This is a genomic window from Enterococcus viikkiensis (assembly GCF_005405345.1).
In the GTDB taxonomy this organism is placed as follows: Bacteria; Bacillota; Bacilli; order Lactobacillales; family Enterococcaceae; genus Enterococcus_A; species Enterococcus_A viikkiensis.
Window position 1 is genome coordinate 1 of sequence record NZ_BJDW01000010.1, and the last position, 57,671, is coordinate 57,671.

The 57,671-nt window shown below is 40.0% G+C and carries 61 protein-coding genes and 1 other RNA gene (1 of these 62 running past the window's edge); 15 read left to right on the plus strand and 47 right to left on the minus strand.

What is annotated here, in order from left to right; genetic code table 11:
- Nucleotides 1-271 precede the first annotated feature (271 nt).
- From FFM67_RS06600 to FFM67_RS06635, 8 genes are all read right to left on the minus strand, one after another.
- On the minus strand, nt 272-1,180 hold the full coding sequence (locus tag FFM67_RS06600; RefSeq protein WP_137613787.1) for an RluA family pseudouridine synthase: 909 nt from the start codon (nt 1,178-1,180) through the stop codon (nt 272-274).
- Entirely contained in the window at nt 1,173-1,634 is a 462-nt protein-coding gene (gene lspA, locus FFM67_RS06605) for a signal peptidase II (RefSeq protein ID WP_137613788.1), read from the minus strand. Before lspA ends, FFM67_RS06600 begins: the two co-directional genes overlap by 8 nt.
- Nucleotides 1,635-1,636: 2 nt before the next feature.
- A complete protein-coding gene (locus tag FFM67_RS06610) occupies nt 1,637-2,338 on the minus strand; it encodes a CBS domain-containing protein (RefSeq protein WP_137613789.1) in 702 nt (233 codons plus the stop codon).
- A gap of 132 nt (nt 2,339-2,470) precedes the next feature.
- The gene (argD, locus tag FFM67_RS06615) at nt 2,471-3,613 is read right to left on the minus strand and encodes an acetylornithine transaminase (protein WP_137613790.1); all 1,143 of its coding nucleotides are present in this window, start codon (nt 3,611-3,613) and stop codon (nt 2,471-2,473) included.
- Nucleotides 3,610-4,359, minus strand: coding sequence for an acetylglutamate kinase (gene argB, locus FFM67_RS06620; protein ID WP_137613791.1), 750 nt, complete (start codon nt 4,357-4,359; stop codon nt 3,610-3,612). The genes argD and argB overlap by 4 nt, the downstream gene beginning before the upstream one ends.
- A gap of 27 nt (nt 4,360-4,386) precedes the next feature.
- On the minus strand, nt 4,387-5,580 hold the full coding sequence (gene argJ, locus FFM67_RS06625) for a bifunctional glutamate N-acetyltransferase/amino-acid acetyltransferase ArgJ (protein ID WP_137613792.1): 1,194 nt from the start codon (nt 5,578-5,580) through the stop codon (nt 4,387-4,389).
- Nucleotides 5,581-5,601: 21 nt separating this feature from the next.
- Nucleotides 5,602-6,633 (minus strand): N-acetyl-gamma-glutamyl-phosphate reductase, encoded by a 1,032-nt coding sequence (gene argC, locus FFM67_RS06630; RefSeq protein ID WP_137613793.1) that lies wholly within the window; start codon nt 6,631-6,633, stop codon nt 5,602-5,604.
- Nucleotides 6,634-6,834: 201 nt separating this feature from the next.
- On the minus strand, nt 6,835-8,508 hold the full coding sequence (locus FFM67_RS06635; RefSeq protein WP_137613794.1) for a formate--tetrahydrofolate ligase: 1,674 nt from the start codon (nt 8,506-8,508) through the stop codon (nt 6,835-6,837).
- A 174-nt stretch (nt 8,509-8,682) separates the two neighbouring features.
- Between FFM67_RS06635 and FFM67_RS06640 the strand changes: the two genes are divergently transcribed.
- Complete coding sequence (locus FFM67_RS06640) at nt 8,683-8,883, plus strand: cold-shock protein (protein WP_071861345.1); 201 nt, start codon at nt 8,683-8,685, stop codon at nt 8,881-8,883.
- Between the two features lie 9 nt (nt 8,884-8,892).
- On the opposite strand, the gene FFM67_RS06645 is transcribed toward FFM67_RS06640, so the two are convergent.
- Entirely contained in the window at nt 8,893-9,330 is a 438-nt protein-coding gene (locus FFM67_RS06645) for an EbsA family protein (protein ID WP_137613795.1), read from the minus strand.
- Nucleotides 9,331-9,440: 110 nt separating this feature from the next.
- On the opposite strand from FFM67_RS06645, the gene FFM67_RS06650 reads away from it, so the two are divergent.
- Nucleotides 9,441-9,827, plus strand: a complete 387-nt coding sequence (locus FFM67_RS06650) for a ribonuclease HI family protein (protein ID WP_137613796.1) — start codon at nt 9,441-9,443, stop codon at nt 9,825-9,827.
- Here the strand turns inward: FFM67_RS06650 and cls are convergent.
- The 3 genes from cls to FFM67_RS06665 all read right to left on the minus strand — a co-directional run bounded on the left by cls (nt 9,822) and on the right by FFM67_RS06665 (nt 15,420).
- Nucleotides 9,822-11,285: a cardiolipin synthase gene (gene cls, locus FFM67_RS06655; RefSeq protein WP_137613797.1), complete on the minus strand. Its 1,464-nt coding sequence runs from the start codon at nt 11,283-11,285 to the stop codon at nt 9,822-9,824. The genes FFM67_RS06650 and cls overlap by 6 nt on opposite strands.
- 180 nt (nt 11,286-11,465) lie before the next feature.
- A complete protein-coding gene (gene alaS / locus FFM67_RS06660; protein WP_137613798.1) occupies nt 11,466-14,099 on the minus strand; it encodes an alanine--tRNA ligase in 2,634 nt (877 codons plus the stop codon).
- A 268-nt stretch (nt 14,100-14,367) separates the two neighbouring features.
- On the minus strand, nt 14,368-15,420 hold the full coding sequence (locus FFM67_RS06665) for a DUF7278 family profilin-like fold-containing protein (protein WP_137613799.1): 1,053 nt from the start codon (nt 15,418-15,420) through the stop codon (nt 14,368-14,370).
- Nucleotides 15,421-15,490: 70 nt separating this feature from the next.
- Between FFM67_RS06665 and FFM67_RS06670 the strand changes: the two genes are divergently transcribed.
- Entirely contained in the window at nt 15,491-15,931 is a 441-nt protein-coding gene (locus tag FFM67_RS06670; RefSeq protein WP_137613800.1) for a GNAT family N-acetyltransferase, read from the plus strand.
- A 21-nt stretch (nt 15,932-15,952) separates the two neighbouring features.
- Here FFM67_RS06670 and FFM67_RS06675 read toward each other — a convergent pair whose 3' ends face one another.
- Entirely contained in the window at nt 15,953-17,305 is a 1,353-nt protein-coding gene (locus tag FFM67_RS06675) for a DEAD/DEAH box helicase (protein WP_137613801.1), read from the minus strand.
- A gap of 1 nt (nt 17,306) precedes the next feature.
- Complete coding sequence (locus FFM67_RS06680; protein WP_137613802.1) at nt 17,307-18,455, minus strand: VanZ family protein; 1,149 nt, start codon at nt 18,453-18,455, stop codon at nt 17,307-17,309.
- Between the two features lie 131 nt (nt 18,456-18,586).
- Here FFM67_RS06680 and FFM67_RS06685 point away from each other — a divergent pair, with 131 nt between their 5' ends.
- Entirely contained in the window at nt 18,587-18,901 is a 315-nt protein-coding gene (locus FFM67_RS06685; protein ID WP_137613803.1) for a hypothetical protein, read from the plus strand.
- A gap of 11 nt (nt 18,902-18,912) precedes the next feature.
- On the opposite strand, the gene FFM67_RS06690 is transcribed toward FFM67_RS06685, so the two are convergent.
- The 6 genes from FFM67_RS06690 to FFM67_RS06715 all read right to left on the minus strand — a co-directional run bounded on the left by FFM67_RS06690 (nt 18,913) and on the right by FFM67_RS06715 (nt 22,804).
- Nucleotides 18,913-19,260: a hypothetical protein gene (locus FFM67_RS06690; protein ID WP_137613804.1), complete on the minus strand. Its 348-nt coding sequence runs from the start codon at nt 19,258-19,260 to the stop codon at nt 18,913-18,915.
- Between the two features lie 116 nt (nt 19,261-19,376).
- Entirely contained in the window at nt 19,377-20,018 is a 642-nt protein-coding gene (locus tag FFM67_RS06695) for an HD domain-containing protein (RefSeq protein WP_137613896.1), read from the minus strand.
- A complete protein-coding gene (locus FFM67_RS06700; protein WP_137613805.1) occupies nt 20,008-21,171 on the minus strand; it encodes a THUMP domain-containing class I SAM-dependent RNA methyltransferase in 1,164 nt (387 codons plus the stop codon). Before FFM67_RS06700 ends, FFM67_RS06695 begins: the two co-directional genes overlap by 11 nt.
- Nucleotides 21,172-21,388: 217 nt before the next feature.
- Nucleotides 21,389-21,761: RNase P RNA component class B (gene rnpB / locus FFM67_RS06705), an RNA gene on the minus strand.
- A 12-nt stretch (nt 21,762-21,773) separates the two neighbouring features.
- The gene (gene gpsB, locus FFM67_RS06710; protein ID WP_137613806.1) at nt 21,774-22,178 is read right to left on the minus strand and encodes a cell division regulator GpsB; all 405 of its coding nucleotides are present in this window, start codon (nt 22,176-22,178) and stop codon (nt 21,774-21,776) included.
- Nucleotides 22,179-22,246: 68 nt separating this feature from the next.
- Nucleotides 22,247-22,804, minus strand: a complete 558-nt coding sequence (locus FFM67_RS06715) for an SLOG family protein (RefSeq protein ID WP_137613807.1) — start codon at nt 22,802-22,804, stop codon at nt 22,247-22,249.
- A gap of 79 nt (nt 22,805-22,883) precedes the next feature.
- On the opposite strand from FFM67_RS06715, the gene recU reads away from it, so the two are divergent.
- The gene (gene recU / locus FFM67_RS06720) at nt 22,884-23,489 is read left to right on the plus strand and encodes a Holliday junction resolvase RecU (RefSeq protein WP_137613808.1); all 606 of its coding nucleotides are present in this window, start codon (nt 22,884-22,886) and stop codon (nt 23,487-23,489) included.
- Nucleotides 23,490-23,493: 4 nt separating this feature from the next.
- Entirely contained in the window at nt 23,494-25,803 is a 2,310-nt protein-coding gene (locus tag FFM67_RS06725) for a PBP1A family penicillin-binding protein (RefSeq protein WP_137613809.1), read from the plus strand.
- Between the two features lie 45 nt (nt 25,804-25,848).
- Here FFM67_RS06725 and nth read toward each other — a convergent pair whose 3' ends face one another.
- The 5 genes from nth to FFM67_RS06750 form a co-directional block, all read right to left on the minus strand.
- Nucleotides 25,849-26,502, minus strand: a complete 654-nt coding sequence (gene nth, locus FFM67_RS06730; protein WP_137613810.1) for an endonuclease III — start codon at nt 26,500-26,502, stop codon at nt 25,849-25,851.
- Entirely contained in the window at nt 26,492-27,205 is a 714-nt protein-coding gene (locus FFM67_RS06735; RefSeq protein ID WP_137613811.1) for a DnaD domain-containing protein, read from the minus strand. Before FFM67_RS06735 ends, nth begins: the two co-directional genes overlap by 11 nt.
- Nucleotides 27,206-27,326: 121 nt before the next feature.
- Complete coding sequence (locus tag FFM67_RS06740; protein WP_137613812.1) at nt 27,327-28,670, minus strand: FAD-dependent oxidoreductase; 1,344 nt, start codon at nt 28,668-28,670, stop codon at nt 27,327-27,329.
- A gap of 243 nt (nt 28,671-28,913) precedes the next feature.
- On the minus strand, nt 28,914-30,908 hold the full coding sequence (gene tkt / locus FFM67_RS06745; RefSeq protein WP_137613813.1) for a transketolase: 1,995 nt from the start codon (nt 30,906-30,908) through the stop codon (nt 28,914-28,916).
- Between the two features lie 93 nt (nt 30,909-31,001).
- Nucleotides 31,002-31,244 (minus strand): DUF896 family protein, encoded by a 243-nt coding sequence (locus FFM67_RS06750; protein WP_010744792.1) that lies wholly within the window; start codon nt 31,242-31,244, stop codon nt 31,002-31,004.
- A 131-nt stretch (nt 31,245-31,375) separates the two neighbouring features.
- Here FFM67_RS06750 and lexA point away from each other — a divergent pair, with 131 nt between their 5' ends.
- Both lexA and FFM67_RS06760 read left to right on the plus strand, forming a co-directional pair.
- Complete coding sequence (gene lexA, locus FFM67_RS06755; RefSeq protein WP_170178001.1) at nt 31,376-31,999, plus strand: transcriptional repressor LexA; 624 nt, start codon at nt 31,376-31,378, stop codon at nt 31,997-31,999.
- Nucleotides 32,000-32,357: 358 nt separating this feature from the next.
- Nucleotides 32,358-32,621 carry a hypothetical protein gene (locus FFM67_RS06760; RefSeq protein ID WP_137613815.1) on the plus strand — a complete coding sequence of 88 codons (264 nt, stop codon included), beginning with the start codon at nt 32,358-32,360 and terminating at the stop codon, nt 32,619-32,621.
- Nucleotides 32,622-32,717: 96 nt separating this feature from the next.
- On the opposite strand, the gene FFM67_RS06765 is transcribed toward FFM67_RS06760, so the two are convergent.
- The 8 genes from FFM67_RS06765 to obgE all read right to left on the minus strand — a co-directional run bounded on the left by FFM67_RS06765 (nt 32,718) and on the right by obgE (nt 41,292).
- A complete protein-coding gene (locus FFM67_RS06765; protein WP_137613816.1) occupies nt 32,718-33,230 on the minus strand; it encodes an adenine phosphoribosyltransferase in 513 nt (170 codons plus the stop codon).
- Between the two features lie 14 nt (nt 33,231-33,244).
- Nucleotides 33,245-35,524, minus strand: coding sequence for a single-stranded-DNA-specific exonuclease RecJ (recJ, locus tag FFM67_RS06770; RefSeq protein ID WP_137613817.1), 2,280 nt, complete (start codon nt 35,522-35,524; stop codon nt 33,245-33,247).
- 90 nt (nt 35,525-35,614) lie between these two features.
- Nucleotides 35,615-36,043 carry a LapA family protein gene (locus tag FFM67_RS06775; protein ID WP_137613818.1) on the minus strand — a complete coding sequence of 143 codons (429 nt, stop codon included), beginning with the start codon at nt 36,041-36,043 and terminating at the stop codon, nt 35,615-35,617.
- Between the two features lie 9 nt (nt 36,044-36,052).
- On the minus strand, nt 36,053-36,841 hold the full coding sequence (locus FFM67_RS06780) for an SDR family NAD(P)-dependent oxidoreductase (protein ID WP_137613819.1): 789 nt from the start codon (nt 36,839-36,841) through the stop codon (nt 36,053-36,055).
- 13 nt (nt 36,842-36,854) lie between these two features.
- Nucleotides 36,855-37,778, minus strand: coding sequence for a ribonuclease Z (gene rnz, locus FFM67_RS06785; protein WP_137613820.1), 924 nt, complete (start codon nt 37,776-37,778; stop codon nt 36,855-36,857).
- Between the two features lie 76 nt (nt 37,779-37,854).
- On the minus strand, nt 37,855-38,412 hold the full coding sequence (locus FFM67_RS06790) for a DUF456 domain-containing protein (protein WP_137613821.1): 558 nt from the start codon (nt 38,410-38,412) through the stop codon (nt 37,855-37,857).
- A gap of 121 nt (nt 38,413-38,533) precedes the next feature.
- A complete protein-coding gene (locus FFM67_RS06795; RefSeq protein ID WP_137613822.1) occupies nt 38,534-39,268 on the minus strand; it encodes a winged helix-turn-helix domain-containing protein in 735 nt (244 codons plus the stop codon).
- 710 nt (nt 39,269-39,978) lie between these two features.
- Nucleotides 39,979-41,292 (minus strand): GTPase ObgE, encoded by a 1,314-nt coding sequence (obgE, locus tag FFM67_RS06800; RefSeq protein ID WP_071861316.1) that lies wholly within the window; start codon nt 41,290-41,292, stop codon nt 39,979-39,981.
- 246 nt (nt 41,293-41,538) lie between these two features.
- On the opposite strand from obgE, the gene gap reads away from it, so the two are divergent.
- Together gap and FFM67_RS06810 are read left to right on the plus strand one after the other, a co-directional pair.
- Nucleotides 41,539-42,549: a type I glyceraldehyde-3-phosphate dehydrogenase gene (gap, locus tag FFM67_RS06805; RefSeq protein WP_137613823.1), complete on the plus strand. Its 1,011-nt coding sequence runs from the start codon at nt 41,539-41,541 to the stop codon at nt 42,547-42,549.
- A gap of 467 nt (nt 42,550-43,016) precedes the next feature.
- A complete protein-coding gene (locus FFM67_RS06810) occupies nt 43,017-43,763 on the plus strand; it encodes a peptidylprolyl isomerase (protein WP_137613824.1) in 747 nt (248 codons plus the stop codon).
- A gap of 42 nt (nt 43,764-43,805) precedes the next feature.
- On the opposite strand, the gene fabZ is transcribed toward FFM67_RS06810, so the two are convergent.
- Nucleotides 43,806-44,252, minus strand: coding sequence for a 3-hydroxyacyl-ACP dehydratase FabZ (fabZ, locus tag FFM67_RS06815; RefSeq protein ID WP_137613825.1), 447 nt, complete (start codon nt 44,250-44,252; stop codon nt 43,806-43,808).
- Nucleotides 44,253-44,415: 163 nt separating this feature from the next.
- On the opposite strand from fabZ, the gene fabI reads away from it, so the two are divergent.
- Together fabI and FFM67_RS06825 are read left to right on the plus strand one after the other, a co-directional pair.
- A complete protein-coding gene (fabI, locus tag FFM67_RS06820) occupies nt 44,416-45,171 on the plus strand; it encodes an enoyl-ACP reductase FabI (RefSeq protein WP_137613826.1) in 756 nt (251 codons plus the stop codon).
- Nucleotides 45,172-45,293: 122 nt separating this feature from the next.
- Nucleotides 45,294-45,677, plus strand: coding sequence for a VOC family protein (locus FFM67_RS06825; protein ID WP_137613827.1), 384 nt, complete (start codon nt 45,294-45,296; stop codon nt 45,675-45,677).
- Between the two features lie 34 nt (nt 45,678-45,711).
- Here the strand turns inward: FFM67_RS06825 and FFM67_RS12250 are convergent, their stop codons facing one another.
- Both FFM67_RS12250 and FFM67_RS06830 read right to left on the minus strand, forming a co-directional pair.
- Nucleotides 45,712-45,867 carry a hypothetical protein gene (locus FFM67_RS12250; protein WP_170178002.1) on the minus strand — a complete coding sequence of 52 codons (156 nt, stop codon included), beginning with the start codon at nt 45,865-45,867 and terminating at the stop codon, nt 45,712-45,714.
- 23 nt (nt 45,868-45,890) lie between these two features.
- The gene (locus tag FFM67_RS06830) at nt 45,891-46,904 is read right to left on the minus strand and encodes a branched-chain amino acid aminotransferase (protein ID WP_137613828.1); all 1,014 of its coding nucleotides are present in this window, start codon (nt 46,902-46,904) and stop codon (nt 45,891-45,893) included.
- A 147-nt stretch (nt 46,905-47,051) separates the two neighbouring features.
- Between FFM67_RS06830 and FFM67_RS06835 the strand changes: the two genes are divergently transcribed.
- Nucleotides 47,052-47,966, plus strand: a complete 915-nt coding sequence (locus FFM67_RS06835; protein WP_137613829.1) for a mechanosensitive ion channel family protein — start codon at nt 47,052-47,054, stop codon at nt 47,964-47,966.
- Between the two features lie 55 nt (nt 47,967-48,021).
- Here the strand turns inward: FFM67_RS06835 and rpsN are convergent, their stop codons facing one another.
- The 5 genes from rpsN to racE all read right to left on the minus strand — a co-directional run bounded on the left by rpsN (nt 48,022) and on the right by racE (nt 51,748).
- Complete coding sequence (gene rpsN, locus FFM67_RS06840; RefSeq protein ID WP_071861308.1) at nt 48,022-48,291, minus strand: 30S ribosomal protein S14; 270 nt, start codon at nt 48,289-48,291, stop codon at nt 48,022-48,024.
- A gap of 169 nt (nt 48,292-48,460) precedes the next feature.
- Nucleotides 48,461-48,952, minus strand: a complete 492-nt coding sequence (gene cbpB / locus FFM67_RS06845) for a cyclic-di-AMP-binding protein CbpB (RefSeq protein WP_137613830.1) — start codon at nt 48,950-48,952, stop codon at nt 48,461-48,463.
- A gap of 92 nt (nt 48,953-49,044) precedes the next feature.
- Nucleotides 49,045-49,557 carry a metallophosphoesterase gene (locus FFM67_RS06850; protein ID WP_137613831.1) on the minus strand — a complete coding sequence of 171 codons (513 nt, stop codon included), beginning with the start codon at nt 49,555-49,557 and terminating at the stop codon, nt 49,045-49,047.
- The gene (rph, locus tag FFM67_RS06855) at nt 49,554-50,894 is read right to left on the minus strand and encodes a ribonuclease PH (RefSeq protein WP_137613832.1); all 1,341 of its coding nucleotides are present in this window, start codon (nt 50,892-50,894) and stop codon (nt 49,554-49,556) included. The genes FFM67_RS06850 and rph overlap by 4 nt, the downstream gene beginning before the upstream one ends.
- A 44-nt stretch (nt 50,895-50,938) precedes the next feature.
- Nucleotides 50,939-51,748: a glutamate racemase gene (gene racE, locus FFM67_RS06860; RefSeq protein ID WP_137613833.1), complete on the minus strand. Its 810-nt coding sequence runs from the start codon at nt 51,746-51,748 to the stop codon at nt 50,939-50,941.
- 148 nt (nt 51,749-51,896) lie between these two features.
- On the opposite strand from racE, the gene FFM67_RS06865 reads away from it, so the two are divergent.
- The gene (locus tag FFM67_RS06865) at nt 51,897-52,142 is read left to right on the plus strand and encodes a hypothetical protein (RefSeq protein ID WP_137613834.1); all 246 of its coding nucleotides are present in this window, start codon (nt 51,897-51,899) and stop codon (nt 52,140-52,142) included.
- A 34-nt stretch (nt 52,143-52,176) separates the two neighbouring features.
- Here FFM67_RS06865 and FFM67_RS06870 read toward each other — a convergent pair whose 3' ends face one another.
- Genes FFM67_RS06870 through FFM67_RS06885 form a run of 4 tightly spaced genes read right to left on the minus strand, consistent with a single transcriptional unit; the run spans nt 52,177 to nt 55,075 of the window.
- Nucleotides 52,177-52,833 carry an amino acid ABC transporter permease gene (locus tag FFM67_RS06870; RefSeq protein WP_137613835.1) on the minus strand — a complete coding sequence of 219 codons (657 nt, stop codon included), beginning with the start codon at nt 52,831-52,833 and terminating at the stop codon, nt 52,177-52,179.
- 15 nt (nt 52,834-52,848) lie between these two features.
- Entirely contained in the window at nt 52,849-53,493 is a 645-nt protein-coding gene (locus tag FFM67_RS06875) for an amino acid ABC transporter permease (protein ID WP_137613836.1), read from the minus strand.
- On the minus strand, nt 53,493-54,326 hold the full coding sequence (locus FFM67_RS06880) for a transporter substrate-binding domain-containing protein (RefSeq protein ID WP_137613837.1): 834 nt from the start codon (nt 54,324-54,326) through the stop codon (nt 53,493-53,495). The genes FFM67_RS06875 and FFM67_RS06880 overlap by 1 nt, the downstream gene beginning before the upstream one ends.
- Before the next feature lie 11 nt (nt 54,327-54,337).
- On the minus strand, nt 54,338-55,075 hold the full coding sequence (locus tag FFM67_RS06885; protein ID WP_137613838.1) for an amino acid ABC transporter ATP-binding protein: 738 nt from the start codon (nt 55,073-55,075) through the stop codon (nt 54,338-54,340).
- Nucleotides 55,076-55,337: 262 nt separating this feature from the next.
- On the opposite strand from FFM67_RS06885, the gene trpS reads away from it, so the two are divergent.
- Nucleotides 55,338-56,348 (plus strand): tryptophan--tRNA ligase, encoded by a 1,011-nt coding sequence (trpS, locus tag FFM67_RS06890; protein ID WP_137613839.1) that lies wholly within the window; start codon nt 55,338-55,340, stop codon nt 56,346-56,348.
- A gap of 50 nt (nt 56,349-56,398) precedes the next feature.
- Here trpS and hemH read toward each other — a convergent pair whose 3' ends face one another.
- Both hemH and FFM67_RS06900 read right to left on the minus strand, forming a co-directional pair.
- The gene (gene hemH, locus FFM67_RS06895; RefSeq protein ID WP_307723247.1) at nt 56,399-57,340 is read right to left on the minus strand and encodes a ferrochelatase; all 942 of its coding nucleotides are present in this window, start codon (nt 57,338-57,340) and stop codon (nt 56,399-56,401) included.
- Nucleotides 57,341-57,440: 100 nt separating this feature from the next.
- Nucleotides 57,441-57,671: the 3' end of an NAD(P)/FAD-dependent oxidoreductase gene (locus FFM67_RS06900; RefSeq protein ID WP_137613841.1), read on the minus strand. The gene runs 978 nt beyond the window's last position; 231 of the gene's 1,209 nt are visible here — the last part of the coding sequence; its start codon lies beyond the right edge, outside the window — the gene reads right to left on this strand; it ends in the stop codon at nt 57,441-57,443.

The following is a 57,671-nucleotide window of genomic DNA, read 5'->3' on the forward strand; positions in this document are numbered from 1 at the left end:
TAATTCTTTTGCGGGAACTATCTTGAGTGTAGCACAAATGACTTTTTTATTTGTCTAGCTTAATTTTACAATCGGCGCAATAAAAAAACTCCTACCCGTAGTTAGGTAGGAGGAATGTTATCGACTTCGTCAAAATGATAGCGTTCATCTAGGCGCACCTAGCTCAAACTACTATCGACTTCCTTCTTAGCCTCACGGGACTACTCTTAAAGGATCCTATTCAGTTATTTATTTCTTACTAAAAACACTATACTATTCCTGAAATAAGAAATCAATCTTTTTCTTTTAACTGTTTCAAAGTTTTTTTGAAAATTTCTGGTAATGGTGCTTCGAAGACCATCATCTCGCCAGTCGTTGGGTGCTCAAAGCCTAATAATTTGGCGTGAAGAAATTGTCCGTTGCCTTTTAACGTCTTTTTCGGTCCGTACAAGGGATCACCGGCGACCGGATAACCAATGTATTGCATATGGACTCTGATTTGGTGTGTCCGACCTGTCTCTAATTGTAATTCAATCAACGTAAAACCTTCAAAGCGTTGCAACACTTCAAAATGAGTCACGGCAGGTTTGCCCTCTTCAATGACTGCCTGCATTTTTCGATTGACCTTCGATCGGCCGATTGGTGCTTCGATCCGCCCTTTTTCGTGAGGGATCTCGCCGTGAACCAAAGCAACATATTTTCGCAAAGATGTTTTATCTTTCAATTGTTTTGCCAATGCTTCATGAGCATGATCATTTTTTGCAACCATTAATAATCCAGACGTATCCTTATCAATCCGATGAACGATCCCAGGACGAATCACGTCATTGATCGTTGAAAGATTCTTCACTTGATACAATAACCCATTTACTAACGTGCCTTGGGGATGTCCAGCTGATGGATGGACCACCATGCCTTGGGGTTTATTGACTACGACGACATCCTCGTCTTCATAAACAATGACTAAGTCCAGATTCTCCGGTACAAGATCCAATTCTTCAGGTGCGGGAATCTCGATCAAAATCTTGTCCCCAGCACTAACTTTGTAGTTGGCTTTGACTGTTTTGCCGTCAATCGATACATGCTGATCTTTGATCCATTGCTGAATCTGAGAGCGAGAATAATTCGACAAACGATCGTTTAAGACCTTATCGATCCGCCCAGTTTCTGTTTTAATAATTACTTCAATTTGATTATCCATTTTTCTTATCTCTCTCATCTAATAAAATATAAATAAAAATCATAATGACACCTGTGACCAGGGCCATATCTGCTATATTGAAAATCGGGAAGTTAATAAAATCGAACCGGAACATATCAACGACAAACCCTAGACGAATACGATCAATAAAATTACCGATCGCACCGGCTAAAAAGAAACTCAAACCAATCGTCAACCATTTGCTTTCATGGAGGTGTTTGACCAAATAATAGATCACAGCGGACACTGCTACAACCGTAATGACGATAAAAAAGATTTGTTGGCCCTCAAACAAGCTGAAGGCTCCTCCAGTGTTCCGAATATGGGTTAATGATAAAACATTTGGAATAATTGTTTGGCTGTCACCAAAATTGTATTGATTCACGATCCACCATTTGAACCATTGATCCAAAGCAATAAGGACACCGCTAAGTACTAAATAAACTGCTATCAAAATTACTGCTCCCCTTCTTGAACATAAATATCACGTGGTCGAATGATGCCCAAAAGGTTCCCATCCGAATCTCCATTTTTAGTAATCAAAACAGCTTCCAAGATTCCTTCTGTTTGAAACATTTGTTCCACTTCCGAAACCTTCGTCTCAGCTGAGACAAACTTAAAGTTCGCTTGTTTGCCGTTCGCCCGTAATAAATCTTCTGCTATTCGGCCCTCAAGCTTAACTGAACCGTTCAAACTTTCCTGTGCAAAGTAAAATCCGATCGTACGCAAGGTTACCAGCCCGATGAATTTACCGGAATCATAAACCGGAAATTGTGAAAAGCGTTTTTTATTAATGATCTTCATGATTTCAATCATTGGTAGATTACGTTCAAAGCCCGTTACTTTCTTACCAAACCGCGGTAAAACTTTTTCTGGCCGCAACAAACTTTCTTCAATCTCTTTGATTCGTGCCACTGCCCAGTCATTCGGTTCTGCAATCACAAAATCATCCGCCACTTGATCATGAACAATCGCATTGCGTAGCTGAGCCAACTGTAATAGATCGTTCTCGTTGCCGCCGATCACATTATCGCGGCGCTTTGAAAGACGGCGAACAGCTTCGCTAAAGCCCATATTACTTGGATTTCCTAATAAACGTTTTAATTCCTTTTCAATTCGATTGAAGGTACTTAAAAAAAGATCCGCATTGTCTCCCACGAGGTCCACTCCTTCTAAACTAGCTAGTATACTTTTTTCAATAGGTTCAGTATAAGTGAAAAAACACGCTATGGAAAGCCTCAGGCACAAAAAAAGAACGATGATCCCTCATCGCTCTATTTCTTAAACACCTTATTGCAAAATAGCCTGCTTAATAAGCTCAACACCTTTTACAAGTTCGGATTGGTTGATAGTTAAGGGTGGTAACAAACGCAATACGTTGCCGCCAGCTTTAATCGCCAATAATTTTTCTTGCTTCAAGGTTTGGATCACTGCTTGTAAGGTCTCAGGTGAGTCAAGTTGTATCCCCATCATCAATCCTTCACCGCGTACCTCCACCACTTTTTCTAATTCGTCTGTAAGTTTTGCTAATTCTGCCTTTAAAAAAGTCCCTTTTGCTTTAACATCTGCTAAAAATTCCGGCTGGTTGATCTCACTGACTACCGTTTCTGCTACCTTTATAGCCAGATTATTGCCGCCAAAGGTCGTCCCATGTGAACCAGGACCGAAAGCTTCCGCTAGTTCTTTTTTTCCTAACATCGCACCAACTGGGATTCCATTTGCCAAAGCTTTCGCCAAGGTAATAATATCCGGTTCGAGCTGATAGGCCTCAAAGGCATAAAAATTTCCGGTTCTGCCCATTCCTGTTTGAATCTCATCTATGATCAATAAGCTACCATTAGTTTTGCATAATTTGGCAACTGCCTGCAGCCACGCTTTTTCTGCCGGAATCACGCCGCCTTCTCCTTGGATAACTTCTAGCATGACCGCCGCCACGTCTTCATCCAACAATTCTTTTAGTGGCTCGAGCTGGTTATAAGGTACATAGTCAAACCCTTCGACGATGGGAAAAAATCCTTGTTGCAATTGCGGCTGTCCCGTCGCACTTAATGCGCCATAGGTCCGGCCGTGGAAGGAGTGTAAAAAACTAATGATTTTAGGCCGGCCAGTGGCTTTTCGGGCTAATTTAATAGCTGCTTCATTCGCTTCCGTCCCACTGTTACAGAAAAAGGCGAGATAATCTTTGCCCATCGTTAATTTTTCGGCGACGCTCTCTTGCAAGTGATTCGTGTATAAATTAGAGCTGTGCCAAATTTTTTGTGACTGCTCTTGCAACGCCTGCATCACCTTCGGATGTTTATGTCCTAGATTATTGACGGCGATCCCACTCATAAAATCTAAATAAGCTATTCCGTTTTGATCATAGACATAGCTACCTGTACCATCAACGAGATCAATCATGTCTCTGGCATAGTTTGGAAATAGATAGCTCATACGAATACCGCCTCCTTTGTGATGATCGTACCCGCTGTTTCAATACAATTTGTGATATGAACCTGTTTCACCCCATTTTCAAGGGAATCTACCGCACTGTCGACTTTAGGGATCATACCGCCAGTAATGACTGCCTCCGCTTTTAATGCTTTCACTTCTTCAATGGTGATTCTTTCCAGCCATTGATTTTGATACTTTACACCAGGAACATCTGTCAATAAATACAAAGCTTCTGCATCGATGGCTTCCGCAATTTTGCAAGCGGTCGTATCGGCGTTGACATTTAGCCACTGCCCTGTCTTAGTGATTCCTAATGGTGCAACGATAGGAATATATTGCTTCGCTAAGACATTCTTGATCACCTCGGGATTAATTTCTGTAATTTCTCCCACAAAGCCTAATTTTTGCTGATCGATTACTTTTCCTTGAATCAGTCCGCCATAAGAAGCATTTAGGCCAATCGGCAAAAAGCCTTGCTGCTGAAAAAGTGTGGTAATGATCGGCTGCACTTGTCCAATCAAAACCATCTGTGTGATTTTTAACGCTTGCACAGTCGTGACCCGTGAACCGTCTTTGATGACGACGGGAATATTCAGGCGATTCATCATTTCCGAGATATAATAACCGCCGCCATGAACAATGATGATCTCATGTCCCAGCGCTTGCCAGTCTTTGATTTGATTAAAGAAACCTGTTGTTAGATTATCGCTGGCGACGCCACCAATTTTAACGACTATTTTACCCATGATTATTCGCTCCTTAATTTGCTCGATTTAGGTATGATACAACGCATTCACTTCAACATATTTATAAGTCAAATCACAGCCCCAAGCCTTGCCTTTGGCTTCTCCGATATTTAAATCCACCGTGATCAGGATCGTTTCTTTTTCCAGCGTGTGTTTCATCTCGGTTTCATTAAACTCCTGCGGCTGGCTGTGTTTTAATAATTGTTGCTGGCCAATCCACAGATCAATTTTTTCAGGGTCCGTTTGGGAACCGGCATAGCCTACAGCACAAATGATCCGTCCCCAGTTTGGATCTTCACCAAACATCGCCGTCTTGACTAAAGTTGAACCGACAACTTTTTTAGCAGCTAGGCGGGCATCACTTGGATTAATTGCTCCCACGACTTCCACCTCGATCAGTTTGGTTGCACCTTCCCCGTCTTTTGCAATCAGCTTGGCTAATGCTTCGCTCACCAGTTGAAACATTTCAATGAAGGTCTCGTAAGCAGGTGTATCTATTTCGATCATAGGATTTTCCGCCAAGCCATTGGCTAGAACTAAAACCATGTCATTGGTTGAAGTATCACCATCTACCGTGATTTGATTGAAGGTGGTTTCTGTTTTATCGGCTAAGATTCCTTGCAATAACTCAGCTGAAATCTGTGCATCCGTAGTAATAAAAGCTAACATGGTCGCCATGTTGGGATGAATCATCCCCGATCCTTTAGCAACACCGGCCATTGTTACTCTTTGACCATTGATCTCAGCAGAAACAACGATTTCTTTGGTGCTGGTGTCAGTAGTCAAAATCGCTTCGTGAAAGTCATAAGGATTCGCTGTTGGCAAGTCAATTTGCTTAATCCCTTTTTCGATGATTTCCATCGGCAATTGTTTGCCAATCACTCCGGTAGAAGCCACTGCGACCGTTTCTTTAGGGACGGCCAATTGTTCAGCCGCTAAAGCCTGCATCGCCAAGGCATTTTCTGATCCGATTTTACCGGTACAAGCATTGGCATACGCCGAGTTTACAACGACCGCTTGAATGGTTCCATCGACCATCGCTTCTTTCGTAACAAAAATCGGAGCCGCCTTGACTTGATTCGTCGTATAAACTGCGGCGGCTGCCGCTGGGACGTCTGAATAGATCATGCCTAAATCTTTTTTAGTTTTTTTTAAACCACTATGTAAGCCTGCCGCGTGAAATCCTTTGGGGCTTGCGATAGTTCCTGCAATAATTTTCATCTAGTTCACTCCTCGAATGGTTTACGGATAGATCGGAATCATTTCCAATCCGGTCTTTTCATCCCAGCCCGCTAAATGATTTAAATTTTGGACTGCTTGCCCTGCTGCACCTTTGACTAAATTATCCAATACAGTAACGACCGTTATAATATGGGTAACCTCGTTATAAGCCACACCAATGTCACAAAAGTTGGAGCCAATGATTTGTCGTAAGCTGGGATAACTCTCTTGTTCTTGGATTCGGACAAAATACTTTTCTTGATAAAAGTCCTGATACAAGCGCCAGATGTCTCCTTGTGCGATTTTCTGACTGCTTCTGGCATAGGTTGTGATAAAAATTCCCCGAGTGACTGGGATTAATGACGTTGAGAACTGAATAGCAGGTACTTCTGCGTTCCATTTTTGTAGCTGCTGCATGATCTCTGGAATGTGCTGATGACTATTCATTTTATACAAAGTCATATTCTCATTACTATTGACGAAATGACTCGACTCAGATAAATTTTTTCCTGATCCTGATAGTCCTGATTTTGCATCAACAATAATTGAAGTCGGTTCAATTATCTTTTCTTGAACTAAAGGAGCCAATGATAATAACGTACCCGTAGCGTAACAGCCTGGATTGGCAATCAATTTAGAAGCCGGCTTGTTGTAGAAATCTGCTAAGCCGTAATGGGCCTGTTGCAAAAGCTCTAAAGGCGCACTTGAATTTTTATACCATTTTTCGTATTGCCCATCGGCTTTTAATCGGAAATCACCGGACAGATCAATCACTGGAAAACCTGCTTCCAAGAACGCTGCGGCGCTCTCCTTTGATATGCCTGACGGTGTTGCGAAGAAAACTAACTCGGCCTGCGCCATTATTTTGATTGGATCGATTGGCTCTAAAGGAAGGCTTAATAACTGTTTTAAATGCGGCAGATTGCGGTCGATTTCTTGGCCATTTTGTGAATGGCTATGGATTGAGACGATATCCACCTTTGGATGCTGTAACAAAATACGAATCAGTTCCACACCACTGTATCCTGTCACCCCAATAATCGCTACCTTCATATTAATCCCTCCTTGCAATTTTATAAAATTATGATTAGAAAACTGCTATTTCAGATGATTATACGTTTTGGTTTTATGCAAGTCAATGGTTTTTTATAAATTTATTTGTAGTTTATTTACAATAATATGCAAAAAAACAGCATTGAACTCCTCTTTATACAATTTCCTAAGAGTTCAACGCTGTTTTATTCAATTTTTACTTTAAAACAATCCGATGGCGTTGCCTTTTTCGTCAACATCCATATTTAATGCTGCCGGTTTTTTTGGCAGTCCTGGCATCGTCATGACATCCCCGGTTAGAGCAACGATAAAACCTGCACCGATTTTTGGTACAAATTCACGAATCGTTACCTCGAAATCGCTAGGTGCACCTAGCTTCGTTGGATCATCTGACAATGAATATTGTGTTTTCGCCATACAAACTGGTAAACGATCCCACCCATATTTTTTAAAACTGGCAAGCTGCTGCAATGCTTTTTTACTATAAACTACATCGGAGCCACCATAGATTTCTCGAACGATGGTTTCTACTTTTTCATTAAGGTCATCATGATCGCGAGAAAAGATTGAATGGAAATTATTTTCTTCTGTCGCAATTGTTTCTACTAGCGTATTCGCTAAATCAATCCCACCGTCTGGTCCTTTTTCCCAGACACTTGCTAATTCAACTTTGACATCTTCATTGGCACAAAGTTCTTTTAACAATTCAATCTCTTTGTCAGTATCACTGATGAATTGATTGATTGCTACTACAACTGGTAACCCATATTTACGCATATTGCGAATGTGCTTGGCTAAGTTACTGAAGCCATTTTTTAGGGCACTGAGATTTTCAGCGCTTAAATCTGTTTTTGCGACCCCACCGTGCATCTTTAAAGCCCGAATCGTAGCAACGATCACGACTGCATCCGGCGCCTTGCCTAAACTTGGTACCTTGATGTCCAAGAATTTTTCACCACCAAGGTCTGCACCAAAGCCAGCTTCAGTAACGACGTAATCTCCACTATGAAGTGCGGCTCTTGTGGCTAATATACTATTACAGCCATGAGCGATGTTTGCAAAGGGACCGCCATGAACAAAGGCGGGTGTTTGATAGATTGTTTGAACGAGATTCGGTTTGATCGCATCCTTCAGCACTAATGCCAACGCACCTTCAATTTTTAAATCCCCGACAGTGACCGGTTCACGCTCAAAGGTATAGGCGACAACGATGTTCGACAAACGCCGTTTCAAGTCATTAATGTCTGTTGCTAGACAAAGGATTGCCATGATCTCACTGGCTACAGTAATGTCAAAGCCATCTTCTCTCGGCACACCATTAATCGGACCTCCTAAGCCCACCGTAATATGGCGCAGCTCACGATCATTTAGATCGACCACTCGTTTCCAAATCACGCGACGAGCATCGATATTTAATTCATTGCCTTGGTGAATATGGTTATCTAATAAGGCAGACAAAGCATTGTTTGCGGTAGTAATCGCATGCATGTCGCCAGTAAAATGCAAATTAATATCTTCCATTGGCAACACCTGTGCATAACCACCACCCGTTGCTCCACCTTTGATTCCCATCACAGGACCCAAAGAAGGCTCTCGAAGTGCAATCACTGTCTTTTTGCCAATTTTATTTAAGGCGTCCCCTAAGCCGATGGTTATTGTTGACTTTCCTTCACCGGCTGGGGTTGGATTGATCGAGGTGACTAGGATCAGTTTTCCTTCTGGATTTTTTTTCATTCGATCTAATGCATCGAACTCGATTTTTGCTTTGTATTTTCCGTGGAGCTCGAGATCGTCAAAAGATAAATTGATTTTTTCAGCGATTTCCGTAATTGGTGTTAACGAGGTTGCTTGTGAGATTTCGATATCTGATTTCATAAAAACTTCCTTTCCCGAACGTTATTCAGAGAAATATACCTTTTTATTCGTTCAATAATATTATAACGAATTTTTTTAAGAAAAACACTACTGAGAATCGGTAAACTCATTGATTCGCAATTTTTGTTTCCATCACGTATAATGAAATCAGCAATTGCAAAGGAGTGTTGCAGAATGAATAGCGGCATTGTTAAATGGTTCGATGAAAAAAAGGGATACGGTTTTATTGACTATGAAGAGAATCAAGAAGTTTTTGTTCACTTCACTGCTATTGAAGAAGAGGGATTCAAAACATTGGATTCTGGTGACGAAGTTGAATTTGTAATTGTAGAGGGTGCCCGGGGTATGCAGGCTGCCCATGTTAAAAAGAAATAAACGAAAAGATCAGTCATGACTGATCTTTTCGTTTATTTCTTGCTTTATTTCGATCTCAGGGTAATAGGCTGAAAACGTAGCGACAAAAGATGCCTTACTTTTTTTTGTTAGCCCTAAGTGAAAATTTGTCCCACTTAGCCCTTTGCGTTTAAGAACCACGCCATCTTTTCGAACAATTAAACAATCGATATGTTCTCTAAGGATCGTTTCCCTCCTCCAAACTCTTGAAAAGCGAACCTTGATCTCTTTTTCATTAATCAATAAATAGCGATGGAGTCCCATCACTACGAAGAAAATAAAGAGGCCGATAATGATATTTCCTTGTAAATAAGGATGCGTCTTTTCAAGGGTTAGAATCAAACCATAAAAAAGAACAATGAAGGTCGATGACCAGTAGATAATACTAATCGATAATTCTGGTTGCCAAAAATAACGTTTCTCATTCATTCCTATACTCCTAGTCTTAAAAAAGGGTTCACAAACTCAATATCAACTAATGCCGTAATCTCCTTTTCACCAAAAAAAAATTCTCTTTATTAACAAAAAGGATGGTCATCATGATAAAAGTTTTTACAGATGCCGCTAGCAATACCAAAAGAAGCGGCGGTGGCATCGTCATAATCGCGGAAGAACAAAAACAATTGGCTCTACCACTGATAGAAGCCGACAATCATCAAGCTGAGCTAGCGATTATTATCCATGCACTGCATTATTTAATTGATCATCAGTTAAATGATCAAACGGTTTTTATTTATTCCGATAGTAAAACTGCAATAAAAATTCTAGACCAAGGACAAACAAAAAACAAGCGATTCCTTCCATATTTATCAGAGTTTAATGAATTGACACCACAATTCCCCCTCCTTCTCCTTCAGTGGATCCCTGAAGCAAAAAATAAGGGGGCGGATAATTTAGCACGGCAAGGCCTGCAGAAAAAATTATAGTACCGGGGAAAGCAAGCGTGAAAAGCGTTGCTTGAAATTCAACCAGTAAGATTGATTCGCGATCATTTCATCGGTTAATTGAATACAATTTTTCATATCAGCTTCAAATATTTCTTTGAACTGCTTAGCTACTGCCGGATCATAAATGAAGCTGCTGACTTCAAAATTCAACTCATAACTTCGAATATCTTGGTTGGTTGAGCCGAAAGTAGCCAGCTCATCATCAACGACGATCGTTTTGGCGTGAATAAAGCCATCGGCATAATGGTAAATCTTTACGCCTCGCTGATGTAAAAAGTTAGCATAGTATTGCGTAGCCCGATAGATGAAAGGATGGTCTGGCATATTCGGCACCATGATACGCACATCAATTCCTGAACGAACGGCGATCAAGATTGCTGAAATCATCGTCTCGTCTGGAACTAAATAAGGACTTTGGATCCAAACACTTTTTTCAGCCGACAAAATTAGCCGCACAAACCCATCCTTGATAATCTGCTCTTCTGCCGAATCTGGTCCGTCCGCCACAATCTGCATCGGTACCCCTTTTTTGATTTCTTTTTCAGGCAGCACGAAGTATTCTGGAAAATAAGCCATCCGATCTTCTTTGTTAGCCACTGACGCATTCCAATCGCGAATAAAGATTTCTTGTAGAGTAAAACTGGCAGTACCCTCAATTCTTCCATGAGTATCACGCCAGCGACCGAAACGTTCCGACTCACCTAAGTACTGATCCCCTACATTAAAACCACCAGTCCAACCAATTTGACCGTCTATCACTACAATTTTCCGATGCAAATGGTAGTTCAAACGTGTTTTCGCTAAAATATTTTTGGACGTAATGAACGGCGTCACTTGCCCGCCGTTTTTAATCAACGTTTCAAAAAACTTTCGATTCGTTTTAGGTGAACCCCATGGATCATAAATCATCCGTACCTCGACACCCTCAGCTGCTTTTTTTTCAAGGATACGTAAAAAGCGATTTCCGATGTGATCATTGAAAAACGCATAGTATTCTACGTGAATATTGCTTTTTGCAGCTTCTAAATCAATAAACAACCGTTCAAACTTATCGTTTCCGTCTAAAAAGAATTCCAGCTCATTGCGAATCGCTAAAGGCGACTCGTCTAAATTTTGAAAGAATTTTACTAAAGCTTTCGCTGTAGGATAAAGCTGGTCTGGCTCATTATAATCCACATGCTGATTGTCTTGACGAATCATTTCGTTGATTTCTTTCACTCTTTTTTCGTCTTCTTGCTCGAAACGATACATCGTTTCCCCATCGATTCCACGACCGCAAAAAGCATAAATTAAAAAACCGATTACGGGTAAAAAGATCAAGGTCAACAACCATGCCCAGATTGTCGTAATATTTCTAGGCTTCCTGAAAACGGTAATAATTGCACCAATCGCATTGGCGATAAAAATAAATAAGATAATTTGTTCAATAATTCCCAAATGGTCCCCTCTTTTCAACTAATTTTCTCATTTTGATTATACCGAAAGTCGAGACGCTTTAAAAGAAACACGCTGTTTTAGAACAAATAAAAAAAACAGCGTCTCGCTCAGACTATCGCACACACTAGCTTTCTAGCTAGTTGCGACTCTCCCGCTTGACGCTGTTTTTCTGTTTTTAAATTACGCTAACCAATTGGCTACTTCTGCCAAGGCAGCGGATAAACCGGCTGGATTTTTCCCTCCAGCTTGGGCCATATCTGGACGGCCGCCGCCACCGCCGCCAACCTTTGGTGCGATTGCTTTAATTAAGTCTCCTGCTTTTAAACCTTTTTCATTAGCTGCTGGACTCATAGCTGCTAAAAGGTTGACCTTTTCTCCTTGGACCGTGCCAAGAACTAAAACATCAGATAAAGTTTTTTGTTTCCATTGATCGGCTAATTGACGTAATTGGTTCATGTCTTTTACGTTGACTTGCGCTGTGATCACAGTCGTTCCGTTGATTTCCTTCACATCTTTAAAGACATCGCCAGCTTGTTGATTGGCTAATTTTGTTGCTAGCTGTTCATTTTCTTTTTGTAGTTCACGTAATTGCTGTTGCAATTGTTCCGTTTTGCTGACGACTTCTTTGATTTGTGGGGATTTCACGATTTGCGCGACTTTGATTAGTTGTTCTTCTTCTTCACGGAACGCTTCATAGGCTTCTTTTCCTGTTAACGCTTCGATCCGTCGAACACCAGCACCGATGCCTGATTCAGAAACAATTTTGAATAAGCCGATGTCTTCCGTATTCGCTACGTGGGTTCCACCACACAATTCGATTGACCAGTCGCCAATGTTAACTACACGAACATCGTGGCCGTATTTCTCGCCGAACAATGCCATCGCACCCATGTTTTTAGCGGTGTCAATATCAGTTTCGATCGTTACGACCGGAATGGCTTCCCAAATTTTTTGGTTGACGATTTTTTCCATTTCTTTTAACTCAGTAGCTGTTACTTGACCAAAATGTGTGAAGTCAAAGCGTAAATGTTTGTCCGTCACTAATGATCCCGCTTGGTTCGCGTGAGCGCCTAGCACTTCCTTCAAGGCTTTATGCAAGACGTGAGTCGCTGTGTGATTTTTGATGACTTTGTTACGGAAAGCAGCGTTAACTTGTAAGAAATAGTTTTCGCCTTCTTTTAATGGAGCCAGTACTTCAACTGTGTGCAAGGCTTGGCCATTAGGCGCTTTTTGGACATCTACGACATTGGCGATGATTTTCCCGGATTGATCAACAATCATGCCAATATCCGCGATTTGTCCCCCCATTTCAGCATAGAAAGGCGTTTCAGCAAACATTACTTGTGCTTCGCCTTCTGACACTTCAGCAACGATTCCATTATCTTGTATTACCACAAGTAGTTCGCTTTCGTTTTCTAAATGTTCATAGCCGACAAATTTGCTGGCGACTTTGATGTCACCTAGTAAAGCCGTTTGAACCCCCATTGATTTTTCAGTAGTTCGTGCAGCCCGCGCCCGTTCTTTTTGCGCTTCCATTTCGACTTCAAAACCTTCGTGGTCAACTTTCAGGCCTTCATCTTCAGCAACTTCTTCCGTTAATTCAACTGGGAAGCCGAATGTATCATATAACTTAAAGATCGTTTTCCCGTTCAGAGTGGTTTCATTATGATCCTTTAATTCAGCCAAGACGTCGTTTAACATCGTTAAGCCGTCGTTAATCGTTTCATGGAAACGTTCTTCTTCCGTGCGAACAACTTTTTCGATAAACGCTTCTTGCTGTTTGACTTCGGGATAATAGCTCACCATGATCTCGCCCACCACAGGGACTAATTTATACAAGAAGGCTTGATCGATGCCTAATTTTTTACCATGCATCACTGCACGACGTAATAAACGGCGCAACACATAGCCACGACCTTCATTAGAAGGCAAAGCGCCGTCACCAATCGCAAAAGCTAATGAACGAATATGATCGGCGATTACTTTGAATGAAATATCTAATTGTTTATCCACGCCATATTTTTTGCCGCTTAATTCTTCAACTTTACCTATGATTGGCAAGAATAAATCTGTTTCAAAGTTGGTTGGCGCATCTTGAATGATTGAAACCATCCGTTCAAGTCCCATGCCCGTATCAATATTTTGATGTGGCAATGGTTCGTAAGTTCCTTGTGGGGTATGGTTAAATTCTGAGAACACAAGATTCCAAATTTCCAAGTAACGTTCATTTTCGCCGCCAGGATAATTTTCCGGATCGTCTTCAGCTAGATCGTTAAAAGACTCTCCACGGTCATAAAAAATTTCTGAGTCAGGACCACTTGGGCCAGCGCCTAAATCCCAGAAATTGTCTTCGATTTCAACGACATGATCCGCTGGAATACCAACTTCTTCTAACCAGATCCGTTTTGCTTCTTTATCCTCTGGATAGACGGTGACATATAATTTATCTGGATCAAAGCCGATCCATTCTGGTGATGTCAGAAATTCCCAGGCCCATTCGATGGCTTTGACTTTAAAATAATCCCCGATCGAGAAGTTTCCTAGCATTTCAAACATCGTATGGTGACGCGCTGTTTTTCCAACGTTTTCAATATCGTTAGTACGAATTGATTTTTGCGCATTAGCGATCCGTGGGTTTTCCGGTACCACACTGCCATCAAAGTATTTTTTCATGGTAGCAACACCAGAATTGATCCATAATAAGGTTGGGTCATTAACCGGAACTAATGACGCACTTGGTTCGATCATATGATCCTTCGTTTTAAAGAAATCCAAAAACATTTGGCGCACTTCAGCGCTTGATAATTTTTTCATCTATTCTCCTCTTTCCTAAAAAAAATAAAAACTACCACTGCAGTCAAGGACGAAAACTCGCGGTACCACCTTGATTGCAATGATAGTTTGATCATTACCTCTTCAGCTCGTTAACGCTGAGCAGCGTTGATTTTTCAATCAAAATTTTTTGGGGAGCAATTTATTTTTCGCCACGTGCAACTTTCAGCAATCGTACACTTTCTGTGGAGGCGTAAAGAATAAACCATATCCTGTTAAGAGTATAGAAAAAACTCTGACAAAAGTCAAACTAGACTTTGATTAAGATTGCTTTACGGTATAAATACTCGCTTGGTGCTAAAACTTTTTCATGCAACAGCATCGCATCATTCGCAAAGTAGGTCGCAAGTGGTAAGAAATCAACGATCGGTATTCCAACTTGATTCTTTTTATTCCGTAACTTTAAGACCCCGGGATCTTCTGTGATCTCAAAGCGTTCCATTGAGGTATCAAAAAACAGGCCAAACATATTGGCTTTCTCCATCATTTTACGAACACTTTTTCCACGATAGGGATCATTAATGTTTAGATCATTGCCCCAGCGGAATAAACGACGGCTTCCAGCTCCATTTACGTATTCCCACTGATCCTCCGTTAATAAATCAAAGTTCTTTTTACGAATTTTCTTTCGCAAGCTGGAATACGTGTGATTCTCGTGACTAAAGACGTGGTAATAATCGCTGTTGGGAACCATTTCAATATACCAGCGCTCTTCTTTCAAGACATTTTTCGGGAAAGACCAAACCATACTTTCCTCAGCCGTTAAAGTTGGAAACAGTACGTCTTTGATTTCTTGTTCAAAGGCTGAAAATTGATCCGCTTCTCCTTCAAAACTGCCTGTGACCGCATCGTAAACCCCTAGATAACTGGTACCAGCCGGTAATGCCTGTCGCTGAACAAACATTGGTGGGATTTGGACTTTACGCAAATTAGTCGTCTTATCGTTGATCAGTTCCCCTAACGAATCCACATCAAAAAAATTATATTGTCCACGCAACTCTTCGGGAATTGTGATCTCTTTTGCATTTGGTGCCGTCTCTAATAATGACAGTCCTTTTGTTCCAAGATTCCACCCCAAGATGGCATCTTTGTTTCCAGGAATAAAAACAAATTCTTCTTCATCGAAAGACAATTGAAACGTTTGACATTTAATACCATATAATTCGAAATCTTTTAGCTCAATATCTGAGATCTTCATTAAAGGATTTACAAAATGTAGCAATAACTGACTTAACAACGTTCGCTTTTCTTTTGGTGTTAAGCGTTTCCAATAGGACCAGTCTAATTGATCTAATAAGTTCATAAAACTTTCTGCCTCCTCCAACACTACTATGATAAAATTATACCATTATCAGCATGAAATGAGGAAAAAGATGAGGGAAATTTTCGGATCTGAACCAGCTACGCAAGCAGCTGCCTTTTGTTTGCGCTACCAAGTCTTTGTTTTAGAACAAGGAATTTCACCAGAACTAGAATTCGATGCGTTGGATACGCCGGATCGGCGCTATATCGTTCTTTTCGATGGAAATATACCGGTGGCAACCGCTCGTTTTCAAACGATTCATAACACTATTTTGAATCCTGATCGATTATGTGTGGCCAGAAGTTTTCGTCAGCAAGGGCTAGGGAAAAAACTTTTATCAAAATTAGAAAAACTAGGCTTGGCTGAAGGGTATAAGACTTCTCTACTTTCAGCTGAAGTCAGTGCACAAATTTTTTACGAAAAATCGGGGTACCATGTCGTATCCGATATTTTTAAGGAAGATGGCATTCCTTGCGTAAAAATGCAAAAAGCGCTAGCTGCCGACGAATAGTCGGGGCTAGCGTTTTTTGGCTTATGAATTCGAACGTTTTTTGTTTTTTCGTGCGCCACGTTCTTCTTGGCGACGAGTTTGGCGACGTTTTTGTTTATTTGATTCTGAGATTGCGCGATCAATTTTCTTTTTGTAACCAGGTTTGATTTTTTTCTTCGATTTTTTGACCAAACCAATCAAGGTAGGATCTAATTCATCTTTTGATTTTTCACGTTTTTTACGACGGTTGCGGTCATAGGTGTCAACGATCTCATCATTTTTAATTTCCTTCGGTTGGAAAGTCACGCCAAGATTCTCGATTAAATTCACACTGTTTTCATCACTTGGACTGTACAGCGTAATCGCTGTCCCTGACATTCCATTACGGCCGGTCCGTCCGACACGGTGAATAAAGAAATCTAAATCTTGTGGAATTTCCGCGTTAATCACATGAGAAACGCCTTCGATATCGATCCCGCGGGCAGCCAGATCGGTGGCGACTACATATTGATATTCCAAATTTTGAACTTGACGCATCACCCGTTTTCGTTCACGTGGCGAGATATCTCCGTGAATTTTTGCGACCTTCAAGCCCTGTGCTTTCAGGTAGCCACTGATTTCATCAACATGCTGTTTCGTGTTGGCAAAAACAATCGCTAAATACGGATGTCCCACCGTTAACAATTGATAAATCAAACGATTGCGATCTTTTCCCTTAGTGGAGATCAGCCAGTTCTCAATCGTATCCGAAATGACCGCTTTTGACTTGATTTCTTCCATCACTGGATTTTCCATGTATTTTAATAGGAAAGGACGTAATTTTTCTGGGATCGTCGCTGAAAAAACCAGCATTTGTAAATGCTTAGGCAAACGTCCAGCAATTTGATCGACTTCATGCAAGAAGCCCATATCTAAGGTCATGTCCGCTTCATCGACAACAAAATGTTGCGCCGTGTGTACTTTCAACGCCTGCTCATTCATCATATCTAAGATACGCCCCGGTGTGCCGATCACTACATGAGGCTGATGACTACTAGTTAATTTATCTAACTGACGTTGCTTATCGGTTCCTCCAACAAAATTCGATACACGAATCTCTGTAGGTGAAAATTCTGCGATTTGGCTGGCTGCTTGATAAATTTGAGCAGCAAGCTCCCGACTTGGTGCAGTGATTAACACTTGCACTTCGTCTTTTGTGCCATCGATCTTATCCATCAATGGCAATAAAAAAGTATGGGTCTTACCAGAACCGGTCTGAGACTGACCGATCACATTTTTTCCTTTTTTAATTAAAGGAATTAATTTTTCTTGAACCTCTGTTGGTTCGGTAAAACCTTTATCCTTGATCGCTTCAAAAATAAATGGTTGGAAATTAAATGATTCAAACGTTCGCATGTTATACCTCTTTCTTTAACGTACTAATCGTATACGTGTGGCTTGCTTTGTCATGGAATAGGCGGTTTTTTCTCCTTATGAGAGCATACAATAAGTTGAATAGAAATAAAAGCAAAATTCCTAAACTAAGTAGCCCAAAAGTAACATAAGCAATAAAAACAGTGTGGTTGGTTGTTGTCAGATGAGTCATAGTAAATTGAAAAATCATTAAAAGGCCATACAAAAGGAAGTAAAACGCGCTGTAGCGTTTAACCAAACTACTGAATCGAATATGTTCTCGTCCGTTTTCAATTACTTGGATCCGTACGACTTTCTTCCCTATCGTCTGTCCATTCCAGAAATACATCAAAATCATAAAATAAAGAGTTACCTGAAGCACGAGATTAACAAATGGATAGCTTAGAAAATCATTCAGTTTAGTTGGTAACAGGCTTGAAAAAAAGCTCAAAATCGTACTGATAAAATTAATAACGATCCAATCGATTATTAAAGCTACCAACCGGCGCAATAGCGTCACTCGATGACCTTTTTCCAGAGATTCAGAGTCCAATTCATTTCTGGTTGGTAAAAAGAATGTAAAGAGCGGTGCACAAATAAAGCCGATAGTGCCACCAATCGTATTATGCAGCAAGTCATTTACATCAAACAGACGATACGGTCTTGGATAAATAAAATACAACCCACTTAGCTGAGTCAGCTCGAAAAAGAGCGACAAACAAAAGCTTGCCAGGATCGTTTTACTAATCGAGAATTTGAAATAGTACCGACAATAAATTCCAAAAGGAAACAATAAGAAAATATTAAAGACCGGCTCCAAAAAAACGCTTTGCTTCATCGCTGGTAGATACGTGCTAGGATGATTCAACTGCAGCACCGTTTGGTTCATAAAATTGTGCCACGACTGGAATAAATGCAGTTCATAGCGTGGACTCGTCATTTGCGCCACGGCGCTGATACTTGGCAGTGGCAAGATTACTAGATAATAAGCACATAATAAATAGAAAACAAAGGAGTACAAGATTAAGCTTCGAAGTTTGCCTAATTGCCCATACTTTCGATAATAGTAAATTAAAAAAGGTGCAGCAATCAGCATCGCTAAAAATGGAAAAGTCAGCACCGCCGCTTTAATTGGAAAAATATAACTGTTCATGCAATTCCCTCATTCGTCATAGTTAGTGAAACAGATGGTGATAATAAAGAGTTTTAAAAAGTTGTGGTAAAATAAATGCAGTATCTACAAAATAAAGTTCATTGATAAAAAATTCATGGAGGTCATTCTAAATGTTAAATCCCCTTTTTGCCTTTGGCGTCCCGGCGGCACTATTAGTTGCATACGCTGTTTTTTTCTTTTTTAAAAAAGCAAAACAAAAAGAATATCGACGGTTTGTTTTAACTTTGATATCCGTCTTTTTAACGACTTTTAGCTATCAAGTCTATAATTATAGTCGAACAGTCATCAAGCTTAGCACCCCAGCCAGCTTTGAAAAAAGCTTCGGCTACAGCCAAGGACGTTTAATCGTACCCTTCATTTCAGGTGCTATTTTAACAGGCATCAATGTCTATTATCTGTTTCGTCAATTTAGAAAAAAAGAATAACAGGCAGCCTGTTATTCTTCTAAGCTAAAGAATTTGATTTCAACATCATTTAACAATTTCAATGTATTTAAATCTAAACGAACCCACTCTTTAGAGGCCGCAAGATATTGATTATTTTCAAAACTGATTTCAATCTCATTTAAAAGCTGTTCGGGACTGCTAAAAACATGGGTGTCTTTTTCCAGCAGCACAGTAACGAGAGCAGGATTTTCAATTAGAAAATAATCCGCCTGATACTTATATAGAATAATTTGATAGGTTTTATTTTTTAGTTCACAACGAATAGCAAACAATCCTTCTGATAAATTGGATAGTTTTATAGCGACTTCATTGGGACTCAATATTTCCTGATGTAACATCTTTAGAGTTCCTCCTAACCATTGATCATTATAGAAGAAAAATGTTATGACAGGAAGTATAATGCTTTATTTGCATTAAATTCTCAAATTTTGTTTTAAATCTAACTACAACTGACTTATATATCCCACTCTTCATAAAATCTTTTTAAAAACTCTTCCATGAAGGTCTTTCGCTTCCCTGCTTCTTCTTTACCTGCCAATGTATTCATCGTTTCAGGCAACTTAAACAATTTTTCATAAAAATGATTGATCACGGTACTTTTTTCCCGATATGCTTGTTTCGTTGTAAAACGTTTAGGCGCTACATTGGGATCATATAACGGGCTTTGGGTATGTCCACCGTAATAGGCCGTTCGTAAGATGCCGATCGCCCCTAAAGCATCGATGCGATCTGCATCTTGAACAATTTGACCCGCTAATGATAGTTGTGCTTTGCCAGCCTCAAGCTCCTTCGAATAAGAAAGGTTCTCAATAATATAAAAGATTTCTTCTATTTCGCCTTCTGAAAGCCCCAGATCTGTTAAAAATATACGAAGTTCATCGGCTTCTGTCGCGATATCTGCAACTACCTTATCATCGATTACATCATGAAGATAACTAGCTGCTACAATGATTGCTTGATCTTTTACCCCTTCTTGTTCAGCCAATCTACTGGCAATCTTAGCCACCCGCTCCACATGATAAAAATCATGTCCACTACGATCGCTACCTAACTTTTCCTTGGCGTACTGGCGAATCATCTCCAGCTTATTCTGCATCGTTACGGGGCTTTCTTGGTGGGCGTTCGCCCCAATATTGAAATAGATCCGTTCTGATTGCACCATTGTACAATTTTCGTTTCTTCGTGGCTTTTGCACCATAGAATTCTTCGAAGGCCAAATCGCTCGTCAAAATATATTTGCTCCATGTTTTCAATGGACGGAAGACCTCTCCCATTTCTTTATACAAAACCCGAACCTGTTCTTCTTCTCCCAAACGTTCTCCGTATGGTGGATTTGCTACGATCACACCGTAGTCCTTTTCGGTTTTGAAATCTTTCACCGCCCGTTGCTTGAATTGGATGGAATCTCCTAACCCAATTTCTTCCGCATTGGCTTGTGCAATTTCAACCATCCGACCATTGATATCCGAACCAGCAATATCTAACACGATATCATAATCCGCTGCTTCATCCGCTGCTGCGCGTACCTTTTCAAACACCTGAGGATCAAACCACTCCCAATCCTCACAAGCAAATCCGCGATTAAAACCAGGGGCGATATTATGGCCGATTAAAGCTGCTTCGATACATAACGTACCTGAACCACAAACAGGATCATAGAAAGGCCGATCTTTGCGCCAATTTGTCAGCATCACTAAGGCTGCCGCCATATTTTCTTTTAATGGTGCCCCACCCTTTTCTAACCGATAACCACGTTTAAACAAGCTTGGTCCAGTCGTATCTAATGTCAAAACGACATGATCTTTCAGCAATGCGACTTCTAGTTGAAACAAAGCACCTGTTTCCGCCAATGGTACACGTGCAGGTCGATGATAAACTTCACGCAAGCGTTCAACAATCGCTTTTTTCGTGATTGCTTGGCAATCTGGTACACTGTATAATTTTGATTTGATTGAACGTCCAGCTACTGGAAACTCGGCATCCAAAGGTAGCACATCTTCCCAAGGGATCGCTTTGACCTTTTCAAATAATTCATCAAACGTATAGGCATCAAATTCGCCAACGATGATTTTCACTCGGTCCGCTGTTCGCAACCATAAATTTGCGGTGGCAATTGTTTCTAAATTTCCTTTGAAACGGGCGCGTCCATTTTCAACTTGGCAATCAATCCCTAAATCTCTCAATTCTTTGCCGACCAGCGCTTCAATACCTGCCGCTGCAGTGGCAATTAAGTTATATTGTTTTTCCATAATAGCTCCTTTTTTACTAATATAATATATAGTAGCTTATTTTTTCAAAAACATGAAAAATGACATCACTCTCTTCTACATGTACGATGAGGCCACACGGCTTGTTCAATTTTTTATAGAACAATGGGTTACCTCATAAGATATACACGGCGAAAAGCCTCACTCGAAAAAAAAACCTTCACAACAAAGTTGGAAGGTTCCCTGAATTGCTGCAATTTTTTGTAAGCCATGTTTTGTACGTTGAACTACTCAGGGTAGTGAGAACAACGTGGTAATCATCTATCTCCGGCAAAATTGCCGTCTCTTTCATCGTTCATTTCCTTAGAAAAAGCGCCCCTACCATTGTTTGGGTTGCTCGCTCGAGGGGTTTACCGCGTTCCACCATTTTGATTTCTCAAAATGCTTCGTCACTGTGGCACTTTCAAGAATACTCAGGCATAGATTGCTCCTTAGCCCTTTTTTCTGCCGTTACTTCAAAAGAAGTACCTTAGCTTATGGTTTCGCTAAGCACGAACACTACAGACATCGCAGTCTGTGCGAGCATGGACTTTCCTCAGCCTACGTAATGTAGACCGCGATCACCAAAAAATTGCATCATTTAATTAGAATTGACGAGTTTTTTCAATATCACTTTCGTCTTGTGTGTAGTTTTGGCTAAAATCAGTTGACGCAGCGTTGTTTGCTGATTGCTGATCTAATTTCTTGCCGAAAACTTCTCTCTCAAGATTTGATAAACGTTTCAGAATATCAAAATTCGTAACCGCTGAACTCTTAGGAGCCGCTTCTTTTACACGCGAAGCAGTTGGCTGTGCTTTTGATAGCTGTTCAACTTTTGCTTTCAGCCGATCGTTTTCTTCTTTCAAGGTCAATATTTCTTTGTTATAAGCTTCATAATCTTTGATTACATTGTCCAAAAATTCGTCAACCTCGATTGGATCATAGCCGCGCATTTTTGTTTTAAATTCTTGCTCCAAAATATCATTAGGAGTATAGATTACATTCGCCATTTTTCCACCTCATTAGCTCTTAACTTAATTTACTTTCCAATATATTCTAGCTGATATATCGAAGGAAATCAAACACTATCCCCAAGTTCTGAGGAATTTTCTAAATCATCCATCGTGATTGTAAGTAAATCGTAAGAATTTTTTAATTGGTATTTTTCAACATCCGCTAAGAAAAATTTACTTTTACCTGGATACTCAGTATCATATACTACTAAAGCAGCATCTGTATGCTCCAATAAGAAACTTACATGATTTTTAAATTGTCCAGGATTTTGATAAGGTTGATGGCTAACTGATTCAACAAAATCAGCCTTTTGGACAAGCTCGCTTAAAATTAATTGATTGTGTTCTTTCCAATTATTTCCAAAGTTTTCAAAAGGAAAGATAATTGCTAGGTGCAGTTCTGGATAATTGTTTTTCAATTCATTGACTACCTGGCCTGCCCAGACTTCTGTTCCTAAACTACCACTGATCATGATCCATTCAAGTCCGTTTTCAATCAACGCTGTCAATTCTCTTTTTAAAACATTCTTAATTACTTGCACTCGCGGATCTTGCTCGCTAAAAATTCCTAGTTCATAGCTTTGATATCCAGTGACATACAGGCGCTTGATGGTTTCATTCATTTTTTTTCCTTACTTTCACTTAAAATTAAAATATCTTGCAAAAAAATTTGATATAATAGCAAATAGGAGTGTGATAAAGATGGCCTTCTATTATCCTAATGGTCAATTATTTTCACAAAAAAATCCGCGAGAAGCTTCATTAAAAAAAGAAACAACGTTTGCCAATCGCGGGATGCGCTTTGAAGAAGCCATCAATCAAAGCAACGAATACTATATTACTCATGATAAGGCAGTTGTCCATAAAAAGCCAACACCACTTCAAATCGTTAAAGTCGACTATCCTAAACGGAGTGCTGCGGTGATTCGCGAAGCTTACTTCCGGCAACCCTCCACAACGGATTACAATGGTGTCTATCGTGGGTACTATTTAGATTTTGAAGCGAAAGAAACAAAAAACAAAACTTCTTTCCCGCTGAAAAATTTCCATCAGCATCAAATCACCCATATGGCGCAATGCTTGAAGCAGGAAGCAGTCTGCTTTGCCTTATTATGGTTTTCAAGCTTAAATCGTTGTTTTTTTCTTTCTGCTGAAAAACTGATCACCTATTGGCAAGAACAAGAAACTGGCAAAAAATCAATACCGCTAGAGACAATCGAAACCGTTGGTATCGAGATCACGCCGCAAATCGCGCCAAGGATTCCATACTTAACTGCGGTGGAACAATATCTTGAAAAAAGGAGTTAATCAAATGGCTAAGCCCTCTCGTTCGCAGAAAAATTCGCGAACCCCTCAAGTAAAGAAAACTCAACCAAAAATGAAAAAGAACCGGCACATCGGCTTAAAAATCATGATTGCTATCGTTGGATTTCTTTGCGTCGCCCTTTTAAGCGGCATCGGTATCTTTTTCTACTACGTGAAGGATGCACCGGATTTGTCTGAAAAAAAGTTAGATGCGACTGTTTCTTCAAAACTCTTTGACATTGATGGCAATGAGTTTGAAGACTTAGGTGCGGAGAAGCGGGAAAAAATTGCGGCTGACAAAATTCCGCAAGAACTAGATGACGCGATCGTGTCTGTTGAAGACCGTCGTTTCTTTAAACATAATGGTGTTGACCCTGTACGGATTTTAGGATCAGCATTACACAACATCACGAATAAAGGAGGGCTTCAAGGTGGAAGTACCTTGACTCAACAGCTCGTGAAACTTTCCTTTTTCTCTACAAAAGCATCTGATCAGACACTGCGTAGGAAAGCTCAAGAAGCCTGGCTGGCAATTCAGCTTGAAAAAAAATATTCAAAACAAGAAGTTTTAACTTACTACATCAATAAAGTTTACATGGCTAACGGTCTTTACGGAATGGAAACAGCAGCAGAAAGTTATTTTGGAAAAGAACTTCAACATCTTTCTATCGCTCAAACTGCATTACTAGCTGGCATGCCACAAGCCCCAAATTCATATGATCCTTATAAACACCCTGAAGCTGCGAAAGAACGTCGTTATACGGTTCTTTACACTATGCTAAAGAATAAAAAAATCTCACAGGAAAATTATGATACGGCAACAAAAGAACCGATCGATCAAGGACTATTACCTTTACAAACTGATAATCAAGAACGTAAAGTAGCAGATAATTACGTTAAAGAAGTGATTGCTCAAGTAGAGTCAAAAACTGGAAAAAATGTTTATACCGATGGCTTAGATATCTACACAAATTTAGATACAGACGCTCAAAACAAACTATATTCTATTGTTAATGGCGATGAATACGTTCAATATCCAGATAAAGACCTACAAGTTGCTGCAACGCTTGTTGATAGTAAAACCGGACGCGTCACCGCTCAAATTGGTGGTCGAAATATTGCTGATGACGTTTACTTAGGAATGAATCGAGCAGTTAATACAAACCGTGACTTTGGTTCTACGGTTAAGCCAATTACCGATTACGGCCCAATGTTTGAATATGAACAAAAATCAACAGGAACCATGATCGATGATGCTCCTTACTTCTACCCTGGAACGAAAAATGAAGTGAAAAACTGGGACCTGACCTATCAAGGCCGGATCACATATCGCAAAGCACTTTATGATTCACGGAATGTGCCAGCAGTTAAAGTTTTTAATGAAGTTGGCGCGGAAAATGCCGCGAAATTTTTGAAAAATTTAGGTATCCAATACAAAGACATTCAACAATCAAACGCGATTTCAAGTAATACTGAAACGCAAGATGGCACAAAATATGGTATCTCCACCGAAAAGATGGCTGCCGCTTATGCTGCCTTTGCCAATGGCGGAACCTATAACGAACCACTTTATATCAATAAAATAAAATATCAAGACGGATCAGAACAGACCTTCGAGAACAAAGGCGAAAAAGCGATGGAACCCTACACCGCTTATATGATCACTGATATCCTAAAAGACGTTATCTTAAAAGGGACTGGGACTTATGCCCAAATCCCCAACCTATTCCAAGCGGGCAAAACAGGAACTTCCAATTATACTGACGATGAATTAGCGAAGATCCCTCATTTAGGATCAATCTCACCGGATGTCATGTTTACCGGCTACACACCACATTATTCTTTATCCATTTGGACAGGCTACGACAAACGGATGACACCGATCACTGATGCTTCATCAAATATCGCTCAAGAGGTTTACCGCGAGTTGATGAGCTATGTATCTGAAAATGTGCCCAATGATGATTGGGTAATGCCAGACGATGTAATTCGAAGTCGAAACGAGCTTTATGTCAAAGGATCATCAGCGGTTCCGACGCAGCCAAGCTATTCAAGCCAAAGTTCTTATTATAATAACAATACATCTTATAATCAATACACTGCTCCAAGTAGTAGTGCGCAAGTACAACCAAGTGTTCCGGAGTCTTCTACTGTAGCTCCAACACCAACGCCTTCAAGCAGCAGTGAAGTGACACCGACTCCGACACCATCGCCGACTCCTTCTTCTTCTTCTGCGGGACCGGAGCCATCTGAGCCTTCTTCGAGTCAAACACCACCGCCGCCAGAAGAAAGCGTGACCCCTCCATCAAGCAATTAAAAACAACAGTTTTCAATCTCGATAGTTGAGATTGAAAACTGTTGTTTATTTTTGTATAGCTTTCAAACGGTCTTTTCCCTCTTGGCATAAATCCAATAATGGACAAATCGTGCATTTAGGAGAACGTGCTGTACAATGATAGCGGCCAAAAAGAATCAACGTATGGTGAGTCTTCACCCATAACTCTTTTGGAACTTTACGCATAAGGTTCGCTTCAACTTCTGTTACTGAGGCATTCAACTTACAAATTCGCAGACGTTTCGCGACCCGCTCCACATGCGTATCGACGGCGATCGCTGGTACACCAAAAGCATCACCTAATACGACATTCGCAGTTTTTCGTCCAACTCCAGGCAATTGGATTAATTCCTCCCTCGTCTTCGGTACCTGCCCAGAAAAATGATCCAATAGCATTTGAGCACAGGCTTTGATGTTTTTTGCCTTGTTACGATAGAGACCGATCGTTTTTATTTTTTTGATGATGTCTTCGATTGGCGCATCAGCCAAAGCCTCTGCGGTAGGATAATCCGCGAATAGGGCTGGCGTCGCTTTATTAACAGAGACATCCGTTGCTTGTGCGCTTAAGATTACTGCAATCAATAATTGGAAGGCAGAGTCAGAATGTAATTCGCCAGCCGCATCAGGAAACATATCCGACATCCGAGAAAGAGCTTCCATTGTTTTTTCTTTATTCAGCATCAGCGTCTTTCCTTTCCAACCAATTGTATAGAGAGACCTTTGGGAGTTCTTCCGTTTGATTTTGCTCCTCCTTTTGCAGCAAAATTTGTTTTCTGCGACGTTGTTCTTCTTCCACCTGAACCTTTGAACGGATATTTTTTTTCTCCCAGCTTTGTAGAACCGTTTCAATATATTTGAAATTATAGGCTTGATTTAGCACAGCTTCTTGTAACGCCAGCTGAATCAATTCTGGTGAATAATGATCCTCATCTACCCAGTAACCAATTTTTTGATATTCAATTGGCGACAAAGGACGACCAAATTCTTGCTCAAAAGCACGTAGCATTTTCTTTTGTGCCTCAAGTGTGGTTTCCTCCTCTTTCTTTACACGTTGTTGTTCTTGAATAGTTGAAATTTTTTCGAAAGCTGGGAGCAAATCATAGCGATCACTTTTTCGACCTTGATCGTCTAGTGCTGTTTCAAGCGAAACAAAACCTTTTCCAACTAGAGTGTTCAGCGCCTCGTAGATTATTTCGACGGTACTACCCATATTTTGAGCGATCACAGTTATATTGGGAAAATCTTCTCCCGCCTGATGTGCGGAATAAAGCTGTAGCCACAGCATAAATTCATTGGTTGTTAACCCTAGCTTCGCATAATTTTGCAACAGCAAGTTTGAGATCGTCGTCTCTCCTGCTATTAAATAATCTTTCAATGAAATCATTCAAAATCCTCCGTTTCCATTTTAGTTTACACTAAAAAAATAGGAAGTCCAATACTTAGAAAACAGTTCCTAAACAGAAAAAAACAGGAAGCACAGCTCCCTGTTTTTACGACTTTCTATACTATTGGGCTTCAGCTAAAGCTGCCTGAGCTAAGATATTCAAGTAGTTCCATGGGCGGTCAAAATGTGGTTGGAAGAAGAAATCCTGTAAGGCTAAATCTTCTAGTGTCATTTCATTTTGAATCGCTACTGATAACGTATTCGCCGATTGTGTAATGTCATATTTCGATAAGAATTGTGCACCTAAAATTTTATTCGTTCCTTTTTCTGAAACGATTTGCATCATGACATTTTCTGTTGTCGGCATAAACTCCGGACGATAGTTATCTTCAATCAAAGTGACATTCACATCAATACCGTTTAAAGCGGCACTTTCTTTTGTCAATCCGGTTGAGCCAATCGTCCAACCAAATAAGTATAAGCCAGAAGTTCCTTGGGTCCCACGATACTTCATTGTTTGATCTACTAGGTTTTTGCCGACTAGCATTCCTTGGCGCACTGCATTGGTTGCCAATGGAATGTATTGGTGTTGTCCGGTTGGGTTGTAATGCACCACCGTTGAATCTCCTGCTGAAAAGATGTCTGGGTTACTTGATTGCATATATTCGTTGACTTTAATGGCCCCACTTGGCAACATATCAACTTTACCTTTTAGCAATTCAGTATTTGGTCGGAAGCCGACACACAGGATAACCATATCTGCATCAAACTCTTCACTAGGTGTGACAACTTTTGTCACTGCACCCGTTTCATCTGCAACAAATTCATTCACATTTTCGCCTAAAGCTAACGTCACCCCATGATCCACCAATTCTTTTTCTAAAAGGTCAGTGAATGGTTGATCTAAGTATTTATTCAAAATACGAGATAATCCATCAATCAACGTCACTTGCTTGCCAGTTTCGGCAAACGCTTCAACTAACTCGATTCCGATATAGCCGCCACCAACTACGACGATTTTTTTCGCATCTTTCGCTTGCTCAATAATCTCATTTGCTTGGTTATAGTTTTTACATAATAAAATATTTTTTGACTCAATCCCTTTGATTGGCGGAATAATCGGCCAAGAACCGGTTGTCACTACTAATTTATCATAATCAACGACTGTCTCTTCATTGGTTTTAAGGTTTTTTGCTGTTACTTTTTTACCTTCTGTATCAATGTTTGTTACATCGTGTTCCATGTTCACTTTTGCACCTAAAGAAGCCAGTTCCTCAGGATTTGAGTAAAACAATCCTGCGGGATCTTTCACTACGCCGCCGACATATAAAGCGATTCCACAAGACAAGAAAGAAACGTTATCATTGCGCTCATAAACGGTCACCTCTGCATCTGGGTGATTGGCTAAAATATTTTTAACGGCTGCGGTGCCGGCATGTGTACATCCTACTACTACTACTTTCATCGTCGTCCCTCTTTCATTTCATCATTTTTAGTTTGCATTCTATTGAACAAGGACAGTATAACAGAATTTGTATTCTGTCTAAATTATTTTGCTCACAGATAAACATTTTTATAGATGTTAACGAAAAATGAAAGCGCGATACCTTCTGAGACTCTAGTATAATATTATGTAAACTTATTTTGAATTTTAACTTATACAAAAAAAGTTGAGAAGGAATCCCTCCTTCTCAACTTTTAAACCCGATTATAATTCGTTAAATGTAGAGACTACATTTTCAACAGTGAAGCCGAATTGTTTTAGGATATAGTCACCAGGTGCAGATGCTCCAAAGTGATCGATACCGATCATTTTGCCTTCTGAGCCGATATAACGTTCCCAGCCAAATGGTGATGCAGCTTCGATCGCTACCCGTTTCGTTACCACTTTTGGTAAAACAGATTCTTTATAGGCTTCATCTTGTGCTTCAAATAGATCGAAGCTTGGAAGTGAAACGACAGAAACATCTTTTCCTTGTGCTTTCAATTCTTTCTGCGCTTGAACAGCCAAGTTTACTTCAGAACCTGTGGCAATCAGGATGCCGTCTGGTGTATCTGATTCTGCTTTAGAAATCACATATCCGCCCTTAGACACACCTTCTTTAGCCATGTCCTTACTATTTGGCAAGACAGGCAAGTTTTGACGACTTAACACTAAAATCGTTGGTTTGTTTTTAGTGTTTAATGCTTGAACCCAAGCAGCAGATGTTTCATTTCCATCGGCAGGACGAATCACTTGCACGTTCGGCATGCAACGGACACTGGCTAATTGTTCGATTGGCTCATGCGTTGGACCATCTTCTCCAACAGCAACAGAATCATGGGTTAAAACATAGACAACTGGTAAGCCTTGGATCGCTGACATCCGTACTGCTGGACGCAAATAGTCCGTAAATACGAAGAACGTTCCACCATACACTCGTGTGCCACCATGTAAATGAATTCCGTTCATTGCACTTGCCATTGCAAATTCACGGACACCAAACCAAATGTTACGGCCTTCATAAGAGCCTGGTTGGAATTCCTTTTCATCTGCGATTGTCGTATTGTTAGAGCCAGATAAATCGGCTGAACCGCCCCAAATATTTGGAACAGCTTTCGCGATTGCTTGAATAGCATCTTTACTAGAAACACGGCTAGCTTGGGCTGTGCCTTCTTCATAAACGGGTAATGTTTCTTCCCAATTTTCAGGCAACTCACCAGCAAAGGCCATTCTAAACTGCTTCGCTAACTCAGGATGAACTTTTTCATAGTTGGCGAACATCGCATCCCATTCAGATTCAACTTTCGCGCCTTTATCATTGATTTCTTCTTTGAAACGTTTAGCTACTTCTTCTGGTACCGTAAAGTCAGGATATTCCCAACCGTAGACTGTCTTGGCTGCTGTGATTCCATCAGCACCGATTGGAGCGCCATGAACCGCAGATGTGCCTTCTTTTGGTGAGCCATAACCAATCACCGTTTTAATTTCAATTAAGGTTGGTTTTTCTGTTTCTGCTTTTGCTTCATCAATTGCTTTAGAAATAGCTTCTAAATCATTGCCGTCCTTAACTAAAATATGTTGCCAGCCATAGGCTTCATAACGAGCGCCAACATTTTCTGTGAAAGCCTTAGAAGTTGGTCCATCTAATGAAATATCATTTGAATCGTATAAGACAATCAATTTTCCAAGTTTCATATGACCAGCCATTGAGCTCGCTTCGCCAGAAACACCTTCCATTAAATCACCATCTCCGCAAAGTGCATACGTATAATGATCCATCACGTCAAAGCTGTCACGGTTGTATGTTGCAGCTAAATGCGCCTCAGCCATTGCTAATCCAACAGAAGTTGAAATACCTTGACCTAGAGGACCTGAAGTCGCTTCAACCCCATCTGTGTGATGGTATTCAGGATGCCCAGGTGTCTTGCTCCCCCATTGACGGAAATTTTTTAAATCTTCAATCGTCACTTGGTAACCTGCAAGGTGCAACAAGCTGTATAACATGGCTGATCCATGTCCCGCAGATAAAATAAAACGGTCACGATTTGGCCAGTTCAGTGAAGTAGCCGGATTTACGTTTAAATGTTTTGTCCATAATGCATAGGCCATTGGCGCCGCACCCATTGGTAATCCCGGATGACCTGAATTTGCTTTTTGAATAGCTTCAATACTTAGCGTTCTGATTGTGTTTACACCTAGTTGATCGATTTTGTCGAACAAGATAGTTCCTCCTTTTTGGTCATAAATACTTTAATTACAGATTCATTGTAACCGATTTATTTTGACTTTTCAATTGCAAATCGCTAAAAGATGTTACTTTCTATTGTGCAATCCTTTTTTCTTTTGAATTTCTTTTAATTTCTCTGGTGTTACGTCATTCCCCTCAGGATCAACCACTTTCATCCCTTCAATATGATGCCGCATACCGCTACGGAAAGAAGAAATGTATTCCTCACGCAGAACTTTTTGTTCATGTGCTTCGGCATCAGTTAAACCAACCGTTTTCTTTTTTTTCGCTAATTCATTGATGCGTGCAATCGTTTCATCATTAATCATCTTCAGCACCTCTTTCCCTTATTAATTATACATAAAATAAACAAAGTTGGAAGTACAAACAAATGCGAACGCTTGTTTGATTTGTTTGTGAGATTATGCTACACTAAAAAAAACGAAAGAAGGTGTGGGCGTTGGCAAAAAGAACAGAAACTAAACAATTAGAAGTTTTGCGCTTCATTCACGAACGCGTTGAAAATAAAGGTTATCCACCCACTGTAAGAGAAATTGGCGAAGCGGTGAGTCTCTCATCGACTTCTACAGTCCATGGACATCTATCTAGATTAGAAAAAAAAGGTTGGATCCAGCGTGACCCCACGAAACCACGTGCGATTGAATTGACACTTACAGGCTTAGAAAAAATCGGTGTAACCCCGCAAGTCATCCCCATGCTGGGTGTCGTTACTGCTGGTGAACCCATTTTGGCAGTTGAAGAAGCCTCAGATTTTTTCCCTATCCCTCCTGATCTATCAAGCGAGGATGGTAGCCTCTTCATGTTGACAATACGCGGTGAAAGTATGATAAATGCTGGCATATACGATGGCGATCACGTCATTGTTCGTAAGCAATCTATGGCTAATAACGGTGAGATCGTTATTGCAATGACCGATGAAAATGAAGCAACGTGTAAAAGATTCTATCGCGAGGCTGATCACATTCGTCTCCAGCCAGAAAACGATGAATTGGCCCCACTGATTTTTGATAATGTTTCTATTCTAGGAAAAGTTGTCGGTTTGTACCGAAACCATATTTATTAATCGGAATTCACTTTCCGATTATTTTTTTCTTTACAAAACGAACAAACATTCGTATAATAAACACACAAACAAACGTTCGCATGTTTGAGTGAGACTAAAAAAAAGAAGTGAGTTATTACAGAATGATATGCGTGATGAGAATAAGATTCATTTTTTAATTTTTGAAAAATGAAGTCATAAATACGAATTAGGATGTCAGTTTCGCTTTTCGCAGTTCGTTAGAACACAAAAGAGACATCTGGTTAATTTCTTTCCTTTATAAGGAAAGTTTTGCGAAATGATATGCGTGATGAGAATAAGATTCATTTTTTGGTTTTTGAAAAATGAAGTCATAAATACGAATTAGGAGTGATTCTTGATGAAAGCAGTAAGAAGATTTGGTTTGGTTATCGCTGTGTTGTTGTTAGGTCTATTGATTGGTAAATTGGGTTCTTTAGCTACGATTGTCATTTTTGCTGGATTATTCCTCGTTTGGTTCATGTTATGGGATGAACGGAAGTATGCACAGCACTACGCCGAACATCATTATGAAGAAGAAGTCGAAGAAAAACAGTATTACAAGGAACCTTCCGAAGATTTCTATTACGTGACTTATGATCATCATTATCATAAATCTGCCTAAAATTATTTAACGCTAAGCAATTGATAGCTGTTTTTTGTATAGTAGTAAAATAAAACAGAGACCCTCTCATAATCCGAGAGGGTCTCTGTTTTATTTTTAATAGTCCATCAGCGTTAAGATATCATATCCTTTAATCATATCGCGTCCGTGTAGTTCATCTAATTCGATTAAGAAGGCACAACCAACGACGATCCCGCCTAATTGTTCAACCAATTCAATCGTTGCTTTGATCGTTCCACCCGTTGCTAAAAGATCATCTGTGATCAATACGCGCTGCCCAGGTTTAATCGCATCGCTATGAATAGTCAATGTATCTGTTCCGTATTCTTTTTCGTATTCTACTTCAATCACTTCACGAGGTAATTTTCCGGGTTTGCGAACTGGCGCAAAACCTAAACCCAATTCAAATGCGACTGGACAGCCAACGATGAAGCCGCGTGCTTCAGGTCCTACTACCATGTCAATTTGTTTTTCTTTTGCATAATTCACGATTTGCTTGGTTGCTTCACGATAGGCTTCGCCATCTGCCATTAATGGCGAGATGTCACGAAAAACGATGCCTTTCTTGGGATAATCTGGAATACTTGCAATATAATCTTTTAAATCCATGTTGATTGTTCCTCCTAGCCTTTCAGCCAATTTCTAATAGTTTGGATGTCATTCATTAGTAAAAATTCTTCGCTGTCGATTTGCGACATACGCTCTTGATAAATTTTGCTTTCTTCAAAGGCACGATTCTGTGGTGAATCGACCATTTGTAAAACGCCGTCGTTTATTGTAACAAATTTTAGCTCAGAAAACACGTGAATCATGAATACTAGTAATTTTTCTGGAATTCTTAAATAATTCGAAACATTTTTTAGTTTATAGCGGATATCCACCCGAGGTTGTTTCAAAAAGAATTGATAAAGCTTGGCAAACTGTTCCCGTTTCGGCAAACCGTTTAAGTAGGCTTCATCCGGACTGTAAAGAAATAAATAAATCCGTTGAAAGTTTCCTAAGGCAACAATTTCTTGCAGGAGTTCCTTCTGGTTGGGACAATCCAACACGATGAGTTGCTCATAGGCAGACCAATCAATCTCTTTGTCATATAGCATAATCGATCGTTGCAATTCATTGGTGAACAACCTTTGACTTGGTTTTTTAAACGCCAAATACAAGGCATTCTCATCTTCAATTTTTTGCGTCCATGTATGCTTGGCACGACGATCAATTACTTGCGTGCCGCTAGAAGCAAAATCCAGCAAACGGAATTGAACTTTTTTCTGCCCATTCCATTCATTAATTTCAAGATCTCCAACAAATTGTGTTTCCGGCTGTTGGATTTCTTCACTTTCTGCCCCGAAGCCAAAACCAATCACGTCTAATTGACTATCCGCTCCTTGCAAAGAAAACTTCACATGCTGCTGATCACTACCGATTCGTTTGAAGAAATCGACACTTCCCTTTACTAAAAAATGTGGTGCCGGGTTATCTGTCCCGAAAGGCGCTAATTTTTTTAGTTCCTCGGTAAATTTTAGTGTGATTTCTGAAAAGTCCAAGGCTTCATCAATCAACAAAGTCGAACCTTTGCTTAAATCAATGGCTTCCTTGATGATATACTCATTCATCATTTTTTGTAAAACCGGAATGTTTTCGGCTGGCATTGTTAAGCCAACAGCCGCCGCATGACCCCCAAAATGCGTGAATTCAGAGCGCATCGTATTCAGCATGCCAAATAGATCTAACGCTTCAATACTACGCCCTGAGCCCTTAGCCACTCCTTTTGAATCAATGGACAAAATAATCGTGGGCTTTCCAGTTTGTTTTAAAATATTTCCAGCTACGATTCCAAGAACACCTGGGTTCCAACCTTCCGCCGCGATCAAGTGAATTGCATCCTCAGGATTCACTAAAGCGGTGGCCTCTGCAGTCGTGTCTTGTACGATCTGCTTCCGTTCATTATTTATTTGATCTAATTTACCCGCAAGATCGTGAGCGACACCTTCATCGAAAGTCGTCATCAACTCCACGGCTGGATTGGGGTCACCCAATCGACCGATGGCATTCAACCTTGGACCTAAGCTAAAGCCGATACTTGTTTCATCCACTTTTTGCAAATCAACACCGCTGACTTTCAACAACTCCAACAAGCCTAATCGCTGTGTCTGCTTGATTGCTTGTAAACCAAGCTTTACTAGATTTCGATTTTCACCCGTCATCGAAACCAAATCGGCGACTGTTCCAATCGTCACAAGGTCCAGCATCTCTAAGGGAACTTCTTCTAATAAAGCAGTGGCTAACTTAAAGGCCACCCCAGCCCCGGCTAATTCACCAAAGGGGTAATTTCCTTCGGGATGGCGAGGATGAACAATACAGTAGGCATCTGGTAAGACTGGCGGCAGCTCGTGATGATCAGTAACGATGACATCCACACCTTGTGAATTCGCAAAGTCGATTGCTTCATTACCGGCTACCCCATTATCTACAGTAATAATCAGCTGGATGCCTTCGTTGATTTTTTCGGCGAAAAGCTCTGTATTCGGACCATATCCGTGGATAAACCGATTAGGTAAACTATAATGAACATCTGCACCGATCATCTCCAATGTCTCTAACATAATCGAAGTACTAGTAATGCCATCGGCGTCATAATCGCCATAAACCAAAATTGCCTGGCCTTCCATGATGGCCATTTGAATGCGATCAACGGCTTTATCCATATCATGCATTAAAAACGGATCATGTAATTCATCAATATTCGCTTGTAACAACTGCGAGAATTCTTCTGCTGTATGTATATTTCGATTCCATAAAAGTTCTGCAAATGTTTCACTGTATCCTTGCTTGATTAATTCCGCTTTAAAGGCATCATCCATCGGCGATGCTACTCTCATTTGCCAATCGAAACTTGATTTTTTCACTGTATCACTTCCCAACCGTATTAGTATAGCAAAAAAAAATCAGACAAGAAAGAGAAGAAGACCTTTGCAATCGATGCAAAGGTCTTCTTTTTAATCATAATAATCAATCGGATGCTGAGGATCATTTGTCTGATCCGTCATCTCTTTATCTGCTAACGCACGATCTTTTTCTTTCAATAGACTTTCATAATTCGCTGTTAATGTGGCAATTTCATTTTCTTTTTCTCGCTGAAGTGCTGCTTTTTCAGCTGCTAATTTTTCTTCATTATTGTTTTCATACCCTTGAATCGTTTCTTTTAACTGTTTGATTTCTTTACGTTGTTGAAAGAGTGTTGTACCTGAGGTCAAGAAAACCACAACAGCTCCAATTAAGGCTGACCCAATGATGATCAAGACTAATGACAGATAAATTTTTTTCACCATAAAATTAACGGGCACTTGCTGACTGTTCGAAAGAGCAAAAATGACAACAAGTAAAACTAAAATAAACCCTAGAAAAACTTTCCATTGCTTTTTCACTTTGATTTCCTACTTTCTATTAAATAGTCCTCCAGCTAGAAAATCACCAATATGTGGGAATAGCCCATAAAAACGGCTAGCCCCTTCCATAATGAACGGTCGATTGATTTCACGTGTCGGTTTGCCCATTTTATTGACGATCGTTGCAGCTAATTTTTTCGGATCTAAAACAATCCCACCTAAATTTTCTAAATAATTGCCACTTGGGTCTGCCTTATCGAAAAATTCTGTTGCGATTGGGCCAGGATTGATGGTAGTTATCCAAACATTTGCTGGTTTCAATTCCAACCTTAAAGCATTTGAAAAGCCTAGTACCGCAAATTTTGTCGCTGAATAAATGGTTGACTTCGGTGTCGCCATTTTCCCAGCCATTGAAGCCACATTAAAAATATGACCCTGTTTCTTTTCTACCATCGATAGCGCAATCTTTTGGGTAAAATACATCATCCCAAGGACATTGACATCGAACATTTTTTTCGCGTCTGTTAAATCAAACTCGGTAAAGTCTTTGAACATACCAAAACCAGCATTATTTACTAAGACATCTACTGTTCCAACTTCGTCTGCGATTTTTTCGATAACCGACTCAACACTCTCAGGATCAGCAATATCCAATTGAAAAGCATAGGCTGCTTTTCCACTTAACTCGCTGCAGTGTTCTTTTACTTGACCAATCAAATTGATTCGTCGGGCACAAGTAACCACAATTGCGCCACGCTTAGCCGCTTCATAACAAATTTGCTCGCCTAAGCCAGCAGACCCGCCCGTAACTACGACTATTTTGTCTGTTAAATCCATCAAATTCCCTCCTTTATGCAAATGGAATTTCCACAATATCAAAATCTTTTGCTAGTTGTGAATTCGCAAAAACAGCTTGTGCTTCTTCCTCTAGCATTTGTGCTTCTTTAGCTAAATAACGTGCTGAAATATGAGTCAAAATTAATTTTTTAGCTCCCGCTTCTTTCGCAATCATCGCGGCTTGTTGTGTCGTCGTGTGGAAATATGCCTTTGCCAGTTTCGCTTCATCTTTGTTGAAGGTACTTTCATGGACGATCACATCACTATCTTTTGCGAAGCGACTTGATTTATTTGTAAAACGAGTATCACCAAAAATCGTCACGATCCGGCCTTTTTTACTTTCACCAACAAAATCTTGCCCGTTGATCGTGCGCCCGTCAGCTAGAGTGACGGTTTGGCCTTGTTTCAACTTTCCGAAAATCGGTCCAGCAGGGATATTTAAAGCAGCCAGCTTCTCCACTTGAAGCGTACCATCATGATCTGCTTCGGTCACACGAAAACCATAACTGTCGATTCCGTGATCTAACAGCATACACTCCACACTGAATTGCTTGTCTTCAAATATAGTCCCCTCATGAAGCTCAATAAACTGTAAAGGGTAAGATAAATGTGTCTTTGTTACTTGTAATGACGTTCGAACATATTTTTCCAAACCAGCGGGGCCGTAGATCTCAATGGGTTCCTCCCCACCTTGAAATGAACGACTGCTTAATAAGCCTGGCAAGCCAAAAATATGATCACCATGTAGATGAGAAATAAAAATTTTTTCGATCTTGCGAGGTCGGATATTGGTTCGCAAAATTTGCATCTGGGTACCTTCCCCACAATCAAATAACCAAATTTTATTTCGTTCATCTAATAATTTTAAGGCTAAACTACTGACATTTCGGTGCTTTGCTGGGACACCCGCACCTGTTCCTAAGAATTCTAATTCCATAATTATCCTGACTTTCTTTCAAATTAATTTTATTTTAGAAGAAAGTCTGACTCAGTGCAATCAAAATAGGAGATTTTTATTTTTGATCAGATTGCTTTTCCGAATCTGTTTCTTTCTTTTGGTCCGCTGATTTTTTTTCGATTTCCTGAGCTTCTTTAACTTCTGCCTCTACCTCCGCATAGTCTAAACGCGTAATCTCACCGCCAAGCTCCATCATGATTAATTGATTCAACGCCCGGTTATCGTCCTCTTCAGCAATCAGCAATAATGCTGTATCGCCTTCTCCAACTTTATCAATCAAAAATTCAAAGACGCCTGTTGCTTCTCGAACTTCTTTTGCATCCTGAGTAGCACCAATCATGCCACCAGTAAACCAACCTAATAAAATGCCTACCGGACCACCTAAAATTCCAACCATCATACCAATCAGACCGCCAGTCGAACTTTTATTGCTGCCGGTGAAATCCAAAAAATCTTCGATCACAAATTTATGTTCACCCTCATTTGAATGATGAATCACCGCCATCTGTTCCCCTTTAAATGCCTTACTCATGTGCAGCCGTTTTACTTTTGAAAAGGCTTCATAAGCTTTTGATTCAACGTCAAAATTCATCACAATCACTCGTTTTTCCATTCATTACCACTCCTCTATCTTTTTTTCTAGTTTAGCAATAAATAGGGCTTTTTGAAACTAGAACGAGCTTTTTATCTCATAAAATAATTATGTAAACAATAATTCAAAAAAAAACTGGAAATTACTTCCCAGTTTTGATTTCTTCCATAATTCTATCATCAACAACATAGTGATCAAAGAATACTTTTGATAATTGATACCCTTCGCCCCAATTCGTACGGATGACATCATATTCAACACCGTCGATTTTTAATTTGTTGCGAAGGTGTTTTATAATAGTAGAAAGTCTCGTCATGTGACTCGCTGAATCACTGTCGCCCCAAATTTTAATGGCTAAATCGTTTCGACTAATCGGTGCCTCTTTCGTTGCAATCAACGTACTTAGCATCTCTCGCTCTGACCGCGTCAGATTCCATAAAGGCAATGGACGTTTCTCTTGTTCATTCTCCTCTTGTTGTTGTCTCACGCCAAAACCAATCGAGTAAACAGATTCTTTCAACGTTTTCTCAGCAAGTTTCTCTCTTAACCCGCTAAGTGTTTCGTCCTCGAGTAACCATTCATCCACGCCTTGCGCTTCCCAATCTGCTTGTTCGTCCTTTTGCGGCAGACGATCTGCTTCACGAATAATCGTGAATTTGTCTCCAACTTTTTCTAAAATAACGGTAAACTCTTGATCAGAGATTGTTTCACTAACAATCACAACATCGAAGAAGCCTAACACTTCTAATGGGACTTGATTGGCTTGAATCATCGTTAATAGTTTTGCGGAACTTAAAACCTCGATATTCAGCCTTTGTAACTTTTCAACTAATGGTCTCTCAACTAAAATATTGTGTGTCAGAATCAATACTTGCATAACATTATTCCCCTTTTTTATTATCAAAAATAAGTTTCCAACTTACCGACTTGGATTATTTTATTATTTAACAATATAATTGTTACTTTATACTTCGTAAGTTTACACTTGGAACTGTTCAAATGCCACAAAAAAATTTATATTTTAGTAATCATAATTAATGTTGTTGATAAAAAATTTGGGTTAAAAAAACTTTTCTTTAATAAAATAATACAATTATCATTTTTAAACAACGTTTTTATTCATCATTCGAAGAATATTCAAAAAGAATATAACGGTTGTTATCATTCTTTTTCTATAGATCACAAAAAATGTTTTTTATATTTTATAATCAAACTTATTTCCCATAACAATAATGATTATTTCTTTTTATTTTCCGAAATTTTACTTTTTCATTTTCAATAAACTTTTTCAGCATTTAAAGAAATCCACCCACCGTCTTTTGAAAAAATAAAAAAAGCTATTAGATTTTTTCAAATAACACCTATTGTGACACTGCGCTCTTTTTTAATATTTTCTCTCTATTCCCCTGTTCAAAAATCATAAAGTTCTTCTTCTGAGACATTAATGATTGTCGTTACTTAAGACTGTAAGTGAACCCTTAGTTAAATTTTTTGTTGGTCTATACAAGTGGATGATTGACGCGTAACAAAAAGGACCTGCAACAACAGTTTGTCACAGCTCCTTCTCACTATTTCACTATTTTTCGACTAATCAACAAATTCAAATTCAAATTTATCAATTCGAACAAGATCGCCGTCTTTAGCCCCACGAGCACGTAAGGCTTCATCAACACCCATTGAACGTAGTTGGCGTGCAAAACGCATGACGGTTTCATCATGATCGAAGTTGGTCATCTTGAATAGTTTCTCTAATTTTTCACCATTCAATACCCAAGTTGCATCGGGTTCACGAGTGATCGTAAATTCTGGTTCATCCGATTGGAAGCCGTAATTTACTGTTTCTTCTTCCACTTCTTCATCATATAACAAGAATTCTGGAGTCACTTCTAGTAAATCCGCAGTCGCACTCAATAAATTATCCAAGCCTTGTTTAGTAATTGCTGAAATTGCGAAGACTGGAATATCATCCGCAAACTCGTCTTCTTTTTCCTTTTGCAATTCTGCTTTGAATTTTTTCAAGTTCTCTTCCGCATTCGGCATATCCATTTTGTTGGCCACAATAATTTGTGGGCGTTCCAACAGACGTAAGTTATGAGTCCCTAACTCTTTGTTGATGGCCTGGTAATCCTCGTAAGGATCACGACCTTCCATTCCACTCATGTCAATCACATGCAAAATCACGCGTGTCCGTTCGATGTGACGCAGGAACTGTGTTCCCAGGCCAACACCTTGTGAGGCTCCTTCAATTAAACCGGGCAAATCGGCAGCAGCAAAGCTTCGACCATCACTGGTTTCTACCATGCCAAGATTTGGAACCAAGGTTGTAAAGTGATAGGCACCGATTTTGGGACGGGCAGAGGAAATCACTGAAAGGATTGTTGATTTGCCAACAGATGGAAAGCCAACTAAGCCAACATCTGCTAAGACTTTTAATTCTAATTCGATGTGACGCTCTTGACCTGGCTCGCCGTTTTCAGCTAGCTCAGGTGCAGGATTTCTTGGCGAAGCGAACCGTGTATTTCCGCGACCACCGCGACCACCATGAGCAACGATCAATTCCTGACCATTTTCAATTAAGTCACCGATCAAAGCGCCGGTATCCGCATCGCGAACCGTTGTACCAGGGGGAACGCTGACATAGGTATCTTCGGCTCCACGACCGTGCATCCCTTTGCTCATTCCATTTTCTCCCGGTGTCGCACGAAAATGACGATTGTAACGAAAATCCATCAGGGTCCGTAGCCCTTCATCGACAACTAAGATCACATCCCCGCCGCGACCACCGTCACCCCCAGCTGGACCGCCATCAGGAACATATTTCTCACGACGAAACGCAACCATCCCATCGCCGCCCTTACCAGCTTTAATATCAATTGTTACCTGATCTAAAAACATGGACATCTTGATGTCCTCCTTATAATATATTCTTTTTGACTACTGAATCTCCACACTAAACAAAGTCTTATATATTGTAGCCAGATTCGGAGAAAAAGTCCATTCTTATTGATAGAGCTTAGTAATTTTTTGAAATTCTTCTGATGATTCTTTCTACAAGATATATCTTTTGACAAAAAAATTGATGCGTTGCACAATAAATAGAGTAAGGCATCAAGCATTGCTTCATATAAAAAGGAGGAACTTTTGGTTATGACAGTAAAAGTAGGTATTAATGGATTTGGACGTATTGGTCGTTTGGCTTTCCGCCGTATTAAAGAAGTATCAGACGATATTGAAGTGGTAGCAATCAACGATTTAACAAGTCCTACAATGTTGGCACAATTGTTACAATTTGATTCAACACATGGCACATACCCAGGTACAGTTACTGCAACAGAAGATTCAATCGTAGTTGACGGTGAAAAAACTCGTGTATACGCTGAACCAGATGCAAGTAAAATTCCTTGGGCAAAAGAAAACGGTGTTGATATCGTTTTAGAATGTACAGGTTTCTACACATCTGAAGAAAAAGCACAAGCTCACATCGATGCTGGCGTTAAACGTGTCGTTATCTCAGCTCCTGCTGGACAAATGAAAACAATTGTTTACAACGTAAATGATGACACATTAGATTCAAATGATAAAATTATCTCTGCTGGTTCATGTACAACAAACTGCTTAGCTCCAATGGCTTACTTCTTAAACGAAGAATTTGGCATTGAAGTTGGTACAATGACAACTGTTCACGCGTATACTTCAACACAAATGTTGTTAGACGGACCAGTTAAAGGCGGCAACCTACGTGCTGCACGTTCTGCTGCTGATAACACAATTCCACATTCAACTGGTGCTGCTAAAGCAATTGGCTTAGTAATTCCAGAATTGAACGGTAAATTGCAAGGACATGCACAACGTGTTCCCGTTGTTGATGGTTCATTAACTGAATTGGTTTCAGTACTTAAAACAAAAGTTTCTGCTGACCAAGTGAACGAAGCAATCAAAAAACATACCGTTGATAACCCATCATTCGGCTATGACGATCGTGAAATCGTTTCTGGCGACGTTATTGGTACTACTGAAGGATCAATCTTTGACCCTACGCAAACAGAAGTTACTTCTGCAGGCGACTACCAATTAGTTAAAACTGTTGCTTGGTACGACAACGAATACGGCTTCACTTGCCAAATGATTCGTCTATTAGAAAAATTTGCTAACCTATAAAATAATATAACCATTGAATTTTTAGAGGAGATCGTTCATTCGATCTCTTTTTTTTGTGAGTTACGCTCTTCTTGTCTTGTTCAAAAAAAATACTTGCTGATCACTAATTAACCGATAAGTATTGTTTAGCGCAATTCTATATGTAATGAACCGAACGTCTTTTCCTGCTGATTCTTAAAAAATGAATACCGTAAGTTAATTTTGCTATTAGTTTTACAGTGTCTTCGGCTTGTGCTTTTCTCTAAGCCCCCTCATAAAAAAGTCGAAAATCAGCGATAAAGAGTCTTGCTAAAACAATATTTGTTTTTATAAACAGCATTTTTCCTTCAATTTCTATACGATCGTTTCAAATCTAATTACTAAGAGGATATATAAATTTTTTGAAATAAAAGTCACCTTTTTTTCATAGGAAGTCTATTAAAAATTTGTTATCATAAGAAGGATAATACGTTTAAAAGGAGAATTTTATGCAATTAAAAAAAGTGATGATCAGCGCAAGCTTAGTTTTAGCACTGGGCCTATTTACTGCTTGCAAAAGTGATAACGCAACAAATGGTACAAAGGAAAGTTCTACAAAAACAACTGAATCCAGTGTAGATTTAAATAAAGTAGCACTACCCCAGCTTGATAACAAAGTGACTGATGATGAGTATCTTGTAGAATTGGTAACGACTGAAGGAAACGTTAAGATCAAACTGTTCCCTAAACAAGCCCCTAAAGCGGTAGAAAATTTTGTTAAACACGCAAAAGATGGCTATTATAAGGACACTCCTTTCCACCGAGTGATCAAAGATTTTATGATTCAAGGTGGAGATCCTAAGGGCGACGGTACTGGCGGCGAAAGTATTTGGAAAAAAGGCTTCAAAACTGAAACCTCTAACCAGCTTTATAATATTCGCGGTGCTCTTTCAATGGCCCGAGCGGAATCACGCAGTAGCAATGGCAGTCAATTCTTCATTGTTACCAACAAAGAAGATGTTAGTGATGGCTTAGCGATCCAGTATTACCCAAAGAAAATCATCGAAGCTTACAAAAAAGGTGGCGCTCCCCAACTTGATGGTGAGTATACAGTCTTTGGTCAAGTAACAGAAGGCATGGACGTCGTCGATAAAATCGCAGATGGCGAAGTCAAAGATGGCGGATCCGGTGAGAAATCAACCCCTACCAACCCAGTGAAGGTTAGCGAAGTAAACGTGTTACAAGAACCTAAATAACAAGTAAGAGGCTCACCATTATGGCGAGCCTCTATTTTGTATTTATTTTTGATCTTTGTCCCCTACAATGAAGGTGAATTCGCATTCAGTGACCGTTTTGTCTTCCACCGTTGCCCAGGCTTTAGCTGTTCCAACTGGACCTTTAATTTTTTGGATATCAAAATTCAAAAATAAGGTATCGCCTGGACGAACAAATTCTAAAAAGTTTGCTTTATTGATGCCGCCAATATAGGCTGTCTTCCCTTCAAAGGCGGCGGATTTCAAAATCAGCAAGGAACCTGCTTGAGCCAATGCCTCAACAATTAATGTTCCAGGCATAATCGGTTCGCCAGGAAAGTAACCTTGAAAAAAATCTTCGTTCATCGTTAGATTTTTCATCGCCGTAATATGCTTCTCATCTTCAAATTCTGTGACTGCATCTAAATAGTAAATGGGAAAGCGATTTGGGATCGCAGCCATAATTTTTTCGACATTCATAATTTTTTCCATTTTTGCACCTCAATGAATATTTTATTTGATTATCAAACTATCATATTCTAATGGTTTAATCAAGGTGTTCACGAATATATAAAAAAATAGTTTGACAATCAAAGCTTTTTCCAACATAATGAGAGCATATTATTTTTTATATTATTTAGGAGTGTGTCATTTAATGTCTATTTTAACTGGAAAAAAAATTATCGTGACAGGTGTAGCCAATAAAAAAAGTATTGCTTGGGGATGTGCCAAAGCCATCGCTGATCAAGGAGCCGAAATCATTTATACGTACCAAAATGACCGGATGAAGAAAAATTTAGTCAAATTAGTGGGCGAAGAAGCACAGATGTTTGAGCTTGATGTGGCTAGCGATGAAAAAATTGCTGAAGCTTTTGCGGCAATCAAAGAAAAATTCGGATCAATTGATGGTTTAGTTCATTCGATCGCTTTTGCTAACAAGGAAGAACTTTCAGGCAACGTAACCGAAATTACTCGAGACGGCTTCCAACTGGCGCAAGACATCAGTGCGTATTCATTACTAGCTGTTTCAAAATATGCGGCACCTTTAATGACTGAAGGTGGCAGTATTGTAACTATGACTTACATGGGGTCTGAACGTTCGATTCCAAACTACAACATGATGGGCATTGCTAAAGCGGCGTTAGAGGCGGAAGTTCGTTACCTTGCAACTGAGCTGGCTCCAAAAAATATTCGGGTCAATGCGATCTCTGCCGGAGCCATCAAAACCTTGGCTGTGACAGGTGTGAAAGATTATCAATCCTTATTAAGCCTCTCAGAAGAACGGACACCAGATAAGGTAGCTGTAACAATTGAAGAAGTCGGCAATTCTTGTGCCTTCTTACTAAGTCCTTTGGCAACTGGAATTATCGGGGACGTTATCTACGTAGATAAAGGTGTTCACTTAAGTTAAGCAAGTAGACGTGCTGAATTTCGGCACGTTTTTTTCTGACTTTTCGACTATAAGAAATGACTAAACATCTTAATACGGTGTTCCCATTCTTGTGTTACACTTAAAATAAAAAGGAGCTTTTTATGAAAATCGAACACATTGCGATGTATGTAAAGGATCTAGAGTCAGCTAAAGCTTTTTTTGAAACCTATTTTGAGGCGACAAGTAATGACCAATACCATAATCCAAAAACTGGCTTACGGACTTATTTTCTAAGCTTTTCTGACGGCGCCCGTCTAGAGCTGATGACTCGTTCGGAAATGACTGAGAAAGCAACGGCTACTTTTCTTACTGGCTATACCCACCTAGCCTTTTCACTAGGCTCAAAAGAAGCTGTCGACACCCTTACCGCGCATTTAGCAGCTGATGGCTATCAAGTATTGTCAGGTCCACGAACAACCGGTGATGGCTATTACGAGAGCTGTATCTTAGGGCCGGAAGAAAACCAAATTGAAATTACAGCATAAAAAAATCGTCTCTCCTTACGAGGGACGATTTTTTTTAAAAGATATCTAAAAAGGCCATCAACATCGCGTGAAAAATTCGTTTCATTGATGAATCAATCGTGCTTTTTTGATAATGAATGCGGGCCAAAAAAATCCATAGAATCAAAAATAGGATACTTAATACTGCTAACATATTCCAGATGATATCCATTTTTCTCCTCTATTCTTTTCACATCAGACTTCAATGACCCAACCCTCAGGTGCCTCTACCGTACCAAATTGAATACCAACGAGTTCATCATATAATTTTTTTGTCATTGGGCCTATCTCTGTTTCGCTGTAAAACACATGAAAGTCTTCGCCATTTTGAATACCGGCGATTGGAGCGATGATTGCCGCCGTCCCACAGGCTCCAGCCTCAGCAAATTTATCCAACTCATCTAAGCGAACATCTCCTTCGAGCGCTTCTAAACCAAAACGTTCCTGTGCCAAATAAAGCAAAGAATACTTTGTGATACTCGGTAAGATCGATGGTGACTTTGGTGTAATGAATTGATTATCATGAGTGATTCCGAAAAAATTTGCCGAGCCAACTTCTTCGATTTTTGTATGGGTCGCTGGATCTAAGTAAATACAATCAGAAAATGAGCGATCGTGGGCAATCTGACCGGGTAATAAACTAGCTGCGTAATTTCCACCGACTTTTGCCGCCCCGGTTCCATAGGGCGCTGCACGGTCGTATTCAGAGACAACAAAATTGCTTGGTGTCAACCCGCCCTTAAAATAAGGACCGACAGGCATACAAAAAACACTAAAGATATACTCTGATGCAGGCATGATTCCAATATTCGGTCCTACACCAATCAAATACGGTCGCAAATAAAGTGTCGCACCTGTCCCGAAAGGCGGAACGTATTCTTCATTGGCTTTGACGACTTGTTTAACCGCATCGATAAACATTTCAGCTGGTACTTCAGGCATCTGCATTCGTGCCGCACTTTTATTTAAACGTTTCGCATTTTCATCAGGGCGAAAGAGATTGATCTGCCCGTCTTCCCGACGATAGGCCTTTAATCCTTCGAAACATTCCTGTCCGTAATGGAGACAAGTCGATCCTTCATTAATGGTGATCGTATTCTCCTCTGTTAATACGCCATCATCCCATTGTCCATTTGTCCAATGAGAAATATAGCGGAATGGTGTCTTAATATAATCAAAACCTAATTCTTCCCATTTTATATTCACCATTTTATCATCCCTTTCTTATTAAAGGCTAGTCTATCACTTTCTTCTTTCCTTGTCATGATTTTTTAGGTTTTTCTAAAATCATTTTCTTCGGTCGACAGATTTCTAAAAGATTGTTACACTTATTTTATTACTCATAAGGAGTGGCCTATGTTTTTAAATACAGCTCAAACAATAGATTCCAGCAACACGAATGTCGTCGAACAAGCAACCCAACAGCTTAGCGTTTGGCAAAAGTATTGGCAGTCCGTTGATTGGGATCGTGTCTTTTCTATCGTTATCCAGAAGGGCCTCACTATTATTGCAGTTTTAGTGTTGTTCTTTTTAATTCGTAAAGTCGGTAACTTTTTAATTAATCAATCCTTTGAACGCCAAAAGAAAAAAATGGCTGATAATGCGACTCGAATCGAAACGCTCCATGCATTGGCAGCGAATATTTTTTCCTACACACTACTGTTCTTTTTCTTATACTCAATTCTAGATACGCTAGGTATCCCCGTTGGCTCACTATTAGCCGGAGCCGGAATTGCCGGAATCGCGATCGGCTTAGGTGCCCAAGGATTTACTAATGATATCATTACGGGTTTTTTTATTATTATGGAGCAGCAAATTGATGTCGGTGACTACATCCGCTTAGTTGATCGGCAAATCGAAGGCACGGTAACTTCTGTAGGAATCCGAATGCTGCAAATGAAATCGACTGACGGCACAGTTCACTTCGTTCCGAATCGTAATATCACAACGATCAGCAACCTTTCTCGTGCCCATATGCAAGTCAAGGTAGACGTCCGAATCCAACCAGACGAAGGCTACGACCAAATCAGCCAATCAATTGCCGAGGCAAACCAAAAGTTAGCCGAACAATTTAAAGCGGAGATATTTGACGGTCCTGATCTTTTTGGCATGGTGGATTTAGGCAATGGTAATTATGCCATTCGAACCATCATGTATGTGACAAATGGGAAGCAATACAAATTACAGGAAGAGTTTTTGACAGCCTATGTAAAAACCCTTCATGAACAGGGCTTTACTATTCCAAACAATCCAATTTTAACTGGAAAATAGCAAAAGGCGACGTATGAAAAGTTCATACGTCGCCTTTTTATTCTTTGATTAATTGTTACCAGCTAGCTTTTTTTACACCAGGAATATGTCCTTGATGAGCCAACTCACGGAATTTTATCCGGGACATTCCGAATTTACGCATGTAGCCTCTTGGCCGGCCATCGATTTGATCGCGGTTTTTCAAACGATTAGGGTTTGAATCGCGAGGTAATTTTGCCAAACCTTCATAGTCACCCGCGGCTTTTAACGCTAAACGTTGTTCTGCATACTGTTGGATCAGCGCTTGTTGTTTTTGCATTTTAACAATCTTTGATTTTTTTGCCATATCATTGCTCCTTTTTATGGTATTCTTTAATCGAGCTTAATCGTAATCATTTCATTTTAAACACTTGATTAAAATAGCACACGGACTCTGCGTCTGTCAATTCTTCTGTATCGAAAAGAAGCAACTGGACCTGTTAAAACTAAAAAAAAAAGACCCTTTCCAGGATCTTTTATTTTGGTGAATGGGTATGCAGTAAAACCTTAGTAGGTGCCTGACTTTTTCTACCTAGAGCATGAAAAGTATAATTCACTGCTTTTAAAATTTCTCGTCGGGTCACAATCCCTTGAAAAACACCGGTCTTGTCAATCACTGGTAAAAACGCAGAATCCACAACGAGATGCAAGACATCTTCCAAGTCGGCATCTTCACGCATAACAGCGACATCGGTTTTCATCACATCAGCTACACTGTATTCACTTAAAGTGGATGTATCAATACCATCGATGCCCATCATTTTTTTTACAATATCATTCAAGCTCAATAAGCCAACAAAATGATCTTCTCTATCCAACACGGGAATTGTTGAATAGCCCGCTTGGGATAAAAGCAAGAGCGCATGTTCAAGCGGATGTTCTTTCATCACGGTCGCAACGTTCTCTCCTGGGATCATCATGGTTTCTTTATGGTCTTTCATCAATTGTTCAACTGTGGGACTAATCATATGGCGCCTCCGTTCTCATTTACTCAATTTCATTTTACCTTACCTAAAAAAGGAAAGCGTTATTTTTGTAAATATTAAATAAAAATTACAAACTATCTAGAAAAATCCGCAGCCAGTTCCTCAATGACTTGATGGGCGCGGTTATAAAATTGAATATGGTACCCAGCCTCTTCACTGTCGATGATTGCATAGCTAGGAATTTGTACTGGTCCTCGTGGCTGAGAAATACTGCCGGGATTCACAAACAGCCGTTTTTTATCCATTTCTGCAACGGCTTGATGAATGTGTCCGAATAATGCAATGTTCGCGCCCGCTTCTTGTGCTTGCAAGGATAACGTCGTCAAACCAAACCGCACATTTGACCGATGTCCATGCGTCACGTAGATCACATCTTGTCCAATAGTTACAACTTGTTCCATTTTGTATTCCGGGTCATAATCACAATTTCCGCTGACAACTGTAAAGTGTTCCCACAGCTCATCACTAGCTTTCAGTTCTGAATCTCCACAATGAAACATATGATCCACTGTTCCGACATATCGATTAACGATCTCTACCAAAATATTACGATCACCGTGATTGTCACTAACGACTAAATATTTCATTCATTTTCCTCCAACCAGTTCTTCCAAACTTTTTCTAGCTTTCTCACAGCCATTCCTCGATGACTAAGCTGATTCTTTTCTTCCCCTGTCAATTCAGCAGAGGTTTTATTTAATTCCGGCACGATAAATAATGGATCATAGCCAAAGCCGTTATCCCCTCGAGGAATGCGGCCAATTCGACCATTCCAATCCGCCTCAACTACCAAGCTTTCTTTTTGTGGTGCCGCAAAAACTAAGGTGCAATGAAAATGCGCGGTTCGCTGCTCGTCTGGCACATCGGTCAATTCATGCAACAGCTTCGCGTTATTTGCAGCATCACTTTTCCGTTCACCTGCAAAGCGGGCAGAAAAGATGCCGGGCATACCATTTAAGGCGTCAACAGCTAGACCCGAATCATCGGCTAAGACTGGCTGTTGAATCAGCTGAGCGATCGTTTCGGCTTTTAAGCGGGCGTTTTCTTCAAAGGTCTTACCGGTTTCCTCGACGTCTGGCAGCTCTGGATAATCCAATAACGTTTTGACTTGATACCCATCTTTAGCAAATATCGCGGCGAATTCTTTCGCTTTTCCTGGATTTCTCGTAGCGATCACGATGGTTCTATCTTCAGTAGACTCTACCGCTTCATAGAGCGCCGTTTTTTGTTCAGCAATTAATTCTTCAATTGCTGTTTTACCGTGTAAAATCAACGCATTCAATTCGGTATCATCAAAGGTCGCTTCTTCCCCTGTTCCCTGAATCTCAACAAAGCGGCCTGATTCAGTCATGACTAGATTCATATCCACCGCAGCAGCAGAATCCTCTTGATAATCCAAGTCAGTCACTACAGTCCCGTCAGGTAAAATACCAACGCTGATAGCTGCTAAATGTTCCTTAATTGGATCTTCCGTTAACTCTCCACTGGCTAATAATTTATTGATCGCTATGCGCAAAGCAACAAATCCACCGGTAATACTCGCTGTTCGTGTACCACCGTCTGCTTGGATCACATCACAATCCACAATAATGCTTCGTTCACCTAATTTTTCTAAATCAATGACTGCTCGTAAGGAACGACCGATCAAACGTTGGATTTCCATCGTACGACCGCTTAATTTTCCCTTCGCACTCTCTCGGCGGTTACGAGTATTTGTTGCCCGTGGCAACATGCTGTATTCTGCGGTGACCCAGCCTGTCTCACTACCACGTAGAAACGGCGGCACGGAGTCTTCCAAAGTCGCCGAACAAATCACCTTCGTGTCACCAAAAGCGATCACTACGGAACCTTCAGGGTGCTTAAACACGTTTGTCTCAATTGTTATTGATCTTAATTGTTGGACACTTCTTCCATCATGACGCAAATTATTTTCCTCCTAATTCTTATAAGAAAGACTGCATAAATCACTTATTCTCCTAAATTGATATGGGAAACATCTAGATTTTCAATTTGCAGCCATTCATGGGCGATATCTTTAAACATTTTAGGCGATCCTGTTGTATAAAAAGTCCGCGCTTTTTGATTTGTTTGTTCATAATTATTCAAATTAAAATAATCTAGTAAGGTGCTGACATCGTTAACCGTTTCCGCACCAGAATCAATCAAGGTTATTTGCTGTCCCATTACGTTTTGAATGATTGGACGCAGCAACGGATAATGGGTACAGCCTAAAATCAACGTATCCAAATTCTCTAATTTTAAAGGTTTTAATGTTTCAGAAACAATTTTCTTCGCGACGGAGCTTTCGAATTGATTACTTTCGACAACGGGAACAAATTTGGGACAAGCTAAACTACTCACATATGTCTCAGGCGCTTTTTCCTGTAGTTCATTTTTGTAAGAGTCACTTTTGACCGTTCCTAAAGTGCCGATCACGCCGACACGGCTGTATTTGCTTGCTTTTAATGCCGCACGAGCACCAGGCTGGATTACACCAATTACTGGAATATCCACACTCTTTTTGATTTCTTCCAATGCCACTGCTGTTGCGGTATTACAAGCAATCACTAACATTTTAATATTTTTCTTCAATAAAAAACGAGTCATTTGCCAAGTAAACTCAATGACTTGTTTTGGGGGTCTGGGGCCATAAGGACAGCGTGCCGTATCCCCAACGTATAAAATTTCTTCATTTGGTAATTGACGCATCGCTTCTTTTACAACCGTCAAACCGCCAACACCAGAATCTATAAATCCAATTGGTCTTTCGTTAGACAATGCACTCACCCTATCTACTTCAAAGTATCACCTTATTCTCCACTTTTTAGCAAAATATTTCAAGCCCTAGAATCTCGTCACGAAAAAGCGTTTCCTTTTGCAGCTAAATCAAATGGTGCTACACTTAAATTGAGAGAGGTGGATGAAAATGGATAAGAATGAACGAACCGAAAATTTAGCCGAAAATCTAGGAAAAGTTTCAGCCGGTATACGTAATGAAGACCCCGCAGTCAAAAACACAGAACACGAAACAGAAATAAAGAAAGACAAAGACAACGATAAAGAAGAACCTAGCATGCTAGAAAAACTAGGTAAAACACAAGCCGGTGCAGTCTATGAAGATCCAGCGATGAAAGAAACCGAGGAACAAACTGAAAAAGAAAAAGAAGAATAAAAAAAACGGCCCTTCCTATGGAAAGGCCGTTTTTTTAATAATTATATTTGCTGGACTCTAAAACACTTGATAAAAGTGACAGCATATAACAAACCACAAAATACATTGCTGTCATAGCAATAAACATTGGGATTACATAATTAGTATTTTGTCCGTAAACAATTTTGGCGTTGTGCATCAGCTCTGGCAAGGAGATGATTACTGCCAATGACGTGTCCTTAATCAACGAGATTAGCTGGCTCAAAATTGCCGGCAGCATTGATTTAAAGGCTTGGGGCATGATGATCAACGTTAAGGTCTGAACATACGTTAACCCAGAAGACATTCCCGCTTCTGTTTGTCCACTAGGCACAGCGTTCAATCCCGCTCGGAAGATCTCTGACAGCATTGCTGATTCAAAAATTGTTAGGGCAGCTACTGCAGCCCAAAAGATATTTAGCTTGATTCCAATCTGAGGCAATGCAAAATAAGTAAAGAAAATAATTAACAGTAGCGGCAGGTTTCGAATGATATCAACAATTAATCCAACAATTTTTGATAAGACTGGAATACCACTATAACGGACCGTTCCCGCAATCCCACCGAGAATCATACTAAAAATAATCGAAACCACAGAGACTTGAATCGTCACCCACAGCCCATCTAAAAGGAATCGCATATTAATCCATGAAAAAGCTCCACTCATATCCACTTCATCCCTTCCTTTCTAGGCCTTCGACCAGCGCTTATCCAAAAAGTTCATTAGATAAGACAATGGTAGCGTTAAAACTAAATAGAACAATCCAACAATAATATACGTGTCAAATGTGTTAAAAGTATTGCTGGCGATCAGGTCTCCTTGGTACATCAAGTCTAACCCAGCAACCATCGCTAAGATTGAAGAGTTTTTGATCAAATTGATAAACTGATTCCCTAACGGCGGAATCACAATTTTAAACGCCTGCGGTAAGACAATATAGCGCATCGTCTCGGCATAAGAAAAACCTGCAGACAATCCCGCCTCTGTTTGACCTTTTGGTACCGTCTGGATTCCCGAACGAACAGTCTCTGCGATAAAAGCGGAAGTATAGATCGTCAAGCCAATCGTCCCTGCTTGGAAACCGTCAAAGCTGTAAAAATACATAGGTGCGACGACATAAAAGAACATGACGATGATCAACAATGGAATATTTCGGAAGAATGCAACATAGGACTTTGCCAATCGTCGAATGATTCCATTGTGAGACAGCTGTAAAATAGCCATCAAAGTCCCAATAATCAAGCTGAAAACAAGCGCCAATAAACTAGCGTATAACGTGTATTTAAAGCCGTTGAAAAAGTCAGCCGAGTACGTTTGAAATAAATTCGCCATTAAAATTGCGCCCCCTTTTCCGCACGACCTTCTGCATCTTTCGGAAACCATTTTTCAAAAATTTGATTATACGTTCCATTGTCGTGCATCTTGTGTAAAGCTCTATTAACTTCTTTTAAGAACGCATCTTGGCCTTTGTTGATGGCGATTCCATACGGTTCATTCGTAAACGTTCCACCAGTCAATTGATAATCGTCATTTTCTGAAGCCATCCCTAAAAGGATCGCGTTATCGGTGGTCATCGCTTGACCTTGTCCCGATTGTAAAGCAGTAAACGCTTCGGCATAATTTTCCAGTTCCAAAATTTTTGCGTCAGGCGCATGCTTCCGGATGTTAATTGTTGAAGTTGAACCTTTAACCGCTAACACTGTATCTTCACTGGTCAGATCCTTGATATTTTTAATATGGCTGTCCTTTTTAACCAATAAAGACTGTCCCGCATCAAAGTAAATATCAGAGAAATCAACTTGTTTTTTGCGATCCTCCGTGATTGTCATCGTCGCGATAATGGCATCGATATTTCCATTTTTTAATAAAGGAATCCGGGTCTTCGAAGTCACTTCGACAAATTCTGCTTGGCCATCCTTGCCTAAAATTTCTTTCGTGATAGCTTTAGCAATGTCAATATCAAACCCTTCAACTTTACGGGTCTTAATGTCCATCATGCCGAAAAGGCGGGTATCATATTTCACGCCCCAAGTAATCACGGGTTCTTCTTTGATTCGTGTCGCAATATTTTCATTGGCGACACTCTCTCCCTTACATCCTGACAATACAGCCGCGACAAGTAGTGAAAGGAATAGAAAGGAGACGATTTTTTTTATTTTTAACATAAAGCCGCCTCCTAATGATTGATTACTTTGCTTACAAACTGTTGCGCCCGCTCGTCTTGCGGCTTGTCAAAGAAGCCTTTAACATCTCTAGTATCTTCTAAAACTTCCCCTTCCGCCATAAAAATAATGCGGTCCGCCACTTCTTTAGCGAACCCCATTTCATGGGTCACGACGATCATGGACATACCATCTCTGGCAATTTTTTTCATGACGTTCAGTACATCACCGATCATTTCTGGATCGAGAGCTGAGGTCGGCTCATCAAAAAGCAGCAAATCGGGATTCATCGCTAAGCCACGAGCGATGGCGATTCGTTGCTGCTGTCCACCGGATAACATGGAGGGATAAGAGTCCTTCTTATCTAACATATCTACTCGGTCTAACAATTTTTCAGCTACTTTAGTAGCTTCTTGAGACGATTGTTTCAAAACTTTGATTGGAGCCAACGTAATATTTTCTAACGCGGTTTTATTAGGATATAAATTAAAATGCTGAAAGACCATTCCGATATTTTTCCGAATTTCTTTTAGCTTGACTTCTTTACTATGTAAATTCTTCTCATTCACTAGTAGTTCGCCAGAAGTGATGTCTTCAAGCCCGTTAATACAGCGTAGCATGGTGCTTTTTCCAGAACCAGATGGCCCAATCACTACAACGACTTCCCCTTTTTCAAAGGTTAAATTAATATTTTTCAAGGCATGAAACTTTCCGTAATACTTTTCTACATGCTTAAATTCAACCATTGGCATGTCTAACCACCCCTATTCCATTCTTATAATTTTCTAATTTTCGCAAGATAAGTCTCATTATAAGCTAAGTTTTTTTAATTTGTAAAGAAAAAAACTCAACGTTGAAAAAAAATATTCCAGCTCTTAGCATGTTTATGTGATATTTTTTGACATGTGGTCTTTATCTGATTTGAAGGAATACTTTATAAGAGTTGTCATGAGAAGAAAAAAAAGGTAGTATTTGAAGAGACTATTGAAAGAAATTTTACGAAAAGGTGAGTTAATGAAAAACATCATTTTAACTGGTGATCGTCCAACCGGGCAATTACATTTAGGACATTACGTAGGTTCGCTAAAAAATCGCGTACTGATGCAAGAAGATCCCGAAAATAAATTATTCATCATGATTGCTGACATGCAGGCATTGACGGATAATGCAAAAAATCCAGAGAAAGTTTCATCCAACGTCTTACAAGTCGCCCTTGATTATTTGGCTGTCGGCTTAGATCCAAAACGTTCCAATCTTTTTATTCAATCGCAAATTCCTGAGTTGGCAGAATTGACCATGTACTATCTCAACTTAGTCAGTGTCGGACGTGTGCGTCGCAATCCAACCGTGAAATCAGAAATCGAACAAAAGAAATTTGGTGAAAGTGTTCCGACTGGTTTCTTCATCTATCCCGTTTCACAGGCTTCAGATATTACCGCTTTCAAAGCGAATCTCGTTCCTGTAGGCGAAGATCAAAAACCAATGCTGGAGCAAACCCAAGAAATCGTCCAAAGCTTCAATCATACTTATGGCGAGGTCTTGATCGAGCCTAAAGGCGTCTTCCCGGAAAAAGGCATGGGACGTTTACCGGGCATCGATGGCAATGGAAAGATGAGTAAGTCATTAGGCAATGGGATTTATATTGCTGATCCTGCCGATGTGTTAGCAAAAAAAGTGATGAGTATGTATACCGATCCAAATCATATACATGTCGAAGACCCTGGCCAAGTAGAAGGTAATATGGTCTTTACCTACCTAGATGTTTTCGGAACGGATAAAGAAAAAATCGCTGAGTTAAAAGAGCATTATCGCCACGGTGGCCTTGGTGACGTAAAGATTAAACGTTATTTAATTGAAGTCTTAGAAGCTGAGTTTGGACCCATTCGTGCACGAAGAGAAGAATTTGCCAAAGATCCAGAAGCAGTCATGAAAATTTTGAAAATCGGCAGTGAAAAGGCCCAAGCAGTGGCAGCCCAAACCTTAGCCGAAGTGAAACAAGCAATGGGTATTAATTATTTTGCTTAAACTTATTTAGATCAAAAAAACGCTGAGACAGTTCCTCTGCCTCAGCGTTTTTAATTTCCTTCTATTATAGATTGCAAAACTTTGGTGAAGGCCAGCGTATCATTGAACGGCTGGACGTATTCGAAACGGGTCCCACCATTTTCCATAAAATAGCCCCGATTTTCTGCATTAATCTCTTCGATTGTTTCTAAACAATCGGCGACAAAACCTGGGGTGATGACTAAAACATTTTTAACATTTTGACTCGGTAATGCTTTCAACGTTTCGCAAGTCATCGGCGTCAACCATTGACCCGGACCAAATTTTGATTGATAAGTATGGATATAAGGAACGTTACCAATTCTTTCCATCACCTTTTTAGTAGTATGCTGACATTGCGCTTCATAAGGGTCGCCACGTTCAACAGTGGAAACTGGAATGCCATGATAGGAAAATAGAATCATATCAAACGCGTTTTCAGTCAAGCGCTGTTTTAGATTTTCTGCTAATAGATCTAAGTACCCTTCATGGTCATAAAAGGAACTCGAAATCTTAAGGTGAGGAATTTCCGCATCTTTTTGATACATCCGACTAACTTGATCATAGATTGGTGCTACCGTTGTCTCTGAATATTGTGGGTACAATGGTAGAATAAACAATTCTGTCATACCTAAACTCTTCATTTCATGGATTGTTTCTTGAATGCCCTGCTTGCCATAGGTCATCGCAAACCGTACGATTCTATCTGGCATTTGTGCTTGTAGCAGCTCTGCTTGTTTTTTCGTATAAACCCACAATGGTGAACCCTCTGTTTGCCAAATCTTTTGATAAGCCTTGGCAGATTTTTTTGGCCGCACTTGTAAGACAATGCCATGAAGAATTGGCAGCCAAAGACTGCGGGGCCAATTAATTACCCGCCGATCAGAGAGAAATTCAGCTAAATAGCTTTTGACAGCTTCTGGCGTGGGACTTTCCGGTGTACCTAGATTGACTAACAATATTCCCTTTTTCAAAATCAAACACCCTTCACTTTTACTTCTATTTAAAACTATAGCAAAAGAAGCCGAAAAAAACACCCGCGAACTGATTCACGAGTGTAAAAAAATATTCGACTTAATGATATAAATCAAAACGTCCCTTTGACATAACCTCTTTAATCCCACCTGTTTCGAATAACGAACGGTCCATGATGGCTTTTTTAATGAAAGACGCCGGATACGCGGTCACTTCCGTTTTACCTACCACACCAAAAGCATGCGTATTACCAATAGAAGCAACGGATCCTAAAGATTTGAATGAGAAGGGCTCACTCGGTTTGCCTTTCATTTGGTTCAAGATATCCTT

Coding starts and splice junctions, on each gene's coding strand:
- FFM67_RS06695 (WP_137613896.1), bottom strand. CDS start 20,018: ATGCAGAATAAGCTGGAGATGATTCGCCAGTACGCCAAGGAAAAGTTA.
- alaS (WP_137613798.1), bottom strand. CDS start 14,099: ATGAAAAAATTATCAAGCGCTGAAGTGCGCCAAATGTTTTTGGATTTC.
- trpS (WP_137613839.1), top strand. CDS start 55,338: ATGAAAAACATCATTTTAACTGGTGATCGTCCAACCGGGCAATTACAT.
- FFM67_RS06600 (WP_137613787.1), bottom strand. CDS start 1,180: ATGGATAATCAAATTGAAGTAATTATTAAAACAGAAACTGGGCGGATC.
- FFM67_RS06680 (WP_137613802.1), bottom strand. CDS start 18,455: ATGAACAGTTATATTTTTCCAATTAAAGCGGCGGTGCTGACTTTTCCA.
- argD (WP_137613790.1), bottom strand. CDS start 3,613: ATGAGCTATCTATTTCCAAACTATGCCAGAGACATGATTGATCTCGTT.
- obgE (WP_071861316.1), bottom strand. CDS start 41,292: ATGTCCATGTTTTTAGATCAGGTAACAATTGATATTAAAGCTGGTAAG.
- FFM67_RS06780 (WP_137613819.1), bottom strand. CDS start 36,841: ATGGATTTAACAGACAAAATAGTCGTAGTTACGGGCGGGTCTGCTGGC.
- FFM67_RS06760 (WP_137613815.1), top strand. CDS start 32,358: ATGAAAGCAGTAAGAAGATTTGGTTTGGTTATCGCTGTGTTGTTGTTA.
- FFM67_RS06725 (WP_137613809.1), top strand. CDS start 23,494: ATGGCTAAGCCCTCTCGTTCGCAGAAAAATTCGCGAACCCCTCAAGTA.
- FFM67_RS06670 (WP_137613800.1), top strand. CDS start 15,491: ATGAGGGAAATTTTCGGATCTGAACCAGCTACGCAAGCAGCTGCCTTT.
- FFM67_RS06865 (WP_137613834.1), top strand. CDS start 51,897: ATGGATAAGAATGAACGAACCGAAAATTTAGCCGAAAATCTAGGAAAA.
- FFM67_RS06790 (WP_137613821.1), bottom strand. CDS start 38,412: ATGGAAAAACGAGTGATTGTGATGAATTTTGACGTTGAATCAAAAGCT.
- fabI (WP_137613826.1), top strand. CDS start 44,416: ATGTCTATTTTAACTGGAAAAAAAATTATCGTGACAGGTGTAGCCAAT.
- FFM67_RS06795 (WP_137613822.1), bottom strand. CDS start 39,268: ATGCAAGTATTGATTCTGACACACAATATTTTAGTTGAGAGACCATTA.
- argJ (WP_137613792.1), bottom strand. CDS start 5,580: ATGAAAATTATTGCAGGAACTATCGCAAGCCCCAAAGGATTTCACGCG.
- FFM67_RS06810 (WP_137613824.1), top strand. CDS start 43,017: ATGCAATTAAAAAAAGTGATGATCAGCGCAAGCTTAGTTTTAGCACTG.
- FFM67_RS06830 (WP_137613828.1), bottom strand. CDS start 46,904: ATGGTGAATATAAAATGGGAAGAATTAGGTTTTGATTATATTAAGACA.
- FFM67_RS06735 (WP_137613811.1), bottom strand. CDS start 27,205: ATGATTTCATTGAAAGATTATTTAATAGCAGGAGAGACGACGATCTCA.
- rpsN (WP_071861308.1), bottom strand. CDS start 48,291: ATGGCAAAAAAATCAAAGATTGTTAAAATGCAAAAACAACAAGCGCTG.
- FFM67_RS06685 (WP_137613803.1), top strand. CDS start 18,587: ATGTTAAATCCCCTTTTTGCCTTTGGCGTCCCGGCGGCACTATTAGTT.
- FFM67_RS06665 (WP_137613799.1), bottom strand. CDS start 15,420: ATGAACTTATTAGATCAATTAGACTGGTCCTATTGGAAACGCTTAACA.
- argC (WP_137613793.1), bottom strand. CDS start 6,633: ATGAAGGTAGCGATTATTGGGGTGACAGGATACAGTGGTGTGGAACTG.
- FFM67_RS06715 (WP_137613807.1), bottom strand. CDS start 22,804: ATGAATGAAACCATCAAGCGCCTGTATGTCACTGGATATCAAAGCTAT.
- fabZ (WP_137613825.1), bottom strand. CDS start 44,252: ATGGAAAAAATTATGAATGTCGAAAAAATTATGGCTGCGATCCCAAAT.
- FFM67_RS06640 (WP_071861345.1), top strand. CDS start 8,683: ATGAATAGCGGCATTGTTAAATGGTTCGATGAAAAAAAGGGATACGGT.
- gpsB (WP_137613806.1), bottom strand. CDS start 22,178: ATGGCGAATGTAATCTATACTCCTAATGATATTTTGGAGCAAGAATTT.
- FFM67_RS06700 (WP_137613805.1), bottom strand. CDS start 21,171: ATGGAAAAACAATATAACTTAATTGCCACTGCAGCGGCAGGTATTGAA.
- cbpB (WP_137613830.1), bottom strand. CDS start 48,952: ATGATTAGTCCCACAGTTGAACAATTGATGAAAGACCATAAAGAAACC.
- FFM67_RS06650 (WP_137613796.1), top strand. CDS start 9,441: ATGATAAAAGTTTTTACAGATGCCGCTAGCAATACCAAAAGAAGCGGC.
- FFM67_RS06690 (WP_137613804.1), bottom strand. CDS start 19,260: ATGTTACATCAGGAAATATTGAGTCCCAATGAAGTCGCTATAAAACTA.
- FFM67_RS06880 (WP_137613837.1), bottom strand. CDS start 54,326: ATGTTAAAAATAAAAAAAATCGTCTCCTTTCTATTCCTTTCACTACTT.
- FFM67_RS06765 (WP_137613816.1), bottom strand. CDS start 33,230: ATGGATTTAAAAGATTATATTGCAAGTATTCCAGATTATCCCAAGAAA.
- FFM67_RS06835 (WP_137613829.1), top strand. CDS start 47,052: ATGTTTTTAAATACAGCTCAAACAATAGATTCCAGCAACACGAATGTC.
- FFM67_RS06850 (WP_137613831.1), bottom strand. CDS start 49,557: ATGAAATATTTAGTCGTTAGTGACAATCACGGTGATCGTAATATTTTG.
- FFM67_RS06645 (WP_137613795.1), bottom strand. CDS start 9,330: ATGAATGAGAAACGTTATTTTTGGCAACCAGAATTATCGATTAGTATT.
- FFM67_RS06875 (WP_137613836.1), bottom strand. CDS start 53,493: ATGGCGAATTTATTTCAAACGTACTCGGCTGACTTTTTCAACGGCTTT.
- nth (WP_137613810.1), bottom strand. CDS start 26,502: ATGCTGAATAAAGAAAAAACAATGGAAGCTCTTTCTCGGATGTCGGAT.
- FFM67_RS06885 (WP_137613838.1), bottom strand. CDS start 55,075: ATGCCAATGGTTGAATTTAAGCATGTAGAAAAGTATTACGGAAAGTTT.
- FFM67_RS06635 (WP_137613794.1), bottom strand. CDS start 8,508: ATGAAATCAGATATCGAAATCTCACAAGCAACCTCGTTAACACCAATT.
- recU (WP_137613808.1), top strand. CDS start 22,884: ATGGCCTTCTATTATCCTAATGGTCAATTATTTTCACAAAAAAATCCG.
- argB (WP_137613791.1), bottom strand. CDS start 4,359: ATGGGTAAAATAGTCGTTAAAATTGGTGGCGTCGCCAGCGATAATCTA.
- FFM67_RS06675 (WP_137613801.1), bottom strand. CDS start 17,305: ATGCGAACGTTTGAATCATTTAATTTCCAACCATTTATTTTTGAAGCG.
- gap (WP_137613823.1), top strand. CDS start 41,539: ATGACAGTAAAAGTAGGTATTAATGGATTTGGACGTATTGGTCGTTTG.
- FFM67_RS06740 (WP_137613812.1), bottom strand. CDS start 28,670: ATGAAAGTAGTAGTAGTAGGATGTACACATGCCGGCACCGCAGCCGTT.
- FFM67_RS06750 (WP_010744792.1), bottom strand. CDS start 31,244: ATGATTAATGATGAAACGATTGCACGCATCAATGAATTAGCGAAAAAA.
- FFM67_RS06825 (WP_137613827.1), top strand. CDS start 45,294: ATGAAAATCGAACACATTGCGATGTATGTAAAGGATCTAGAGTCAGCT.
- FFM67_RS12250 (WP_170178002.1), bottom strand. CDS start 45,867: ATGGATATCATCTGGAATATGTTAGCAGTATTAAGTATCCTATTTTTG.
- rnz (WP_137613820.1), bottom strand. CDS start 37,778: ATGGAATTAGAATTCTTAGGAACAGGTGCGGGTGTCCCAGCAAAGCAC.